59 protein-coding genes and 1 pseudogene (2 of these 60 only partly in view) are annotated in these 56350 nt (G+C 63.2%); 35 read left to right on the top strand and 25 right to left on the bottom strand.

The genetic code is table 11. The features are described from left to right. The 7 genes from NKJ46_RS00610 to NKJ46_RS00580 all read right to left on the bottom strand — a co-directional run. Positions 1-26, bottom strand: the start of a protein-coding gene (locus NKJ46_RS00610; protein ID WP_352660581.1) for an ABC transporter ATP-binding protein. The gene continues 760 nt to the left of window position 1, outside the view; only the first 26 of its 786 coding nucleotides appear in the window; it begins with the start codon at positions 24-26; the stop codon falls past the left edge of the window. A gap of 27 nt (positions 27-53) precedes the next feature. Beyond that, entirely contained in the window at positions 54-1301 is a 1248-nt protein-coding gene (locus NKJ46_RS00605) for an ABC transporter substrate-binding protein (protein ID WP_352660578.1), read from the bottom strand. Positions 1302-1347: 46 nt separating this feature from the next. Further along, positions 1348-2373 carry a branched-chain amino acid ABC transporter permease gene (locus tag NKJ46_RS00600; protein WP_352660575.1) on the bottom strand — a complete coding sequence of 342 codons (1026 nt, stop codon included), beginning with the start codon at positions 2371-2373 and terminating at the stop codon, positions 1348-1350. Continuing rightward, the gene (locus NKJ46_RS00595; protein WP_352660572.1) at positions 2370-3371 is read right to left on the bottom strand and encodes a branched-chain amino acid ABC transporter permease; all 1002 of its coding nucleotides are present in this window, start codon (positions 3369-3371) and stop codon (positions 2370-2372) included. The genes NKJ46_RS00600 and NKJ46_RS00595 overlap by 4 nt, the downstream gene beginning before the upstream one ends. 74 nt (positions 3372-3445) lie before the next feature. Continuing rightward, the gene (locus tag NKJ46_RS00590) at positions 3446-4786 is read right to left on the bottom strand and encodes a metal-dependent hydrolase family protein (RefSeq protein ID WP_352660570.1); all 1341 of its coding nucleotides are present in this window, start codon (positions 4784-4786) and stop codon (positions 3446-3448) included. A 54-nt stretch (positions 4787-4840) separates the two neighbouring features. Next, positions 4841-5620 (bottom strand): alpha/beta fold hydrolase, encoded by a 780-nt coding sequence (locus NKJ46_RS00585; protein ID WP_352660567.1) that lies wholly within the window; start codon positions 5618-5620, stop codon positions 4841-4843. Continuing rightward, positions 5617-6495, bottom strand: a complete 879-nt coding sequence (locus NKJ46_RS00580; RefSeq protein WP_352660564.1) for a fumarylacetoacetate hydrolase family protein — start codon at positions 6493-6495, stop codon at positions 5617-5619. Before NKJ46_RS00580 ends, NKJ46_RS00585 begins: the two co-directional genes overlap by 4 nt. A gap of 195 nt (positions 6496-6690) precedes the next feature. Here NKJ46_RS00580 and NKJ46_RS00575 point away from each other — a divergent pair, with 195 nt between their 5' ends. Further along, a complete protein-coding gene (locus NKJ46_RS00575; protein ID WP_352660561.1) occupies positions 6691-7362 on the top strand; it encodes a FadR/GntR family transcriptional regulator in 672 nt (223 codons plus the stop codon). 43 nt (positions 7363-7405) lie between these two features. Here NKJ46_RS00575 and NKJ46_RS00570 read toward each other — a convergent pair whose 3' ends face one another. Next, positions 7406-8254: a MurR/RpiR family transcriptional regulator gene (locus NKJ46_RS00570; protein ID WP_352660559.1), complete on the bottom strand. Its 849-nt coding sequence runs from the start codon at positions 8252-8254 to the stop codon at positions 7406-7408. Positions 8255-8440: 186 nt separating this feature from the next. Here NKJ46_RS00570 and murA point away from each other — a divergent pair, with 186 nt between their 5' ends. From murA to NKJ46_RS00525, 9 genes are all read left to right on the top strand, one after another. After that, positions 8441-9697: a UDP-N-acetylglucosamine 1-carboxyvinyltransferase gene (gene murA, locus NKJ46_RS00565; RefSeq protein ID WP_352660556.1), complete on the top strand. Its 1257-nt coding sequence runs from the start codon at positions 8441-8443 to the stop codon at positions 9695-9697. After that, the gene (locus NKJ46_RS00560; protein ID WP_352660554.1) at positions 9694-10584 is read left to right on the top strand and encodes a glucosamine kinase nucleotide-binding domain-containing protein; all 891 of its coding nucleotides are present in this window, start codon (positions 9694-9696) and stop codon (positions 10582-10584) included. The genes murA and NKJ46_RS00560 overlap by 4 nt, the downstream gene beginning before the upstream one ends. Before the next feature lie 186 nt (positions 10585-10770). Beyond that, positions 10771-11694 carry an N-acetylmuramic acid 6-phosphate etherase gene (gene murQ / locus NKJ46_RS00555; RefSeq protein WP_352661298.1) on the top strand — a complete coding sequence of 308 codons (924 nt, stop codon included), beginning with the start codon at positions 10771-10773 and terminating at the stop codon, positions 11692-11694. Between the two features lie 99 nt (positions 11695-11793). Further along, entirely contained in the window at positions 11794-13314 is a 1521-nt protein-coding gene (locus NKJ46_RS00550; RefSeq protein WP_352660552.1) for an ABC transporter substrate-binding protein, read from the top strand. Between the two features lie 33 nt (positions 13315-13347). Beyond that, on the top strand, positions 13348-14307 hold the full coding sequence (locus NKJ46_RS00545; protein ID WP_352660550.1) for an ABC transporter permease: 960 nt from the start codon (positions 13348-13350) through the stop codon (positions 14305-14307). After that, entirely contained in the window at positions 14307-15146 is an 840-nt protein-coding gene (locus NKJ46_RS00540; RefSeq protein ID WP_352660548.1) for an ABC transporter permease, read from the top strand. Before NKJ46_RS00545 ends, NKJ46_RS00540 begins: the two co-directional genes overlap by 1 nt. Then, entirely contained in the window at positions 15143-16891 is a 1749-nt protein-coding gene (locus tag NKJ46_RS00535; protein ID WP_352660546.1) for an ABC transporter ATP-binding protein, read from the top strand. Before NKJ46_RS00540 ends, NKJ46_RS00535 begins: the two co-directional genes overlap by 4 nt. A gap of 232 nt (positions 16892-17123) precedes the next feature. Beyond that, entirely contained in the window at positions 17124-18128 is a 1005-nt protein-coding gene (locus tag NKJ46_RS00530; protein WP_352660544.1) for a serine hydrolase domain-containing protein, read from the top strand. 5 nt (positions 18129-18133) lie between these two features. Further along, entirely contained in the window at positions 18134-19264 is a 1131-nt protein-coding gene (locus tag NKJ46_RS00525) for an anhydro-N-acetylmuramic acid kinase (protein WP_352660541.1), read from the top strand. On the opposite strand, the gene NKJ46_RS00520 is transcribed toward NKJ46_RS00525, so the two are convergent. Further along, a complete protein-coding gene (locus NKJ46_RS00520) occupies positions 19265-19693 on the bottom strand; it encodes a GNAT family N-acetyltransferase (RefSeq protein WP_352660538.1) in 429 nt (142 codons plus the stop codon). A gap of 49 nt (positions 19694-19742) precedes the next feature. After that, positions 19743-20924: an MFS transporter gene (locus NKJ46_RS00515; RefSeq protein WP_352660535.1), complete on the bottom strand. Its 1182-nt coding sequence runs from the start codon at positions 20922-20924 to the stop codon at positions 19743-19745. 48 nt (positions 20925-20972) lie between these two features. Here NKJ46_RS00515 and NKJ46_RS00510 point away from each other — a divergent pair, with 48 nt between their 5' ends. The 3 genes from NKJ46_RS00510 to NKJ46_RS00500 all read left to right on the top strand — a co-directional run bounded on the left by NKJ46_RS00510 (position 20973) and on the right by NKJ46_RS00500 (position 23197). Then, on the top strand, positions 20973-21512 hold the full coding sequence (locus NKJ46_RS00510; protein WP_352660532.1) for an Lrp/AsnC family transcriptional regulator: 540 nt from the start codon (positions 20973-20975) through the stop codon (positions 21510-21512). 134 nt (positions 21513-21646) lie between these two features. Beyond that, positions 21647-22186 carry a dihydrofolate reductase family protein gene (locus tag NKJ46_RS00505; RefSeq protein WP_352660529.1) on the top strand — a complete coding sequence of 180 codons (540 nt, stop codon included), beginning with the start codon at positions 21647-21649 and terminating at the stop codon, positions 22184-22186. Between the two features lie 9 nt (positions 22187-22195). Continuing rightward, the gene (locus tag NKJ46_RS00500) at positions 22196-23197 is read left to right on the top strand and encodes a sigma-70 family RNA polymerase sigma factor (RefSeq protein WP_352660526.1); all 1002 of its coding nucleotides are present in this window, start codon (positions 22196-22198) and stop codon (positions 23195-23197) included. Here the strand turns inward: NKJ46_RS00500 and NKJ46_RS00495 are convergent. The 6 genes from NKJ46_RS00495 to NKJ46_RS00470 are packed head-to-tail and all read right to left on the bottom strand — an operon-like array spanning position 23169 to position 27516. Continuing rightward, a complete protein-coding gene (locus tag NKJ46_RS00495) occupies positions 23169-24428 on the bottom strand; it encodes an ABC transporter substrate-binding protein (protein ID WP_352660523.1) in 1260 nt (419 codons plus the stop codon). The two genes, NKJ46_RS00500 and NKJ46_RS00495, sit on opposite strands and share 29 nt — an antisense overlap. A 49-nt stretch (positions 24429-24477) precedes the next feature. Beyond that, complete coding sequence (locus NKJ46_RS00490) at positions 24478-24906, bottom strand: DUF4440 domain-containing protein (RefSeq protein ID WP_352660520.1); 429 nt, start codon at positions 24904-24906, stop codon at positions 24478-24480. Positions 24907-24914: 8 nt separating this feature from the next. Then, a complete protein-coding gene (locus tag NKJ46_RS00485) occupies positions 24915-25970 on the bottom strand; it encodes an aldo/keto reductase (RefSeq protein ID WP_352660517.1) in 1056 nt (351 codons plus the stop codon). Beyond that, the gene (locus NKJ46_RS00480; RefSeq protein ID WP_352660514.1) at positions 25967-26326 is read right to left on the bottom strand and encodes a TIGR04076 family protein; all 360 of its coding nucleotides are present in this window, start codon (positions 26324-26326) and stop codon (positions 25967-25969) included. The genes NKJ46_RS00485 and NKJ46_RS00480 overlap by 4 nt, the downstream gene beginning before the upstream one ends. Then, positions 26327-26815: a DUF3830 family protein gene (locus NKJ46_RS00475; protein WP_352660511.1), complete on the bottom strand. Its 489-nt coding sequence runs from the start codon at positions 26813-26815 to the stop codon at positions 26327-26329. Beyond that, entirely contained in the window at positions 26812-27516 is a 705-nt protein-coding gene (locus tag NKJ46_RS00470) for a GntR family transcriptional regulator (RefSeq protein WP_352660509.1), read from the bottom strand. The genes NKJ46_RS00475 and NKJ46_RS00470 overlap by 4 nt, the downstream gene beginning before the upstream one ends. A gap of 159 nt (positions 27517-27675) precedes the next feature. On the opposite strand from NKJ46_RS00470, the gene NKJ46_RS00465 reads away from it, so the two are divergent. From NKJ46_RS00465 to NKJ46_RS00440, 6 genes are all read left to right on the top strand, one after another. After that, a complete protein-coding gene (locus tag NKJ46_RS00465) occupies positions 27676-28473 on the top strand; it encodes an ABC transporter ATP-binding protein (protein WP_352660506.1) in 798 nt (265 codons plus the stop codon). Further along, positions 28470-29219 (top strand): ABC transporter ATP-binding protein, encoded by a 750-nt coding sequence (locus NKJ46_RS00460; protein ID WP_352660503.1) that lies wholly within the window; start codon positions 28470-28472, stop codon positions 29217-29219. Before NKJ46_RS00465 ends, NKJ46_RS00460 begins: the two co-directional genes overlap by 4 nt. Beyond that, positions 29216-30124 (top strand): branched-chain amino acid ABC transporter permease, encoded by a 909-nt coding sequence (locus NKJ46_RS00455; RefSeq protein ID WP_352660500.1) that lies wholly within the window; start codon positions 29216-29218, stop codon positions 30122-30124. Before NKJ46_RS00460 ends, NKJ46_RS00455 begins: the two co-directional genes overlap by 4 nt. Beyond that, complete coding sequence (locus NKJ46_RS00450) at positions 30121-31104, top strand: branched-chain amino acid ABC transporter permease (protein WP_352661296.1); 984 nt, start codon at positions 30121-30123, stop codon at positions 31102-31104. The genes NKJ46_RS00455 and NKJ46_RS00450 overlap by 4 nt, the downstream gene beginning before the upstream one ends. Next, positions 31101-32393 carry an NAD(P)/FAD-dependent oxidoreductase gene (locus NKJ46_RS00445; protein ID WP_352660497.1) on the top strand — a complete coding sequence of 431 codons (1293 nt, stop codon included), beginning with the start codon at positions 31101-31103 and terminating at the stop codon, positions 32391-32393. Before NKJ46_RS00450 ends, NKJ46_RS00445 begins: the two co-directional genes overlap by 4 nt. Positions 32394-32469: 76 nt before the next feature. Then, the gene (locus NKJ46_RS00440; protein WP_023716676.1) at positions 32470-32616 is read left to right on the top strand and encodes a hypothetical protein; all 147 of its coding nucleotides are present in this window, start codon (positions 32470-32472) and stop codon (positions 32614-32616) included. Positions 32617-32667: 51 nt separating this feature from the next. Here NKJ46_RS00440 and NKJ46_RS00435 read toward each other — a convergent pair. From NKJ46_RS00435 to NKJ46_RS00410, 6 genes and pseudogenes are all read right to left on the bottom strand, one after another. After that, positions 32668-33505: pseudogene (locus NKJ46_RS00435) on the bottom strand (GNAT family N-acetyltransferase). Between the two features lie 5 nt (positions 33506-33510). Further along, a complete protein-coding gene (locus tag NKJ46_RS00430; RefSeq protein ID WP_352660494.1) occupies positions 33511-34251 on the bottom strand; it encodes an aspartate/glutamate racemase family protein in 741 nt (246 codons plus the stop codon). A gap of 2 nt (positions 34252-34253) precedes the next feature. Further along, a complete protein-coding gene (locus NKJ46_RS00425) occupies positions 34254-35072 on the bottom strand; it encodes an ABC transporter permease (protein ID WP_352660491.1) in 819 nt (272 codons plus the stop codon). Between the two features lie 4 nt (positions 35073-35076). Then, entirely contained in the window at positions 35077-35988 is a 912-nt protein-coding gene (locus NKJ46_RS00420; RefSeq protein ID WP_352660488.1) for an ABC transporter permease, read from the bottom strand. A gap of 197 nt (positions 35989-36185) precedes the next feature. After that, complete coding sequence (locus NKJ46_RS00415) at positions 36186-37475, bottom strand: ABC transporter substrate-binding protein (protein ID WP_352660485.1); 1290 nt, start codon at positions 37473-37475, stop codon at positions 36186-36188. A gap of 35 nt (positions 37476-37510) precedes the next feature. Then, the gene (locus NKJ46_RS00410; protein ID WP_352660483.1) at positions 37511-38599 is read right to left on the bottom strand and encodes an ABC transporter ATP-binding protein; all 1089 of its coding nucleotides are present in this window, start codon (positions 38597-38599) and stop codon (positions 37511-37513) included. A gap of 258 nt (positions 38600-38857) precedes the next feature. Here NKJ46_RS00410 and NKJ46_RS00405 point away from each other — a divergent pair, with 258 nt between their 5' ends. After that, positions 38858-39571: a GntR family transcriptional regulator gene (locus NKJ46_RS00405; protein ID WP_023676076.1), complete on the top strand. Its 714-nt coding sequence runs from the start codon at positions 38858-38860 to the stop codon at positions 39569-39571. 7 nt (positions 39572-39578) lie between these two features. Here the strand turns inward: NKJ46_RS00405 and NKJ46_RS00400 are convergent, their stop codons facing one another. Then, complete coding sequence (locus NKJ46_RS00400) at positions 39579-40676, bottom strand: lactonase family protein (protein ID WP_352660480.1); 1098 nt, start codon at positions 40674-40676, stop codon at positions 39579-39581. Between the two features lie 189 nt (positions 40677-40865). Between NKJ46_RS00400 and NKJ46_RS00395 the strand changes: the two genes are divergently transcribed. From NKJ46_RS00395 to NKJ46_RS00360, 8 genes are read left to right on the top strand one after another with little or no spacing between them, the layout of a single operon-like run. Further along, complete coding sequence (locus tag NKJ46_RS00395; RefSeq protein ID WP_352660477.1) at positions 40866-41417, top strand: MaoC family dehydratase; 552 nt, start codon at positions 40866-40868, stop codon at positions 41415-41417. 3 nt (positions 41418-41420) lie between these two features. Next, positions 41421-42581 carry a CaiB/BaiF CoA transferase family protein gene (locus tag NKJ46_RS00390; protein ID WP_352660474.1) on the top strand — a complete coding sequence of 387 codons (1161 nt, stop codon included), beginning with the start codon at positions 41421-41423 and terminating at the stop codon, positions 42579-42581. Between the two features lie 20 nt (positions 42582-42601). Next, entirely contained in the window at positions 42602-43744 is a 1143-nt protein-coding gene (locus tag NKJ46_RS00385) for an extracellular solute-binding protein (RefSeq protein ID WP_352661294.1), read from the top strand. A gap of 21 nt (positions 43745-43765) precedes the next feature. Continuing rightward, positions 43766-44953 (top strand): ABC transporter substrate-binding protein, encoded by a 1188-nt coding sequence (locus NKJ46_RS00380; RefSeq protein WP_352660471.1) that lies wholly within the window; start codon positions 43766-43768, stop codon positions 44951-44953. A 57-nt stretch (positions 44954-45010) separates the two neighbouring features. Continuing rightward, a complete protein-coding gene (locus NKJ46_RS00375) occupies positions 45011-45748 on the top strand; it encodes an ATP-binding cassette domain-containing protein (RefSeq protein ID WP_352660468.1) in 738 nt (245 codons plus the stop codon). Continuing rightward, entirely contained in the window at positions 45741-46484 is a 744-nt protein-coding gene (locus NKJ46_RS00370) for an ATP-binding cassette domain-containing protein (RefSeq protein ID WP_352660465.1), read from the top strand. The genes NKJ46_RS00375 and NKJ46_RS00370 overlap by 8 nt, the downstream gene beginning before the upstream one ends. After that, complete coding sequence (locus NKJ46_RS00365; RefSeq protein WP_352660462.1) at positions 46481-47431, top strand: ABC transporter permease; 951 nt, start codon at positions 46481-46483, stop codon at positions 47429-47431. Before NKJ46_RS00370 ends, NKJ46_RS00365 begins: the two co-directional genes overlap by 4 nt. 5 nt (positions 47432-47436) lie before the next feature. Next, entirely contained in the window at positions 47437-48402 is a 966-nt protein-coding gene (locus NKJ46_RS00360; RefSeq protein ID WP_352660459.1) for an ABC transporter permease, read from the top strand. Positions 48403-48408: 6 nt separating this feature from the next. Here the strand turns inward: NKJ46_RS00360 and NKJ46_RS00355 are convergent, their stop codons facing one another. Both NKJ46_RS00355 and NKJ46_RS00350 read right to left on the bottom strand, forming a co-directional pair. Further along, positions 48409-49245 carry an amidohydrolase family protein gene (locus tag NKJ46_RS00355; RefSeq protein WP_352660456.1) on the bottom strand — a complete coding sequence of 279 codons (837 nt, stop codon included), beginning with the start codon at positions 49243-49245 and terminating at the stop codon, positions 48409-48411. A 67-nt stretch (positions 49246-49312) separates the two neighbouring features. Beyond that, entirely contained in the window at positions 49313-50101 is a 789-nt protein-coding gene (locus tag NKJ46_RS00350; protein ID WP_352660453.1) for an IclR family transcriptional regulator, read from the bottom strand. A 157-nt stretch (positions 50102-50258) separates the two neighbouring features. Between NKJ46_RS00350 and NKJ46_RS00345 the strand changes: the two genes are divergently transcribed. From NKJ46_RS00345 to NKJ46_RS00315, 7 genes are all read left to right on the top strand, one after another. After that, positions 50259-51575, top strand: a complete 1317-nt coding sequence (locus NKJ46_RS00345) for an ABC transporter substrate-binding protein (RefSeq protein WP_352660450.1) — start codon at positions 50259-50261, stop codon at positions 51573-51575. Between the two features lie 141 nt (positions 51576-51716). Continuing rightward, positions 51717-52613 carry a carbohydrate ABC transporter permease gene (locus NKJ46_RS00340; RefSeq protein ID WP_352660447.1) on the top strand — a complete coding sequence of 299 codons (897 nt, stop codon included), beginning with the start codon at positions 51717-51719 and terminating at the stop codon, positions 52611-52613. Between the two features lie 2 nt (positions 52614-52615). Then, a complete protein-coding gene (locus tag NKJ46_RS00335) occupies positions 52616-53482 on the top strand; it encodes a carbohydrate ABC transporter permease (protein WP_352660444.1) in 867 nt (288 codons plus the stop codon). A gap of 1 nt (position 53483) precedes the next feature. Further along, positions 53484-54581, top strand: coding sequence for an ABC transporter ATP-binding protein (locus NKJ46_RS00330; RefSeq protein WP_352660441.1), 1098 nt, complete (start codon positions 53484-53486; stop codon positions 54579-54581). 4 nt (positions 54582-54585) lie between these two features. Continuing rightward, positions 54586-55698 carry a mandelate racemase/muconate lactonizing enzyme family protein gene (locus tag NKJ46_RS00325; protein WP_352660438.1) on the top strand — a complete coding sequence of 371 codons (1113 nt, stop codon included), beginning with the start codon at positions 54586-54588 and terminating at the stop codon, positions 55696-55698. Positions 55699-55707: 9 nt separating this feature from the next. Continuing rightward, positions 55708-56037, top strand: coding sequence for an L-rhamnose mutarotase (locus tag NKJ46_RS00320; RefSeq protein WP_352660435.1), 330 nt, complete (start codon positions 55708-55710; stop codon positions 56035-56037). Beyond that, positions 56030-56350 carry the beginning of a Gfo/Idh/MocA family protein gene (locus tag NKJ46_RS00315; protein ID WP_352660432.1) on the top strand. Its footprint extends 756 nt past the window's final position, so the window shows 321 of its 1077 coding nt (coding positions 1-321); its start codon is at positions 56030-56032; the stop codon falls past the right edge of the window. The genes NKJ46_RS00320 and NKJ46_RS00315 overlap by 8 nt, the downstream gene beginning before the upstream one ends.

Genomic DNA, 56350 nt, shown 5'->3' with positions numbered 1-56350 from the left:
CGGTTTGCTGCAAGAGTTTCGGTCAAGGGCGGATATGCTCGCAAGCCACGCGGTTACGGGCAGCTCGGGTTGTCGCGGCTGACAGCCCCAAGCTTGGTGAACTCGTCTTCGGGAATGCCCAGCGTCTGGTTGACCTGCGACACGACTTTGACAAGCTTGTTCAAAAGATTGCCGTCTGGCCCTTCCGTCACCTCGGTCAGGTAGATGTCCGCGATGGCGTTGCGGTTCTTGTCCAGCGACACCTTGCCGGTCGGCGTGTCGAAAGACAGTTTCGAGAGCGCATCTCGCAGCTTGGCGCCGCCGTCGGAGACATCGCCGCCGACCTGTTCGAGACCCAGCAACGTCGCCTTCATGTTGACGTAATAGCCGTGGGCGAAGAGCGACGGCGAGGGAAAGGCGCCTGGCTGCTTCTTGTAGGCTTCGACGAATGTTTTCCAGGCGGGCGCGTCGTTGGTATCGGCGGTCGGTCCGGCGGAAGGCGTGCCGACCAGCACGTCGCGCAGCTTGCCCTTCGAGGTCAGCACCGTCTGGTCGACGGTGATCGAGCCACCAATCAAGGGGGCCGCGCCGCCACCCTGCTGATACTGGGTCAGGAAGTTCACCGCGTCGGCGCCGCCAAGCGCGACGTAGATTGCATCGACGTCATCGGGAATGGCCGCGATGACGGACGAAAAGTCCTTGTTGCCGATCGGCACCCAGGATTTGGACGGCACCTTGCCGCCTGCCTTGCAGAACTCAGCCATGAAGCCGAAGACCTGCGTATACGGGAAAGAATAATCCTCGGCGACCGTGGCGACCCGCTTGTAGCCTTTGTCGTTGAAGGCATAGGTGCCGAGACCGGCCATCCACTGCGCGCCGTCGGTCGAGAAGCGGAAGAAATTTTCGGCCGGGTTGCGCAGCGTGGTGTCCTGTGCCGCGGAGGTGCCATTGATGAAAGTCACAGTCGGCTGGGTCTTGGCATAGTCCTTGACCGCCAGCCCTTCGTCGCCCGAAAGCGGGCCGACCAAGACCTTGACGCCATCCTGCTCGACCAGCTTGCGGGCAGCACGCACGGCGCTATCCGGCGAAGCGTCGGACGAGCCTTTGACGATCTCGATCTTCTTGCCGGCAACCATGCCGCTGACCTCGTCGAGCGCCGTCTTCGCGCCACGCTCGCCGTCTTCGCCGAGCACCGTGAACGGTCCCTCGAAAGTTGCGAGCAGGCCGATCTTGATCGTGTCGTCGGCGGCAAGCGCCAGAGATGGAGCTGTCAGCCCGGTGGCAAGCGCCAGCGCAAGCAGTGTGCGTCGATGTATTCTCATTTTTTCCTCCCTTTGATTGATTGATGCAGTTCATTCCGCTCCGGCGTCACGGACCGGAACGCAAGGACTCTTGAGCTAGCTGCGGCTTAATCCTCCCCCACAACCCAAGAATTCCATCCGGCGAGATGAAGACTATCACCAGGAACACCAGTCCGATCAGCGTGTTGAAACGCTCGGCGCCGACAATATCGATGGCAAACGTCTGCATCAGGACGACGACGAGCGCGCCGAGAAATGGCCCGATCGGGTGACGCAAACCGCCGATGACGGCGATGATCAGCACGTCGATGGCTGCATCGACGCCGATCGTGCCGGGTGAGACACGCCCATTGAACCACACCAGCAACACACCTGCTACGCCGGCAATGATGCCGGCCAGGAACCACGCAAAGACCTTGTGTGCGGTGACGTGATAGCCGAGGGCGCGCATGCGGCGCGGATTGTCGCGGATTGCCTGCACGGTCATGCCGAAGGTCGAGCGGGCGCCATAGAGTATCGCCGCATAGGACAGCACCGCCGAACCCAGGCAGAGATAGTAGAAGGCCTTCGGGTCGCGCCAGTTGACGCCCCAGAACACCGGCGCGCGAATGCCGGCATAACCGGAATGGCCGTTGAAGATCGCGTAGTTTTGCTGGGCGAAATAGAAGGTCGCGGTGGCGATCGCCAGCGTGATCATGATGGTATAGATGCCTTCGGTGCGCACCGAGATCCAGCCGATCAGCGCCGACGCCACCGCCGCCGCCATTATGGCGAAGGGTGCCGCGATCCACCACGGCCAGCCGAAGCCGAGCACGTTCGAATTGTTCTCGCCGAGGATGGCGATGGCATAGGCGGCGATGCCGGCGACAGTGATCTGGGCAAGGCTGACCATGCCGCCATAGCCGGCCAGCATCATCAGCGACAGTGCGAGCATGCCGAAGATCAGCGAATAGCCGCCGATCTGCGTCAGGAAGAAATCGGATGCCACCAGCGGATAAAGGACCAGTGCGACGGCAAGGACGATGTGGCCGGCGCCGAGCTTCTCCAGCCAGTTCGGTCGGGGCGCGGCGTCCACGGCGACGGTCAGGCTCATCGCGCCTTCCCCATGATGCCTTGCGGCCGCACCGACAGCGCTACCACCATGATGACGAAGGTGAGCACGATCCCGTAGGTTGGGAAATAGACGAGGCCGATCTGCTCGGCGAGGCCGATCAGCAGCGCGCCGATTGCGGCACCGGTAATCGAACCCATGCCGCCGACGATGACGACGACGAGCGAAGCGAGGAGATAGCGGACGTCCTCGCCGGGCGCCACCGACAATGCCGAGCCGCCGACGACGCCGGCAAAGCCGGCAAGTCCGGCGCCAACGGCAAAGACGACTGCAAAGACCGCATGCACGTTGACGCCCGAGGCCGACAGCATGGCGCGGTCGTCGACGCCGGCGCGGACCATCATGCCGACGCGCGTCTTGTGCAGCATCAGCCAAAGGCCGATGCCGATGACGACCGCAGCCGCCAGCACGACGACGCGATAAAGCGGGTAGGTGAGGAACACCGAGACGCCATTCGACCGCACGGCCGTGATCACCGGCAAGGTCAGTGCACCGTCGAGCCATTCCGGCACCGGGATCTGATAGGTGCCGCCGGCCCAGACCGCCAGCATCAGGTCGGCGGCGACGATCGAGATACCGATGCTGACCAGGGTCTGGCGAAGGTCATCGCCTTCCAGGCGCCGGAAGACGAAAATCTGCATGACGACGCCGACGAGAGCCAGAGCGATAAACCCCGCGGCGACACCTAGCAGCCAGTAGCCGGTACGGTTCGCCACCTCATAACCGATATAGGCGCCAAGCAGATAGAGCGAGCCATGCGCCAGGTTGACGTTACGCATCAAGCCGAAGATCAGGGTAAAGCCACTGGCGACCAGGAAATAGAGGCCAGCCAGAGTGATGCCGTTGAGGATGGCGCTGACGAATGCCTTTTTCGAGATCAGGATCGCGTTCAGCCAGTCCGGCCAAACGGAAAACACCAGCCATGCAACAACGGCGGCGACCAGGAGCCAGAAAAGCCCCCACGCCTGCCTGCGCGTCATGCCGCCGCCAGAAATCTCGAGCCCCGAAGTCCTGGGCCTCGAAATGTCAGACGAAGGTGGCCGGTCCAGAATGCTCATGCGGTCAGCCGGCGGCGCTGTTCATTCAAGCGCGGCGCTTTGTGGAACTTGCCGTCCTTCATGATGGCGAGGATGCGGTTCTTGTCCTGCAGGATGCGCACGTCGGATATCGGGTCGCCGTCGATCAACAGCAGATCGGCGAGGTAACCTTCCTTGATCATACCGAGCTCGTCGCCCATGCCCATAATCTGTCCGCCATATTTGGTCCCGGCCTGGATTGCCTCCATCGGTGAGAAGCCAAGCATCTCGACGAAGGTCTGGATGTCCCTGGCGTTGGTGCCTTGCGGCGTCCAGGCAAAACCGTAGTCGCCGCCGATGCAAACGCGGATGCCGCGGCGGTGCATTTTCTTCATCGTCTCGATGCACATTTCGAGCTCACGCTCATATTCGAGCGAGAGCGGCGAGCCCGGCTTGATGCCCCATTGCTCGGCATGGCGTGCGGTGTTGATCAGCCAGGCGATGCCAGGGGCCACGAAATGCTTGTCCTTGGCCGCCTCCAGCATGTCGAGGGCTTCCTCGTCGGCAAACGAAGCGTGGTAGATGTTCTGGATACCGTGGCGGACACACTGCTTGACCGAGCCGGATGAGCGCGCATGTGCCGACAGCACCTTGTTGCGGCAGCGGGCCTCGGAGGCGGCCATGGCGACCTCTTCCTCCGACATCGGCGTTTCTTCGGCGCCCATGCCGGTGATGCTCTCGCCGGACAGATTGAGCTTGATGGAATCGACACCGTATTTGATCAGCTGGCGCACCGTGCGGCGGATTTCCTCCGGACCTGAGACGACAATGCCGAGATTGAGGCCTTCATGCGGAATGTGCGAAGGCGCGGAGTCGCCGAGGCCGCCGACAGTCGTAATCTCGGGGCCGGCGGCAAGGTAACGTGGCCCGGGAAAACGCCCCTGATTGATGAATTTCTTGCACACAACGTCGAGTCGCGGCTTGGCGGCTGCGGCACCGCGGCCGGCGGTGAAACCGGCATCGAGCACCAGCTTGGCCATCTCCATGGTGACCAGCATGTGCTCTTCGACCTCCATCATCTGGATCGGGTCGATCCCGGGCGCATTGTTCCAGGAGAGATGCAGATGCGCGTCGATCATGCCCGGCATCAGCGTCGCGCCCATGCCGTCGATCGTCGTGACACCGCCTGACAGGCCGCTGTAGGCGGACGACACAGCCGGCGAGCCGAAACGCGACGAGCCCTTGGTGATCTGCTTGATGCGGTTGCCCTGAACCAGCACCTCGCCGGTGTAGGGGTATTCGCCGGTCGCATCGAGCACGCGCACATTGGTGAACAGCGTGCTGCCCGAACCGTTTGCGTTCCAGCCGTCGTCTGCCATCAGAAAACCTCCCAAACTGTCGGGCGCACTGTTTTTACGCCCGAATTCCGATCCTCACCTATCAACGCGTCTCAAAAAATCGGCGAGCTTTTGGCTGCTTTCGCGGGGGCACTCCACCGTGGCCCAATGGCCGCACCGATCGAGGGACAAGAATATCGCTCCCTTTATCCTGTCGGCAAGCGCCTGGCCGACGCTCATCGGATTGACCGTGTCGGCGTCGCCGGTAACCAAAAGGGTCGGCGCTGAAATCCGGCGCGTATCCACGGCAGCCGCCTTGGCCAGGGCTTCGCAGCTGCGGGCATAGGCTTCCGGGTCCTGCCTGGTGATGGATTCGCGCACGAAGGCGACGGCGGCCGGCGAGGTCTCCCTGGTATGGGCCGACAGTGCATTGGCGACGATCTGGTCGGCAATGTCGGCGATACCGCCTGATCGCGCCAATCGCGCACGGTTGGCAAGGCCTTGCCGCGTCGCCTCGGTCGGTTCGGCGAGCGCACCGAACAAGACTAGCGACCTGACCAGCGAGGGCTGCATCGCTGCGATCAACTGACACACGATCGTGCCCATGGAATGGCCGACGAAATGTGCCCGGGCGACGCCCATGCCAGCCATCGCACGGACGACCGCATCGCCCATGAGCTCGATCGTCAACGGATCGAGCGGCCGCGGCGAACGGCCGGAGCCCGGCAGGTCTAGGCGGATGACACGATAAGCCGACAGCGCTTCCAACTGCGGCTGGAACATGTTCGAGGTTCCGCCGAGACCGTGGATCATCACCACCGGTTCGCCCTCGCCGGTGCTTTCCGCGACTATCGGCCCGACGGTGACAGTCGTCATTGCACCCGCTCCACGATCCGGTTCTCCAGCGTACCGATGCCGTCGATCTCGACCCGGACAATGTCGCCGGCCTTGAGATATTTCGGCGGATCGAAGCCGATGCCGACACCGACCGGTGTGCCGGTGGCGATGATGTCGCCCGGCTTTAAAGTGATGCCTTGCGACAGCGTCGATATGATCGTCGGGATATCGAAGATGAGCAGCGATATTTTGGAATTCTGGCGAAGGTCGTCGTTGACGAAACAACGCACCGCAGCGTTTTCCAGGTCGAGCTCATCCTTGGTGATTGCCCATGGGCCCATCGGGCAAAACGTATCCTGCGACTTACCGATCAGCCACTGGCTGTATTTTCCCTGGAGATCTCGGGCGGTGACGTCATTGACGATCGTATAGCCCCAGACGTGATCGTAAGCGTCGGTTTTCGAGATGCCGCGCCCGCCCTTGCCGATAATGACGGCCAGTTCCGCCTCATAATCGATCGCAGTCGATATGGAAGGGTCGATCAGCACGCTCGAATGCGTTGCAACGACCGATTCCGGGACCTTCGAGAAAATGATTGGATGCTGTGGAATGGCGCCGGCAGCGGCGCTCGAATCGAAGCCGCTGCGGGCAAATTCATGGGCGTGCTCATGATAATTCTTGCCGACGCAAAAGATGTTGCGGGCAGGCAAAGGTATCGGCGCCTCGAGTTCGACCTGCGCCAGCGGTACCGGCGACAGCGTGCGCGGCATCCCGGCGCCGTTGCGCCGCAACAGCGCCAGCACACCCGACAATGCCTGTTCGACAGGAATATCGAATGGCGCGACCGACTGATTATCGACATCGACAACGCCGACGCGCCGTTCGCCGGCGATCGAAAACGTCGCGACCTTCATTCGTTCCTCCCTGAACCTTTTGTGAGCCAATATCTTGCTCTTTCGCTACACGCTATCGCCGATTGGTTTAGGCCGCAAGAGGGATTTCGTTGATTGGCTTGGCAAAACATGCCCAGGCCTCATCTGGTGCTGGACCAGCGGGGCACTGGCTGATAGTATTGGTTCAACATTGGATCAGATTAAAGTTCTCAACAAATGCCCAAGCTCGTCGCCAACGACATCGCCACTGTGCTGAAAAAGCGGATTTCGGCCGGCGAGTGGCTTCAGGACGGGCGAATGCCGCCCGAGCGCGACCTTGCGGCCGAGTTCGGCGTGGCGCGCAATACGGTGCGCCGCGCCGTCGGATTCCTGGAGGAGGACGGAACCGTTGTCCGGCATGTCGGGCGCGGCACTTTTCTGACCGCGACCAATCCCGATTCCATCGCGGCAACGGTCACGCGGATGGAAGGCACCAGCCCCGCCGACATGATGGAGATCAGGCAGCTGCTGGAGCCGGCGGCGGCGGCCTTCGCCGCCACCAATGCCAGCATGGCGGAACTAAACGCCGTTCGCGAAGCACATCAGATCGCATGCGCTGCCGAGGACATGCCGGATTTCGAGCATTGGGACGCCGAGTTCCATCACCGCGTCTTCGCCTGCTGCCGCAATGACTTCCTGAAAGAGATTCACAATCTCATGCGCACGATCCGCAACCAATCGCCTTGGTTCGAAATGAAAAAGCGCTCATTCTCGGAGGAGCGCAGGCGCGTTTATTGCGACGAGCATCAGACGATAGTGGATGCATTGCTGCGCCGTGATCCGGAAAGCGCCAACCAGGCGATGCTCGCCCATCTCAAGACAGTCGAGCGCAACCTTCTGGGCCGCTAGTAAACGCACTGGTCAAGGAGGGCGGGTGACACGCGTCCAACGACTAAGCCTTCAGCACCGAGACGGCCAATTCGCTGTTGTGGACGTATTCATTGGCGTCAGGCTGCTTCTGCACGAGCAGGATGAACAGCAGGTCGGTTAGCGTCAGTTGTGCGTCGCGCGCGGTTATCGATGACGAGCGCGCGCGCTCTTCATCGGCGATCGTGTGGAGGCGAATGTCGGCAACCTGGCTCAGCGGATTGTCGCGAAGTCCGGTGACGGCGATAACGGTGGTGCCACGTTTGCGGGCGAGTTCGGCTATCCGCAGGGTTTCGATGCTCGCCCCGGAATAGGAGAGCGCGAACAGCACGTCACCTCGTCCAAGCGTCGAGACATTGGCCATTTGCACATGGCTGTCGCTGTCGTGCAGCACGTTGCGGCCGAGCTTCATCAGCTTGTAGGAAAAATCGCGCGCCACCAGCGAGGATGCGCCGACGCCAGCCAAATGAATGCGGCGCGCACCGTTCAAGGCTTCAAGGGCCTTGCCGATTTCCTGCTCGGTGTTGGCCGCGACGGTCTGCTGCATCGACGAAAGCTTGCTGCCGATCAGCTTGCGCAGGATGACCAGATAGCTGTCGCCGACCTCGATCGAACCGTGGATCATGCCAGCCGGCACGTGCCATTCCTGCGACTTGGCCTCGCTGACGGCGAGCTTAAGCTCCTGATAGCTGGCATAGCCGAGCTTCTGGCTGAACTTGACGACGCTCGACTGGCTGCGGCCGATCTCGGCGGCAAGCCCCGCTGTCGATAGGCGGAGCATCTGGTCGGGATTGTCGACGATATAGCGCCCGATCTCGCGGTCGCCGGGCGCCATGATTTCGAGCTTGGCCTCGATCTTCTTCAGGACGGACATGCGTTCCCCCGTTGCCTGTCATCGACAATGCCAACCCAAGGAATAAATTATTCCGTCTCTGATTGACAGCCAAGAATGAACCATCAAATCTCGACCGGTGCGGTTTCGGCCCAGCCTTCGGGCACGTCGACGATTCGGACATGAAAGATCGTAGACTCGCCGACAGCTCGGGATTAGGTCAGAGCTATGGACAAATTGCGGATCGTCGGCGGGCGCAGGCTTGAGGGCGCGGTGACGATCTCCGGCGCCAAGAACGCGGCCTTGCCGCAAATAGCGGCGGCGTTGCTTAGCCCTTATCCGCTGCAGCTAACCAACCTGCCTGAGGTGACGGATGTCGACAACATGCTTGGCGTCGTCGGGCTTCATGGGGCCGAGGTCACCAGATCGGCGCATGCCGCCACAATCGATACCAGTGCTGCCGTCTCCAGGGAGACAAGCTACGATACAGTCAGGCGCATGCGCGCGACGGTGCTGGTTCTCGGTCCACTGCTTGCCCGCTTCGGCCATGCCCGGGTCTCGCTGCCTGGCGGCTGCGCGATCGGCGCACGGCCGGTCGACATGCATGTCGCCGCACTTGCCGCACTTGGCGCCGATATCGCGATCGAAAACGGACTGATCGTCGCGTCGGCGCCGGGCGGACTGAAAGGCGCGCGCATCGTTTTGAGCTCGCCGTCGGTCGGCGCGACCGAAACGGCGATGATGGCGGCGACGACTGCAAAAGCAGAAACCGAGATCCTCAACGCGGCGCGCGAGCCGGAGGTGGCCGATCTTGCCGCCTGCCTGAACGCCATGGGCGCGCGGATCGAGGGCGCTGGCACGCACCGCATCCTGATCGCGGGCAGCACAGACTGGCGCGCCGCCACGCACGACATCATCCCGGACCGGATAGAGGCCGGCACCTATGCCGTCGCAGCGGCTATTACCGGCGGCCAGCTCGAGCTGACTCATGCCCGGCTCGAGCACATGGCATCTGTCGTCCAGCTGCTCGAAGCAGCCGGTATGAAAATATGGCCGGGCGACCGCGGGCTGATCGTATCGAGAGACGGGTCGCTCAAGGCGGTCGACGTGACGACGGAGCCTTATCCGGGCTTTCCGACCGATCTCCAGGCGCAGTTCATGGCGTTGATGTGCTGTGCCGAGGGCGCTTCGCTGTTGCGCGAGACGATCTTCGAGAACCGCTTCATGCATGTGCCCGAACTGATGCGGCTCGGCGCCAACATCAAGCTGCAAGGCACCATGGCGCTGGTGCGCGGAGGCGAGAAGCTGAAGGGCGCGCAAGTGATGGCGACCGACCTGCGCGCCTCAGTCTCGCTGGTACTGGCGGCGCTGGTGTCGGAGGGCGAGACGACGATCAACCGCGTCTATCATCTCGACCGCGGATACGAGCAATTGGACCGCAAGCTTCGGCTGTGTGGCGCCCAGATCGAACGAATAAGGCAATGAGTGCCGGTGGGGCGTCTCCGCATTATTTCCTGGGCGTCGATGGCGGCGGAACCGGCTGCCGGGCGCGTATCGAAGACGAGGCGGGAACCGTGCTCGGGCAAGGCCTGTCGGGCCCGGCGACAACGCGGCTCGGTATAGAGGCGGCCTGGGCCTCGATTGCCAAAGCCTTTGGCGCGGCGATCGAAGAGGCAGGGTTCGCGGCGGCGGAAATCGCCAGAATCCGCGCCGGTGTCGGTGTTGCCGGTATCGGCCGTAAGGGTGCGCTCGAGGCGTTTCGTGGCATCGAACATCCCTTTGCGACCATCGACTTCGTCAGCGACGGCATCGCGGCTTGCCTTGGCGCGCATTCGGGTCAAGACGGCGCCATCGTCATAGCCGGGACCGGGTCGATCGGGCTCGGCTTTGTCGAAGGGCGCGACCTGCGCGTCGGCGGCTACGGTTTTCCGATTTCCGACGAGGGCAGCGGCGCCGATCTCGGACTAAAGGCAGTGCAGCTTGCCTTGCGAGCCCATGACGGCCGGCATGAGCGGACGGCGCTGCTGGCCGAGGTGATGCAGCGCTTCAGGGACGATCCGTTCGAGGCCGTGGCCTGGATGGACCGCGCCAGCGCGACGGACTATGCCGCCATGGCGCCGATGGTGATCCGCCATGCCGACCAGGGCGATCCGGCCGGTCGGCGGATCGTGCAGGGCGCTGCCGAGCAGATCGACACGTTCGTGCGGGTGCTGTTCGAAAAAGGCGCGCCGCGGATTACGCTGCTCGGAGGTTTGTCCAGCCCGCTTGAGCCATGGCTCGCTCCCGACGTCCGCCGACGGCTGAAGCCGGCCGACGGCGACGCGGTTTCGGGAGCCATAATCCTGGCCAGAAAATCGCTCTGCCGCCAGTGATGCCTTGCTCGGCAAGGAATATAATATTCCTGCTTTCCGTTGACAGAGAGAATATCGAATTCTAAAAAGTTAACGAAACAGAACCGGCGCAGCCGGTATCCGAGCCGACGGCCAGGTGCAGGCACTGGACGCCGCTTGCCGCGGGCATCACAGTCCTGCTCGCAGTCGCACTTGAAAGTAAGCGAAGTGGTCGAACAAGGGTTGATGTCGGAGCTGGAGCGGCTGGTTTCCGAGGACCGGAACCCGAAGACGATGGACATCGATCTGTTGCCGACCCTCGAGGTGCTGCGCAAGATCAATGACGAGGACAAAGGCGTTGCGGCAGCCGTCGAGAAGGTCATCCCCGACATTGCGGCGGTCGTGGACCGGATTGTGAGCGCGTTCCAGAACGGTGCACGCCTTGTCTATATGGGCGCCGGCACCAGCGGCCGGCTCGGCGTCCTCGACGCCTCGGAATGTCCGCCGACCTTCGGCGTACCCGAAGACATGGTGGTGGGCCTGATCGCCGGTGGTGTCGACGCACTGGTGCACTCTGCGGAAGGCGCTGAGGACGATCCGAAACAGGGAATAAAGGCGCTGCAGGACATCAAGCTGACCGCCGACGACGTGGTGGTCGGCATCGCTGTCAGCGGACGCACACCCTATGTCATCGGCGGCTTGACCTATGCCAAGGAGGTGGGAGCCACCACCGTGGCGCTGTCCTGCAATCCTCGATCAACCATCGCCGGCATTGCCGATATTGCCATCTCTCCGGTGGTTGGCCCGGAGGTCCTCACCGGCTCGACCCGGTTGAAATCGGGAACGGCGCAAAAGCTGGTGCTCAACATGCTGTCTACCGCCAGTATGATCCGTATCGGCAAGAGCTATCAGAATCTGATGGTTGACCTCAATCCAAGCAACAAGAAGCTTGTCGCCAGGGCGGTCAGGATCGTGATGCAGACGACCGGCTGCGCGGCACAGCAGGCACGACAGGCGCTCGACCAGACCGGCAATGATGTAAAACTGGCAATCCTGGTGACGATCACCGGCATGGGTGTCGAAGAAGCACGTAAGGCGCTTGCCAACGCGGGAGGTTTCCTGCGCAAGGCGATAGGCGAAAAGACCGTGTAAGACCGCATGGATGCTGGGCCGATGTTCCGGGGCGTGTGTCCCTTTGAAGCGGTCCGGGGAACTGCAAGGCATCTGGTTTAACAATAATGGGAGACGACAATGGTACGGCACATTGGCAAGAAACTGCTTTCCGGCATGACGCTCGCGGCAATGGTTGGCCTCGCCGCGCTACCGGTGCAGGCGAGTGCGGCGACGCTGCATATGGCGTGGTCGCAGGACGCCACCGGTCTTGATCCCCACAAGCAGACGGCATTCTCCTCACTGCGGCTGCTGGAGCTGATCTACGAACCGCTGGTGCGGCTCGACGCAAACCTGCAAATCACGCCCGCGATTGCCGATTCATGGCAGTTCTCGCCGGACGGCAAGGAGCTGAGCTTCAAGCTCAATCCGAAAGCAAAATTCCAGAACGGCGCCGCCGTGACCTCGGCCGACGTCAAGGCATCGTTCGAGCGCATACTCGACGAGAAGACGGGCGCTGCGGCGCGCGCCAACTTTCTCTCGATCGCCAGCATCGACACGCCCGATCCAGCCACCGTCGTGTTCCACCTCTCGCAGCCGGATGTGCCGATCCTGACGGCGATGAGCGACGTCAATGCGGCGATCGTCCCGGCAAGCGAAATCACGGCCGGCTCGATTGGCACGACGACGATCGGCTCAGGTCCGTTCAAGCTCGAGAAATGGGATCCGAATTCCAAGGAAGTGCTTGTGGCCAACAAGGATTGGGCGGGCGGCACGATCGGTGTCGACGGCATCGAGATCAGCGTGTTGCCGGACGAGACGGCGATCCTGGCAGCGATGCGCACCAAGCAGATCGATTTTGCCCTGCTCAACGATCCGCTTGTCGCCACGCTGGTGCCCAAGGAAGCCAGCCTGCAGTTGAACCGCGTGCCGGTACTTGCCTATCACGTGCTGCAGCTCAATCCTTCCCGCAAGCCGATGACCGAACTCAAGGTGCGTCAGGCGATCTCCTGCGCCATCGACCGGCAGGAAGTGCTGGACACCGCCTCGCTCGGCGAAGGCAAGGTCACCGGCCCGCTGACCATCCCGGCGCTGGCGACCGATCCAAGCAAGTTGTTCTGCTATAAGCGCGACATTGTGAAGGCCAAGCAGTTGATGACTGAGGCCGGCTATGCCGACGGCTTTTCGGCGACCGTGATCGGCGCCACCGGCGAGCCGCCGACGGCAGCGGCGGAAGCCCAGGTCATCCAGTCGCAACTCGCAGAAATCGGCGTCAAGCTCGACATCAAGATGATGGAGCTCAACGTCTACGTCGATGCCTGGCTAAAGGGTGATTTCGACATGGCCGTCGCGCTGAACGGCGGCAGGGCCGATCCCTACACTATGTACAACCGCTACTGGACCAAGACGGGCAATCTGCAGAAGGTCGCGAACTATATCGACGACACGCTGGACAGCCTTATGCAGAAGGGCCGCACCGAGACCGACCCGGCAGCGCGCAAAGCGATCTTCGCCGACTTCGAGAAGCACATCACTGAGATGTCGCCCTGGATCTGGCTCTACACGTCCTACAGCTACACGGCACAGCAGAAGAATATCGCAGGATTCGAACCGGTGCCGACAGGTTCGCTGTTCAGCCTCGCCAAGGTGACGATCCAGTAGCTCTTTGATGCCGGACGAGAGGATGTTCTTCGCGTGAACTATCTGATGCGGCGACTGGCGACCTTCCCTCTCGTCCTGCTTGGCGTGTCCATCGTGGTGTTCCTGGCGATCCGGATGGTTCCGGGCGATTCGATCACGGCAATGCTGGGGACCGAAGCCGGCCTGCTGACGCCGCAGCAGCGCGATGCGCTTGCAGCTTATTTCGGCATCGACCAGCCCTGGTTCATCCAGTACTGGCGCTGGCTGCTTGGTCTTTTCCAAGGTAATCTCGGCATTTCGTCCACCTATGGCAGGCCGGTGCTCGACGTCATCCTCGAGCGTTTCCCCCTAACATTGGAGCTCGCCCTGCTGTCGATGGTCATCGCCCTGGTTGTCGGCATGCCGGCCGGGATTTTTGCCGCCACCCATAATGAAAAGCTGTCCGACCTCGGCGTGCGCGTTGTCGCAATGATCGGGCAGTCGACGCCGAACTTCGTCCTTGCCCTGCTGATCATCTACACGCTGTCGGCGGGGTTTGGCGTTTTGCCGGCGATGGGCGAGTTTTCGCCGCTGTGGCAGGATCCGCTGCGCAATCTCGGCCAGCTGTTGCTGCCTGCGGTCACGCTTGGATTTGCCTTCGCGGCTTCGGTGACCCGCATATCGCGTTCGGCGATGCTCGATGTGCTCAGCGACGACTATGTCAGGACGGCGCGCAGCAAGGGCGTTTCGGCGCGCGACGTCATCTGGCGGCATGCTTTGCCCAACGCGCTCATCCCGGTCGTGACGCTGAGCGGCATAGAGTTCGGCTATCTCCTGGGCGGGGCAGTCATCGTCGAGCAGATCTTTGCGCTGCCCGGTCTCGGCCGCATGGTTCTGGATGCCATCCTGCAGCGCGACTATGCGCTGGTGCAGGGAAGCGTGCTGTTCATCGCCTTCAACTTCATGATCGTCAATCTCCTAGTCGACCTCGCCTATGTCGCGCTCGACCCGCGTATTCGGCTAAGCGAGCACTGATGGCGACATTGCGGGCTATACTTGCGCACACCAGCGGCCGCATCGGCGGTGCCATCGTTGCGCTTTATCTGCTGCTTGCCGTACTTGGCATGCTGGGGCTGACGCCGGACAATCCGCTGACGCAGCACCGGGTCGAGCGGCTGCATGCGCCTGACAGCATGTACTGGATGGGCACGGATCTGTTCGGCCGCGATGTCGCAAGCCGGCTGATGACCGGGATCGGCCAGTCCTTCATCGTGGCCTTCTTTTCGGTCGCCTTCGCGACACTGGCCGGCACGGTGCTCGGGCTGGCGGCAGCCTGGTTCGGGCGCCGCTGGGACGGCCTGGTAATGCGGATCATGGACGTTCTGCTGGCGTTCCCGGCGATCCTGCTGGCGCTGCTGATCGTCGCGGTTGCGGGACCGGGAACCTCCACCAGCGTCATTGCCATCGCCATCGTCTACACGCCGATCTTCACGCGCGTCGTGCGAGGTCCGGCTCTGTCGCTCAAGGCGCGCGAGTTCGTCGACGCGGCTCGCACGTTCGGCAGCAGTGCGGGCTATATCGTAACACGGCATCTGCTGCTCAATCTGGTGGCGCCACTGACGGTTCAGGTGACGCTGGCGCTGGCCTGGGCACTGCTGACCGAAGCCGGCTTAAGCTTCCTCGGGCTCGGCACGCAGCCGCCCGCCGCGTCGCTCGGCCTGATGCTGAGCGACAGCCGCAATCTGATGGAGACAGCGCCTTGGCTGATGATCTTCCCGGGCGTGGCAATCATGATCAGCATCCTCGGTTTCAACCTGCTCGGCGATGCGTTGCGCGATGTCCTCGACCCGATGATGCGGAGATCGATCGCATGATCCCGCTGCTGTCCGTCAGCGGATTGCGCGTCGGCTTCGGCCGCAACCCGAAAGCCAATGAGGTCGTGCGCGGCGTCAGCTTCGATCTCGCCGACGGCGAAACGCTGGCCATCGTCGGCGAAAGCGGCTCGGGCAAATCGGTTACGGCGCTGTCGATCAATCGCCTCGTCGATTATGGCGGCGGCCGCATCACCGCGGGCTCGATCAAGCTGAGGCGGGCCGACTACAGCATCTTCGACCTGACCGCCGCGACCGAGCCGCAACTGACGAAGATCCGCGGCGGCGAAATAGGCATGATCTTCCAGGAGCCGATGACCTCGCTCAATCCGGTGCTGACCATCGGCAGGCAGATCGAGGAATCGTTTCGCCTGCATCGCGGCCTGACCGGCCGGCAAGCGACGGCGGCGGCCAAGGACGCGCTCGACCGCGTGCGTATTCCCGACGCTGCACGGCGGCTGAAATACACGCCCAACCAGCTTTCGGGCGGCATGCTGCAGCGGGTGATGATCGCCATGGCGCTCGCGTGCAACCCGCGCCTGCTCATTGCCGACGAGCCAACGACGGCGCTGGATGTTACGGTGCAGGCGCAGATCATGGCGCTGCTCGCCGAGTTGAAGCAGGAAACCGGGATGTCGATGATCTTCATCACCCACGACATCGGTCTGGTTGCGGGCATCGCCGACAAGATCATGGTGATGCAAAGCGGAGAAGCTGTCGAGCAGGGCGCGCTGAACCAGATATTGGACGATCCGCGGCATCCCTATACGCGGCATCTGCTGCATGCGGTGCCGCATTTCACCGACGGCAGTGCGACACGCAGGGACGCGCAACGCGAAAAGCAAAAAGCTGCCGAGCCGGCGCTGAAGGTCGATGGCCTCGTGGTGCGATTTCCGGTCAAGGGTGGTTTTCTCAGCCGTACCAGCGGTGCCGTCCATGCCGTTGACGGTGTGGATTTCGAGCTGATGCCGGGCGAGACATTGGCGGTCGTCGGCGAGAGCGGTTCCGGAAAGTCCACCACCGCCCGCGCGATTCTGGGGCTGGTGCGCTCGACGCGCGGCACAATCTCGGCCAGCGCGCGTAAGGCCGCCGCCGGGCAGAGCGCCCTTCCCGTGCAGATGGTGTTCCAGAATCCCTATGGCTCGCTCAATCCCAGACTCACCGTGGAAAACATTCTCGCGGAGCCGGTGATCGCTACCGGCGGACGGATAACTGCTGAAGCGCGGGCGAAAATGGCCGCGCTGTTGAAACGCGTCGGCCTTCCGGAAAACAGCCTGCAGCGCTATCCGCACGAATTCTCCGGCGGCCAGCGGCAACGCCTGTGCATCGCTCGCGCGCTGATGCTCAATCCTTCGGTTGTCGTCCTCGACGAAGCGGTTTCGGCGCTCGATGTGTCGGTGCAGGCCAGGGTGCTGGAGCTTTTGATCGAGCTGCAGCGTGAATTCGGGCTGGCCTATCTGTTCATCTCGCATGACATGGCTGTCGTCGAGCGGATCGCCCATCGCATCGCGGTCATCTATGCCGGCCAGATCGTCGAGATCGGCGATGCCAGATCGGTGCTCTCGGAGCCGAAGCACTCCTATACCAAACAGCTTATCGCGGCCGTTCCCTCCATAGATCGGCGGCATGAACGTTTCGAGCTGGATACGCGCCAGGTCCCCTCGCTCGTGCGTCCGCTGGGATTTGAGCCAGGCCCGGCCAATTGGCAGCAATTCGGGCCGGATCATAGAGCACGGGTGGAAGTGTGATGATTGTCGCCCAAAGATATGAAAGGCCAGAGGGACAGCACCCCCCTCTGTCCTGCCGGACATCTCCCCGGCAAGGGGGGAGATTGGATGTCGCGTCGGCTTTCGCCAATTTTCAACGCGGAAGGAAATGGGCGCGGGGGGCGAAACTGCCAATCTCCCCCCTTGCGGGGGAGATGTCCGGCAGGACAGAGGGGGGTGGGAAGGATCACTGCCTCTCAGACGGAGGCTGGCGTTGACCGACCTCGCCCAGCTTTTCAACCGCGCGTTCGCGCCGCTCGAAGCGGCGGTGACGGAGGGCCGTATTCCAGGCGGCGTGTTGGGTCTCGTCGAGCGCGGCGGCACACGGATGGTGCGGGCGACAGGCCTCGCCCAGCGCGTGCCTGATATCAGGCCGATGCATATCGAAACATGGTTCGATCTGGCGTCGCTGACCAAAGTCATCTTCACCACGCCGCGAATCCTGGCGCTGGCGGAACAAGGGGTCATCGATCTCGACGCACCGCTGATCTCGGTGCTGCCCGACCTGCGCCAATATGACGAAAAAGCATGGGAACGGAAGGTGACGTTTCGCCAGTGTCTCGGTCATCAGACGCCGTTTCCCGCCGTTGCGCCGATCTACACCTATGGGCGTGACCCCGAGCTGCTGCGCGCCTTCATCCTGCAGCGCGAATGGCAGGCTGGGGAGCCGGTCTATTCCGATATCAACTTCATCCTGCTCGGCTTTGTTCTGGAGCGCCTGTCCGGCAAGACCATTCGCGACATGGATCCCGGCCCGGGCTTCGCGTTCTCCGCCGAACCGGATCGAGCGGCGGCGACCGAAGACTGCACATGGCGCCATCGCGTGCTGTCAGGCGAGGTCCACGACGACAATTGCTCGGCATTGCAAGGGGCCGCTCACGCCGGGCTGTTCGGAACGGCAGCTTCGGTCCTCGACTTTGCGCGAGGGCTGCTCGACGGGACCGGCGCGTCGCAGCGTTCGATAGCGCTGATGCGCACGCCCTTGTCGGCAACCCGCACCCATGGCTGGGAGCGACCCTACGAAGGCTGGTCCGGCGGCGCGCTGTGCAGCCCCGAAACCATCGGGCATACCGGCTTCACCGGCACCGGGCTGTGGATCGACTTCGACGAAGGCAGAGCATGGACCTTGCTCACCAATCGGATTCATCCGACACGTCATTTCAACAGCGGGATCGCAGCGCTTCGCCAAGTGGTCGGCGATCTCGTCAATGGAGCCTGACAGTCATGAATCCGAAAAATGCCGAACCAATGTGGGCCGTCGGACTGATGACCGGCACCGTGCTGGACGGCAATATCGACGTCGCGCTGATCAAGACCGACGGCGAGCGGATCGCTGATTTCGGCACCTACACGCTGGCCCCCTACCCGCAGTCGATCCGGACCTTGCTGGAAGAGACGCTTGGCCAGGCAAGGAGCTGGAATTTCACCGGGCCGGAACCGGCAATCTTCCACGAGGCGGAGGAGGCGCTGACGCGCGCCCAGTCCGCGGCGGTCAAGGATCTTGTCGAAAGCCACGGCCTGACCATGGCCGACATCGGCGTCGTCGGCTTCCACGGCCAGACCGTGCTGCATCGTGCCCCGCAAGCCGGCCGGCTCGGCCAGACCCGCCAGCTTGGCGATGGCGAACTGATGCATGCCATCCTGGGCACTAAAGTCGCCTATGACTTCCGCTCGGCCGACATGCGCGCCGGCGGCCAGGGCGGGCCGCTGTCGGCCGCCTATCACGCCGCGCTGCTGCGCGAAGCCGACGCCAGCGGCGACACGGCGGTGCTCAATCTCGGCGGTGTCGCCAACATCACCTGGTGGGACGGCAAGGACAATGTCGTCGCCTTCGACACCGGGCCGGCCAATGCACCGCTGAACGATTTCATCAAGTCGAAGGGGCTCGGCGAAATGGACCGCGACGGCGCCTTTGCGCGCGCCGGCACGGTCGACGAGGCACGGCTGGCCAAGCTCCTGCAGCATCCCTACTTGACCAAGCCCTATCCGAAATCGCTGGATCGGTTCGATTTCGGCGCCTCGATGGCGGACGGGATGAATGCCGAGGATGGCGCAGCCCTGCTGACGGCCTTCACCGCGGCCGCCGTCGGCAAGGCGCTCGATCTTCTACCACACCGGCCGAAGCGGCTGGTGGTCAGCGGCGGCGGTCGACACAACCCGACGATGATGGCCATGCTTGCCAGCCGCGCCGGTGTCGACGCCGTGCCGGCCGAGGCGATGGGCTGGAAGGGCGATGCGGTGGAGGCGGAGTGCTTTGCCTTCCTGGCAGTGCGCGTGCTCAGAGGCTTGCCGATCAGCTTCCCCAGTACTACCGGTGTGCCCCAGCCGATGCGCGGCGGACGCCTTGCCGGCTAATCAAGCCGCCAATCTCTTCTGCAGGAAGATACGGCTGCGGCCCATGGGAAAATCGGCAAGCACGCCGAAGGACTGATAGCCCTGGCGCTCATAGGCCTTGGCAGCCTTGGGATTGAACGTGTCGATCCAGGCGCCGTGGCAGCCGCGCGCCATTGCCTCCCTCTCGGCCGCTTCGAGCATCCGGCCGGCCATGCGCTGGCCGCGCAGCCGTTCATCCACCCAGAGCCATTGCACATAGAGCCAGCCCCAGGCGGTATATCCCGAGATGCCGGCGACAATAGCACCGCGCTCATCGCGTACGAACACGGCCAATGCCTTCCTGCCGGAGGCACCGACATCACTGTCGTTGAACGCCGCAAGCCGCTCCCCGAGAAAAGCGAGTTCCTGCGGCAGGGGATTGGCGGTTGTCTCAAGCGTTGTATTGTCCATCCATCAAGCATCTATCGAAGGACCGGACCGAGACGCAAGCCTGGCTGCGCTATAGCTTCGGCGAACGCCACGCCGCCGCCGCAGCAGCGATCAGCATCAGCAAGGCTGCAACCAGCGCCGATGCCGCAAAACCGAATGTGGAATAAAGCGGTCCGAACGCCGTGGTGCCGACGAACACCGCGAGATAGGTGACCGCGCTGTTCAGACCCATGATCGTGCCGCGGCGCGCAGGATCGAGCGCCGAGAGGCGCATCACCAGGACGTTCAATCCGAAATGATTGGCAAGGCCCCAGACGGCTATCATCGCTATGGTCAAATGGAAACTACCGCTCGCCGCGGCAATCGCGACATAGACGACCGCGACGAGCAGGTAGGCAAACGGCATGACACGCCGCGCACCCAGGCGATCGATAACGCCGTCAAGAAGTGCCGCCGCACCAAAGCCGGCGCCATAGGCGAGCGCGGCAAGCCCATTGGCACTGACCGGCCGTCCCAAGCCATTGTGAAGGTGATCGCCAAGATAGCCGTAGACGCCGTAGAACGCGGTCATGAAGGCGGCGCAGGCAACCAGAAGCGGCACGATGCCGGGAACGCTCAAGGCGCCCAGCGGGGTCGGCGCCGGACCGCTCTTCCTGACATCGCTCAGCGACGTCAGCGACAGGCTGGCCAAGGCGAGTGTTGCAAGCACCGCGACCGCCGCGAAAACGGCGCGCCAATGCACCAGATCGGCAAGTACGGCCGACAGCGAAACCCCGGCGACCATGCTCAGTGTCCAGCCGGTCAGCACGACCCCTATAGTGCCGCTTTCACGACCGGGCGGTGCAATCGCGGCGGAGCTGGCGTAGATTGCCGGCATGGCGACACCTGCAGCGATGCCGGCGAGAAGCTGGGCCGCGACCAGCGCCGTCACTGTCGGCGCAGCGGCGCTGGCGACGAGCGCTATCGCCAGCAGCAGCAACGCTCCTTGCAGCATGCGGCGGGCACCAAGCCGGTCGATATAGCGCGCCAGGAACAAGGCGCTCGCCGACGTACCGAGTCCGAACGCGGCGGACGCGATCATAACCGCCGGCACACTTGTGCCGAACGACGTGGCCACGGCCGGTGCGATCGGACCGAGCACCAGCGAGTTCGAGCCGATCACGGCAATGCACCCGGTCAGCAGGTAAGCGAGTGCCGGGATTGGCGGCTTGGGGGCAGCTGCGAATGTGGCGACTTGATCAGTGTTCGACATATGGCAATAATGGCCGTATTAAATTCTGCATCAATCGGGAATTTTAATATGAATGAAGAAACAGATGGCATTCCGCAGAACAGGCCTGCCGCCCGCGATATCGATGTAACCGACCGAAAGATATTAGGCGTTCTGGTCGACGATGCCACGATCAGCTATGCCGAGCTCGGCGACCGCGTCGGCCTTTCACCGCCGGCAGCCCATGAACGCGTCAAGCGCCTCCGGCGCAGCGGCGCCATCCGCAACACCGCGGTCATCATCGATCCCAAGGCGGTGCGCAAGCCGCTGCTTGCCTTCGTCCATATCGACACGAAGGGGTGGGGAAAGACGCCGGAGCTGATGGCAATTTCCGAACACCCCGAAGTCGAGGAGATCCACTCGGTGGCCGGCGACACATGCATGCTGATCAAGGTCCGCACCGAGGACACGCGGGCACTCGAAGGGCTGCTGTCGCGCCTGTACGAAACACCCGGCGTTACCTCGACGCGAAGCTACGTCGTGCTCTCGACCTATCTCGAGCGGCCGGTGCAGCCGGGGATTACGACGGAGTGGCCGACGCCCCGACACATGGCCAAGCCGCTCTATTAACTCAAACGATCCTCACGCGTATCCAAAGTCGAACCGGGAACGTCTTAGGCACTGCATCCTGTGGATCGGGCCGGTTTCGTTTTCGCCGGTTCCTTGGGTCCGACCGATGTCTGTTGCGCAACCGGAGACACGCGATGAGAAAATTGATCGTGGGCAGCTTCATCTCGCTGGACGGCGTCATCGAGGCACCAATGGAATGGGCCTCGCCCTTCTTCGACGAGGAGATGAAGGAGCACTCCTATGAAAAGGCCGGCGAGGCGGATTTTTTCCTGCTCGGCCGCGTCACCTATGAAATGTTTTCGGCGCGTTGGCCGCAGGTCAAAGGCAGCAAGTACATGGACCGCATGAACGGGCTGAAGAAGCTCGTCGCGTCGCGCAGCCTCAAGGAAGTAAGCTGGAACGCGTCGCTGATCGAAGGCGACGTCGCTGCCGAAATCGCTGGTATCAAGCAGCAAAGCGGCGGCAACATATTGAAGTATGGAGTGAGCAATCTCGACCAGACGCTGCTCGCCAACAGGCTTGTCGACGAGTATCAACTCTCGATCGTGCCGACCCGCGTTGGCCAAGGCAAACGCGCTTTCCAGGATGTCGACCCGTCGCTGGTCAAGCTGGAGCTTATAGATACGCACCGTTTCAAGAACGGCGTCATTACGCTGACCTATGTCCCGCAATGATCGTGTACCATGAAGATGCAGCCTAGACTTGACCCGACAGGGCTTTTCGACGTCCGCTATGCCGGCTTCCTGGGAACAGTCGCGCATTTGCGTGGACGGCTGCACCGCTACTGCGCACGCATGACCGGTTCGGCGCTCGACGCCGAAGACGTGATGCAAGAGGCGCTGTTCGAGGCGTATCGGAAGATCGAGAAGCTGGACGATGCGAGCGCCCTTCGCCCCTGGCTGTTTCGCATCGCGCATAATCGCTGCATCGATTTCCTGCGAAGCCGGCAGGTGCGCCAGCAGGCTGAGGCCAATTTCGCCGAGGACGAGATCATCCTGCCGGTCGAGCCGGCGGGCCAGGGCGCCGATCGCGCGATCGAACGGCTGGTGATCCACCTGCCCCCCAAGGAACGCGCCTGTGTCCTGCTCAAGGATGTATTCGACTATTCGCTAGAAGAGATTGCCGATCTCGTCGGCTCGACGGTGGGTGGCGTCAAGGCCGCGTTGAACCGTGGCCGCTCGAAATTGGCCGCCTTGTCGGGCGAGCCAATCGTCCGTTCGGAGCGCCAAAGCGATCCGGAACTTCTGGAATTGCTCAGGCGCTATGTCGAATTGTTCAACCGCCGCGACTGGGACGGCGTACGGGCGCTGACCAGCGCCGACGCACAATTGCGGGTCGCGGATTGCTTCAAGGGCAGGCTGTCGGAATCACCTTACTTCGTCGAATACGAAAGAGCCTCGACGGCCTGGAAAATAGCGATTGGCGAGATTGATGGCGAGGCGGTGCTGCTCGTGCTCCACCATGGCGAAGCCGGTTGGAAGCCGGCCCATCCCGTTCGGATCGAAGCCGCCGGCGGGATCATAAATCGCATCACCGATTATTATGCCTGCCCCTGGATCATGCCGACGGCTGGTTCGGTGGTCGTTTCCGGGCGGCCTAACTGTCCGGCATCGACCTCAATGAAATGGGATCGATGCCGGACAAGACATAGGCGGCCTACTGAAGCTTCGCCTGCAAGGCGTTGACGTCATCCGTCGTCATTTCGCCGTCGGTCGTCACCTTGCCGTCGACGATCTTCCAGAGCCGGAACGGGCCGGTGATGTCGCCATACTTATCGAAGGCGACCGGACCGATGACGCCTTCGTAGCGGATCGGCTTGCCCTCCTTGATCAGGCTGAGCGCCTTGGCGAACTCGTCCTTGCCGGCATAGATCGGCGTACCGGCCGGGTCGACCGCCTTGTACATCGCATCCTTGATTTTGGCCGGATCCTCAGAGCCGGCAATGGCGATTGCCAAGCCGACAATGGCGCCGGCATCATAGGACCGGTCGGCTGCGGGATTGGAGGGTTCGATGCCCGAAAATTCCTTGTAGTTCTTGGTGAAATACTCGGTCGATGCGGTCGGGCTGGTGCCCGAGGACGTGCCGTAGGCGTCCTTCAAATAGTCGGCGCCGACGGATTCGATGAAGTCCGGGCTGTTCATGCCGTCATTGAGCAGGAATTTCTGGACACCGCCCTGCGAAATCCAGGTGCGGGCGATGGTTGCGCCGTCGACAGGTGTGCTGACGAGATAAAGCCCATCGGGCTCGCCGGCCATCGCCGCGGTAACTTCCGAGGCATAGCTCGATTGCTTTTCATTGTAGGGCGTGTCGGAGACGATGGTGCCGCCGAGCGCCTTATAGGCGCGCGAAAATTCCGCCACCATGTTGACGCCGAAGTCGTTGTTGACGTGGACGACCGACAGCTTCTTGAAACCCTTGTCGATGGCGTATTTGGCGGCGGCGACGCCTTGCAGTGCGTCCGAGGTGATGGTGCGGAAGAAAATGCCGTTGGTCTTGCCGTCGCGCCCAAGCGCCGTCAGCGTCGGCGACGAGGAAGCAGGCGACACCTGGATGATCTTGGCCGGAGCGGTGACCGAGGTCAGGATCGGAATCGACACCGAGGAGATGATGCCGCCGATGATCACCGGCACCTTCTTGACCTGCACGAGCTGCGTCGCGGCATCGACGGCGATGTTGCCCTGGCTCTGGCTGTCGCGGGTGTCGGTCGCTAGATCGCAGCCGCGCACGCCGCCCGCCTCGTTGATATCGCGGAAGGCCATTTCGACCGATTTGGCGCCTGCCTGGCCGTACTCGCCGGCCGGGCCTGTCAGTTCCATGACAAGGCCGACGGTGATCTTGCAATCGGCGGCTTGCGCTGCACCGGCCGCTGTCAGCAGAGCGAGCGCGGTGGTGATCTGAAGTATGGTCTTTTTCATTGTTGTTCCCCTTTCGTTACACGACTCTCATTGATGTCTTGAGCCCTGTTCAGCCTTCAGGCATCTGCAGCCAGGTTTCATGCAGATGTCGCCATTCGACGCCGTTGGGCGCCGATGAACTGGTGGTGAAAACGGCACTCGAGCGACGGCGGCTGTGCTTGCCGGCGCGCTGCTGTGCTTCGATGTAACAGACGAGGATCGTGTCGCCTTGTTGCCAGCCGGCCCGGATATCCTCGATCGAGATACTGAAATCGCCCTCAGAGGTGGCGCGGCTTGCCCTGACATGGTCGAGCACCGCGTCACGATCGAGGACCTTGCCATCCGGCGCAACCATGCAGAAGCCTTCGCCCATGACGTGCTCGAAGCGCCTGAAATCTGCATTGTCCGCACTCGCCGCATTGAACCAGTCGACGAAGAAGCGGTGGAGATCGACCACCTCGGCGCTGGCGCGGGAAAGCAAGGAGGGCTTTTCGTCCATGGCCGCGTTCATTTCCTGCCTGCATTCAAATTGTAATGCATGATCGAGCCGTGGCGGCCGTGACGGTCGCGTTCCAATGTGTAGACGTCGCCCAGCGGCCCACGGCTTTGCGCGATCACGGCAGCGATCCTCGCCCGGTCGTCGACATCGAGCGCGATGTCCATGATTCTGGCATTGGCAAGGGCGTGCGCCTGGTTGCGGGCGCCGACGATGACGGCCGCCACTTGCGGCTGCTCCAGCACCCAGGCGCTGGCGATGGTGGCGATATCGACGCCGTGGCGGTCGGCGACGGCCTTCAGTGTGCGAAGCAACTCTTGGAAAAGCTCCCAACCGCCGAAGTCGTCGATGATCAGCTTGTATTTCACCAGCGACCGGTTTTCGAGCGGCGTCTGCGGCTCGGTAACGCCAAGCCATTTTTCGCTGAGGAAGCCGCCCGCCACCGAACCGTAGCAGAGGAAACTGACGCCATGCCGGCTGGCGAGTGCTGCAAGGCTGTTGGCCGGCCGCTGGTCGAGCACGGAGTATTGCAATTGCTGGCTGACCAGCGGCACACCTGCGGCCAGGATCTCGGCCAGCCGCGGCGTGTCGAAGTTCGTGGTGCCAATGTTGCGCACCTTGCCTTTCCTGCGGATTTCGTCGAGCCAGCCCATCGCATCGACATAGCGGGGCACCGAATAGTCCCACCAATGGAACTGCACAAGATCGAGCCGCTCAGTCTTCAACCGCCGCAGCGACTGGTCGACGATGCTGCTGATGTAGTCGCGGCTGATCGTGGAAAGCCGCTCGAGGTCAGGCACCAGCTTGGTGTGCACCTTCATCTTGGCGGCAGCGTCGAGGCCACGCTCATTGGCAAGGCGCAGGCGCGCCGCGCCGATCAGCTCTTCGACACCGGTATAGATATCGGCGCAATCATAGGTCCTGATGCCGGCGTCGAAGGTGACGATCAGGTCGGTCACCGCCTGTTGGCAGTCGATCGCGCCGTGCCCGCCGGCAAGCTGCCAGCCGCCGCGAATGACGCGCGAGATCGTGTAGCCGGGGCTGAGCTCGAATGCCTTGGCGGTCATCTCCGGTCATTCTCCTTGGGCAGCGGCACCGCCGTGGTCTCTGAATGGCTGAACCGCCGCTTGCCGGTCCTGATGATCCGCAGCCGGCTGGCGCAATTGGGATCGGGACAGGCGATCTCGGCGTCCGATGTCATCCAGTCGTTCCTGTGGGTCGGGCGCTGCTTTGCTGCTAGAAGCGGCAACACGGCCGCGATGGAATAGATCGAGAAACCTTGCCCCGCCGGCATCGACAGCATCTCGCCCTTCAACTCGAAATGGTCGCCGGGCTTGGCGCCGCAATAGATCGGCTTACCCTTGGGGATGACCGCCTCGACGCGAAGGTCGAAGAGTTCGAAACTGTCGTCGGTCTCAGCCATTCAGATCTCCACCCGGGTGAAGGTGATGTCGCAGGCGCCGTTGCGGCGGATCACGCCACAAGCGGCTGCGAATTTATCGCGCTCCTCAGGCAGCACCTGCGCGACGACGCTTCCGGCAAGCCAGCCGATCGGGAACAGCAGGCGTGCACCCTGTCCATAAAACAAGCCGATGTCGAAGATGGCATTCGGGTTGCCACCCCACATACGCGGCGGCACGTAGCACAACACGATGTCGCCTGGCTGCGGCGTCAGCGTTGCATTCTCCGCTGGCAAGGGCCGGGCATAGGTTTGGCCCTCAAGTTCGGCTGATGGAACCGGGCAGGAGATTTCCGGCCCCGTCCACATCGCATGGATGCCGGCAACGATTCGCGGCCGGTCGAGATAGGCCAGCAGGAAGGCGGCGTTGTCAGGCGCCTTTTCAGGCAACAGCAGCGCGGTCACGGAAAGCTGTGAGCGCGGCTCGGTGATGCTGATGCCAGGCGCCGTCATGCCCTCAATCCTTCCTTGCTTGTGGACTGAAGTTTGTCGCGCAGGAAGGCGAAAGGCCGGCTTATGTCGGCCACCAGCGCCTCGCGCGCCGCTTGCGCATCCTGCCTGGAAAGCGCTGCGACGATGCTGCGGTGGTAGTGGGCGGTATCGACCTCTCCGGCATCCGAAAAGGCGTAGATGGCGACGCGGATACAAGGTCCGGATTGGAGCCACAGGCTCTCGATCATCGGGATCAGCACGGCGGAACCGCAGCAGCGGTAGATCTCGAAGTGGAAGCTCTGGTTGAGCGTCGCCTCGCGATCGATATCCTTCTTGTGCTTCAGCGCCCGCATCTCGTCCCATTCGCCGAGCATGGCCTCGACCGAAGCAATCTGGCGCGCGTTCATGCGCGTCGCGGCCAAGGCGATCGCTTCACCCTCGATCAGAGAGCGGGCCCGCAAGAGGTCGTCGATGCGCTCCAGCGTGATCGGCGGCACGCGCACCGAGCGGTTGGGAAGCGCCTCCAGCGCCTTCTCGGTGATCAGCCTTCCGAGCGCCTCGCGCACCGGCATGGTGCTGGTGACCAGCGCGTCGGCGAGGCCGCGGATGGTCAGAACCTGGCTCGGCTCGAAAAGGCCGCCGATCAAGGCGCGGCGCAGCTCCGAATAGACGCGATCCTGCACGGTCTCGCGCCCGACCGGCGTAAGCTGGGCGGCGATCACCTCATTGTTCTTTCGATGGCGGCCTTCTGCATGGGCAGTCCCGGTCTCTGGCCCGTTTTCGGCTTGCGCAAGAAATTAAAGCCGAATAGCGTGATCAAAGCAAGTGTGATCACAAATCAAATCATAGGCGACGAAGATCGCTTTCGGCCAGAGGGATTGATGAGCGACACGACGGAACGGCAGGAGGAGATCCGCACGCCGGTCCTCACGGCCAGGAACGTCCTCAGACGCTTCGGCGGCCTGGTCGCGGTCAACAATGTCTCGTTCGACGTCCGGCCGGGCGAAATACTTGGCCTCATTGGCCCGAACGGCGCCGGCAAGACCACGATGTTCGACTTGCTCGCCGGCAGCATTCTACCGACTAGCGGCGAAATCCTCCTCAACGGCGTATCGGTGTCGGGGGAAGCAGCCCATCGCCGCATCGGTCGCGGCCTTGGCCGCACGTTCCAGATCCCCCGGCCCTTGCCTAACCTGACGCTGATCGAAAACGTCATGCTGGCCGCGCAGGGGCAGGCCGGAGAAAAACTGCTCGCCAACTTCCTGACACCCCGGCGGGTCGCTGCCGAAGAAAGGGCTGCCGAGACGAGAGCTATCGAGCTGCTCGAGCTCGTCACGATCGCTCACCTCGCGCACGAACCTGCGCGCGTGCTTTCAGGCGGCCAGCGCAAGCTGCTCGAGCTGGCCCGCGTGATGATGGCCGATCCGGCGATCATCCTGCTCGACGAGCCGGCGGCCGGGGTCAACGCGACATTGCTCGAAGTCATCATCGACCGCATCCGCGACATCAATGCGCGCGGCATCACTTTTCTGCTGATCGAACACAATATCGACATGGTGACGCGGCTTTGCCATCGCGTGCTGGTCATGGCGAGCGGTCAGCTTCTGTGCGAAGGCACCCCGGACGAAGTGGCGCGCGACCCACGCGTCATCGAGGCCTATCTCGGGGGCGCGGCATGAGCCAAAGGGTACTCGACGTCCGCGATCTCGAAGCCGGCTACGAGCCTGGCGTTCCGATCGTGCGCGGCGCTTCGATCACCGTCGACCAGGGCGAGATCGTCGTCGTTCTCGGTCCCAACGGCGCCGGCAAGTCGAGCCTTATCAAGGCAATCGCCGGCCTTGTCCCGATCACCGGCGGCACGGTGCTGCTGGACGGCAAGGATATCACGGCGTCGCCCGCCCACACCATGGTCCGCCTTGGCCTTGCCTTCGTGCCACAAACAGAGAACATCTTCCCGCTGATGTCGGTCGAGGACAATCTAAGGGTCGCCTGCGGCATCCTGAGGCCGCGCGAGACGCCAGCCCGCATCGGGGAAATGTATGCGGCCTTCCCCGATCTCGCCCGTCAGCGCAAGACCGCCGCCGGCAACCTGTCGGGTGGACAGCGGCAAATGCTGGCCGTCGCGCGGGCGTTGATCATCCATCCCAAGGTGCTGGTGCTTGACGAGCCGTCGGCCGGTCTGTCGCCGAAATTCGTGTCGATGGTGTTCGAGATGCTGGCCGGCATCCGCGAATCCGGCGTCACCATCCTGCTGGTCGAGCAGAACGCCAAGGCAGCGCTTGCCATCGGCGACCGCGCCTATGTGCTGGTTGAGGGCAAGGAGCGGCACCAGGGTGTCGCCGCCGAGCTCTGGAACGATCCAGTCGTCGCTGAACTCTATCTTGGCCAGCGCCGCCTCGACCTTGGACAAGGGAGTGCGGCATGAGCCTGCAATTTGTCGTAGACGGACTGCTGGCAGGTTCCATGATCGGCCTCGGCGCAATCGGCGTAACTCTCACCTATTCGATCCTGCGGTTCTCGAACTTCGCCCATGGCGACTTCATGGCCTGGGGCGCCTATGCGACGCTCGCCGTCGTCGGGGCCATCGGCGCGATGTTCGGCAAGATCGCGCCGATCGCTCCCCTCTCCTTCGGTTGGCCGCTGGTCGTCGCGCTCATCATCGGCATGGCGGCCACCGGCATGCTGGCGCTGGCGCTCGACATGGTGTTGTTCGCGCGGCTGCGCGCCAAGGGCCAGGCGATCATCGTGGTGATGGCGAGCTTCGGCGCCTCGATGGCGCTGAGAAGCCTGCTCGAATTCATCTTCACCTCGCGTCCGACCTATTTTAGCCGGGCCATCCAGATCGCGATGCCGATAGGCTTCGGCATCCGCATCACCCCCGACCAGATCGCGCTGCTGCTGCTGACCGCCGTCCTGGTGCTCGGTGTGCATCTTCTGATGACGCGGACCCAGACCGGCCGCTCGATGCAGGCGTTGAGCCAGAACGCGGCACTTGCCCGCATCGTCGGCATCGACGTCGCCAAGGTGGTGCGCGTCACCTGGATCATCGGCGGCGCGCTGGCCTGCGTCGCCGGCGTCATGATCGGCATTCTCATCCAGATCCGCCCGTTCATGGGTTTCGAGATGCTGCTGCCGATGTTCGCGGCCGCCATCCTCGGCGGCATCGGCAGTGTGCCCGGCGCCGTCCTCGGCGGTTTGATCATCGGCATGGCCGAAGCGGGTGCCGTGCAATTGATCGGCGCCGAATGGCGGGCAGCCGTTTCCTTCGTCATCCTGATGGCGGTGCTGTTCGTGCGGCCCATCGGCCTTTTCGGAGTGAGGGAACGCTGATGGATCTGCTCGGCTACGGCGCTTTCTTCCTGACCACCGCGCTGATCTTTTCGCTCGTCACGCTCGGGCTCAATTTGCAGTGGGGGCTGACCGGGCTTTTCAATGTCGGGGTCGCCGGCTTCGTTGCCATCGGCGCCTACACCTCGGCACTGCTGACCACGCCCGACGATGCCGCGCGGCTCGGCGGCTTCGATCTGCCGATCCTTGTCGGCTGGCTCGGCGCCATGCTGGTGGGCGGTGTCGCCGCCGCCATCACCGGCATCGCCACGCTGCGCCTGAGATCGGACTATCTGGCGATCACTACTTTCGGCGTCGCCGTCGTCGTGCAACTGGTAGCGCTCAATGCCCAGAAGCTGACCGGCGGCCCGTTCGGCATCGGCTTCATTCCGCGTCCGTTCGGCGGTCTCGCCGAAACGCCGTTGCTGTTCAACCTTTCGAACCTTGCGATCGTCTCGGTGGTGACGCTGATCGTCTATCTCGCGCTGGAGCATCTGTCGCGCAGCCCGTGGGGGCGCGTGTTGAAGGCGCTTCGCGAGGACGAGCGGGCGGCGATATCCCTAGGTAAAAGCGCACGTTTCTACCGTGTCCAGGCCTTTGCCGTGGGCGGTGCCATCATGGCACTTGCCGGCGCGTTGCAGGCGCATTTCACCGGCTTCATCGCTCCGGACAATTATTTGCCGGCGCTGACTTTCCAGGTCTGGGTGATGCTGATCGTTGGCGGCTCGGGCAGCAACATCGGCGCCGTCATCGGCAGCATCCTGGTCTGGGCGATATGGGCCGGATCGGGAGCCTTGACGAGTGTGTTGTTCTCGCCCGAACAACAGGCCCGCGCCGCCTCGCTGCAGATCGTGGCGATCGGCGTGATGCTGTGCGTCATCCTGCTGGTCAGGCCGAACGGCCTGTTCGGCGACAGGCCGCGGCGTGTGAGGTTTGGCAAGAGCACGAAAGTGACACCGGACGAGAGCGCTGCAAGGTCATGAGCAGCGTTGCCATGCCACGCGGCCTGTCGCTATGGCACGCGGTCGGCCGCAACCGCCGCGACCGGCCCGCTCTCGAAGGTGCACTCGATGTCGATCTGGCGATTGTCGGCGGCGGATTTTCTGGCCTTTCAACCGCGCTGCACACCGCCGAGAAAGGCGTCGCGGTCGCCGTCCTCGAGGCAGAAATCATCGCCTGGGGCGCGACCGGCAGGAACGCCGGCTTCGTCGTGCCGAATTTCGCGAAAAGAGACCCCGACGATATCATTGCCCAGCTCGGGCCCGAACGCGGCGAACGCCTTATCGGGTTCGCCACCGGCAGCGCCGACCTCGTCTTCAACCTGATCAAGCGGCACGGCATAGAATGCGATGCAGTTCAGAGCGGCTGGATACAACCCGCCCATTCGCCGGCCGCTTTGGAAAAAACTAGATCGCGCGCCGAACAATGGGCGCGACGCGGAAGGCCGGCTGTCGCGCTGGATAGACAGGCGGTCGAGGAACTGACCGGCGTTCGCGGCTATCTCGGCGGCTGGATGGACAGGTCGGGCGGTGTCCTCAATCCGGTCGAATATGCGCGCGGGCTCGCCGACGCGGCGGAAAGGGCCGGAGCGCTCATCTTCGAGCATACGCGTGTCGCGTCGATCGATCACGTAGGCGATGGTTGGGCTTTGAAGACGGCCTCCGGTTCGGTCCGCGCCGAAAAAGTGCTGGTCGCCACCAACGCCTATGGCGGCGCGCTGGATTGCGCGCTGCAGCGAACCTATTTCCCGCTGAAAATCTTCCAGATCGCGACGGCGCCGCTGCCGCGCGAAATACGCACCCGCTTGCTTCCGGGCGGGCAAGGCGTCGGCGACACCAGGCGCAATCTTTTCACCTTCCGCTTCGATAGCGAAAACCGGCTGATCACCGGCGGCATGCATGTTTTTGGCCCCGGTGCCGACACGCGGGTGCCGCGGGCGATCTGGAGACGGCTCGCCAAGCACCTCGATCTCCCGGACATCCCGCCGCTTGAATATAGCTGGTCGGGGATGGCTGCCGTCGAGCCCGACTTCCTGCCGCACCTCGTCGATCTCGGCCCCGGCCTGATCGCGGGCTTTGCCTGTAACGGGCGCGGCATCGCCATGACGACTGCCATGGGCAAGGTGCTTGCCGACTGGGCTGATGGAACAAAGCCTCAGGATTTGCTGCTGCCGTTTGCGCCGCCGTCGCCGATCCCGTTCCACAGCCTGATGCGGCATGCACCAAACATGGTGCTCCCCTGGAGCATGCTGCGCGACCGGCTGGATGGCTGATCGACGTGCGTGTCTGTCCGCCGTCCTGATACCCGAACTGCTAGACTCACTCACATCATGTTGTTAACGACAGCGGATGAAGCAGAACTATCTTTATCTCATCATCGGCGCTTTGGTCGTCGCCGTCATTGCCTTGGGCATTTACGTTTATCGCGAGGAGACTAAGCCGAAAGGCGTGGAACTTCGTATCGACGATTCCGGCATTTCAGTTCAGGAAAAGTAGATCACATATTCCTGTTACCCGATTTTGCGCTGGAAGTCGGCTTGCACCGCCTCACCCCAACTCCAACGTCGTTATCGCATAGACACCAGACTGCATGAGCTGCGGCGCCTTTCCCTTGTACATTCGAGCGGTCTCGAAGCCCGGCTGAAGGCCGGCGGACGACAGCAAAGCTGCAAATTGCCCGCTGGTTTCGGGAACGTCGAGATGGACGTTTCCGGGACCGCACATGTGCGCAAGCGTGGCGAAGAGACGGCTTGCCGCGTCCAGATCGTCGGCAAAAAGCGGGCCGATCTTGAAGCCGTCCCGGCATTGGCGCGCGACGCCGTATCCCGCAATGGCGCCGTGCTTGATGATCGCAAGCGCCATATGCGGCGGGCGCAGCCAATGTTCCAGGAAGGATCGCCTCGGGCCGGGAAAGAAGCGGCGGTCATAGTCCAGTATGTCCGGCACGAGTTCCGGTCCTATGGCGCGAATCTCACTGCCGGCGGCTGCCGGGACATTCGGTGATCCCATGAACCGGATCGTACCGGTAGGCCGGCGCAAAGCCCATACTGCGGTAGTTGGCCTGCTGTTCGACGACGCCGTCGAGGCCGATCGTGCGCTTGCCGAGCCGCGCCATGCCGGCATCCCAAACGGCCTTGCCGTGGCCTTGGCCACGCCTGTCCGGCCGGCAGATGTAGAGGCCGATGAAGCCGAAATCGTCGCCATAGGCAACGGCCGAAATACCGGCCGACAATTCGCCGTCGACAAAGGCGCCGATGAAGCCCTGCGGGTCGGCTGCCTGGAACAGCGCGGCGTCGCCGAGGCCGGGATTCCAGCCTTCCGCCGCCGCCCAATCGACAAGGGTTTCCACTTCGTCACGTGCGAGCGTTCGGATCGTTCGGGGCATTGCGATCAATCGGCGGCACCAGGCGCGAAGGATTTCAGCGCACCATGATAGGGCTTTGCCAATGGGCTTGCATAGGCGCCGCGCTTGGATGTCGTCAGGCCAAGCGCGATCAATGCCTCGGCCTGTTTCACCGCAGCGCCCACGCCGTCGACGACCGGAAGCCCGAATTCCCGCTGCAGCGCCACCGCCAGGTCGGCCATGCCGGCACAGCCGAGCACGATCGCCTCGGCGCGATCCTCGTCGATGGCGCGCGCAATCTCGTTGCGCAGCCTGGGCAGTGCGCCGGACGCCGGATCTTCGAGGGCAAGAACCGGGATATCGGCGGCGCGCACACGCGCCCGCCCCGCCATGCCATAGCGCTGGACCAGCCCTTCGACCGGCACGCGCGAACGCCCGGTGGTGGTGACGACGGTGAAGCGCTGGGCGATAAACGAGGCCGTGCTGAGCGATGCCTCACAGATGCCGATGACCGGAATGTTAGCCATGGCGCGTGCGGGATCAAGGCCGGTATCGTCGAAACAGGCAATGATCGCGGCTTGCGCGCCCGAGCGTTCGCCGGCGGCGATCTCGACCAGCAGGCCGGGCACGGCAAGCGCCTCGTCATAATAGCCTTCGATCGACACAGGTCCCATCGTCGAGGTGACCGCAACGATCGTCGTCGATGCGCCGGCGACAGATCGGGCCGCGGCTGCGATAGTGTCGGTCATGCTGGCGGTGGTGTTTGGATTGACGACGAGGATCTGCACTGTCAGGCACGCTCGCGGCGGCGGCCGACATAGACGATCGCGCCGAGCGTCAGCAGGATGACCAGGAAGGAAAACACGGTCGTCACGGTGCCCAGCGCATAGAGCACCGGTGTCGTCACATTGGTCGTCATGCCGTAGATTTCGAGCGGCAGCGTGTTGAACGTGCCCGAGGTCATCAGCGTGCGGGCGAACTCGTCATATGACAGAGTGAAGCCGAACAGGCCGACACCGATCAGGCTGGGTGCGATCATCGGCAGAACGACATGGGCGAAGGTCTGCCACGACGATGCTCCGAGATCGCGCGCGGCTTCCTCATAGGCCGGCGAGAACCGGTTGAAGACGGCGAACATGATCAGCACGCCGAAAGGCAAGGTCCAGGTCAAATGGGCGCCCAAAGCGGACGTGTACCAGGCGGGGCGGAAACCGATCTGCTGAAAGACAACGCCGATGCCAAGGCTGATGATGATCGAGGGCACTACGAGGCTGGCGACGGCCAGATAGAACAGTGCGGTTGCGCCGCGAAATTTCTGCCGGAAGGCCAGACCGGCAAGCAGCGACACGACAACAGTCACCATCATCACCATCAGGCCAAGGATGAGCGAGCGTTTGAAGCTGCCGCCGAAGTCGCCGACCGCCTGGCGCTCGAACAAATTGGCGAACCAGTGCAGCGAGACGCCGTTCAGCGGAAATGTCAGACCGCCATTCTCGCCCTGGAAGGACAGGATAAGGATCGCCGAAAGCGGGCCGTAGAGGAACAGCACGAAAAGCGCAAAGAACGCCGCCAGTACATAGAATTTGAGGGTCCGCTTGTCGTGACTCAAAATCTCACAGCTCCTTGCGAATGTCGACGATGCGCAAGATGCCCGCGACCATCAGCAGGACCAATACCAGCAGCACGACCGCGTTGGCAGCGGCCGCCGGATACTGCAGCAGCGACATCTGGTTCTTCATCATCAGCGCGACGGAGGCGCTCTGGCCGCCGGACATCACCTGCACGGTCGAAAAATCGGCCATCACCAGCGTGACGACGAAGATGGTGCCGATCGCCATGCCGGGCTTGGCGAGCGGGATGATGACGTTCCAAAGAACCTGCCAGCCGGAAGCGCCGGCATCGCGTGCGGCCTCGATCAACGACTTGTCGATACGCATCAGCGTGTTGAAGATCGGCGTCACCATGAACAGTGTGTAGAGATGCACCATGGCGAGCACCACCGCGAATTCGGAATAGAGCAGCCATTCGATCGGCTTCGGGATCAGTCCCATCTGCACCAGCGTCGAGTTGACCAGGCCATTGCGGCCAAGCACCGGAATCCACGAGATCATGCGGATGATGTTGGAGGTCAGGAACGGCACGGTGCAGACCAGGAACAGCACCATCTGCATGGCAGTGGTCCTGATATGGAAGGCGAGGAAATAGGCGACCCAGAAGCCGATGAACAGCGTCAGCGCCCAGACGATGGCGGCATATTTCAGCGTGTTGAGATAGGTTTTCCAGGTGACCCAGGAGCCGAGCGTGTCGGCGTAGTTGGTGGTCAGGAAATCCGGGTACATCGCCGCGAAATCGTAGTCCCAGAATGAGACCACGGCGATCATCAGGATCGGCAGCAGGAGAAACGCGCCGAGGATCAGCGCCAGCGGTGCCGCCTGGAGATAGGGTGCGAGGCCGGCAAAGGAGCGCCTACGTCGCGCTGGCTTCGCAGACGTAACGTGCGTGGATTGTTCGAGCGCTACTGCCATCTATATCTCGGTCGAAGTCGGCGATGCGACTGAGGGGTGTTCCCTTCTCCCCCTGTGGGAGAAGGTGGCCGAGCGAAGCTCGGCCGGATGAGGGGTGTTCCAGCTTGGCACCAACAGTGCTCCGTCCAGCACCCCTCAACCGTCTTGGCGCTGCGCGCCAATCCACCTTCTCCCACAAGGGGAGAAGGCAGAGGGCATCAAGCAGCGATGAACTCGTTCCAGCGCTTCACCATGTAGCGGTCCTCGTCCATGACCGAGTTCCAGCAGGCGACCTTGCCCATACGCTCTTCGAACGAGCCGCCGTCACGCACGGCGCCGGCCTTTTCCATGACCTTGCCGTCCGGCGACAGGATATCGCCCTTAGCCGGCTTGCCTTCGATCCAGTAGCCCCACTCGTCCTCGGACATGAACTTCTTGGCCGACACCATGTTGGCCGAGTAGTAGCCTTGGCGGTTGAGATAGCCGCCTACCCAGCCGGAGGTGTACCAGTTGATGTATTCATAGGCGGCGTCGAGTTCGGCGCCGGAGAGATGGGCTGCCAGGCCAAGCCCGCCACCCCAGGAGCGGTAGCCTTCCTTGAGCGGCTGGAACCGGCACGCGATGCCCTTGGAGCGGACCGCGGCCACGGCCGGCGACCACATCGACTGGATCACCACTTCGCCTGAAGCCATCAGGTTGACGCTCTCGTCGAAGGATTTCCAGAAGGCGCGGAACTGGCCGGCTTGCTTGGCCTTGATCAGGAAGTCGATCGTCTTGTCGATCTCCTCCTTGGTCATGTTGCCCTTGTCGGCATATTTGATATTGCCGGTGGCTTCCATGATCATCGCCGCATCCATGATGCCGATCGATGGGATGTTGAGGATGGCGGTCTTGCCCTTGAAGGCCGGATCCATGATGTCGGCCCAGGTGGTGATATCGCGGCCGACGAGGTCGGGGCGGATACCGAGCGTATCGGCATTGTAGATCGTCGGCACCATGGTGAACCAATTGGTCGGCGCCTTGGCGAAGGCCTTGCTGTCCTGCGCCTCGACGTAACCGACCGTATGCGGCGCGGTGCCCTGGGCGATAACGCTGTCCGGCGTCAGCTTGCCGGTTTTGAACAGCGGCACCAGTTCGTCGTAGTATTTCAGCTTGGTGACATCCATCGGCTGCAGGACGCCTGTCGGGAACACCTTCTTGCAGATCCAGTATTCGATATCAGCGATGTCGTAGCTGTCGGGCTGCGTCACGGCGCGCTGCGCGGCGGCGTCGGAATCGGTTGCCGTCATCTCCAGCGTGATGCCGAGATCGGCTTTGCACTTGTCGGCGATGGCATTGAGGTTAGACACACCGGTGCCGAACTGGCGCAGCGTGATGTTCGATTGCGCCCAGATGGTCGGAAAGCCCGATATGGCGCCGGAACCGGCGGCAAAACCGACGGCGGCGGCACCTGTCTTGAGCAGCGAACGTCGCGATATTCCAGTCTTCTTGTCGGTGGTGTTGGTCATGTTCAGTTCCCCTGTTTTGGTTGGTTATGCTGGATTCAGGAATGGAGACGGCCAAGGACGATCGCGTCCTCGGCGTCCCAAGCGATCGGCACTGCGTCGCCGACGGCAACCGGCCTGGCGAAGAAGCTGGTGTCGTCGACGATCACCGTGAAATCCTCGATGCCGGCGCCATTGACCGAGAGCTTCACGGTCGAACCGCGGTACTCGGCGTTTGAAACGATGCCGGTGAAGCCGAGCCCGGCTGCCGGCGGCTCGCCGATGCGCACGTGGTCCGTGCGAATGGCGATATCGATGGGCTCCCCGGTCTCCCTGCCCTGCCCGCTGGCGGCGAGCGTGACGCCGCCGGGCACATCGAAAACGACCATGCCGTCGCGACTGCCGGTGACGCGGCCGGAGATGACATTGTGGTCGCCCATGAAACGGGCGACGAAGGCGGTGGCCGGCCGCTCGAACACGATGCGGGGGTGCGCCGCCTGCTCGATGCGGCCGTCGTTCATCACCACGATCAGGTCGGCCAGCGCCATCGCCTCTTCCTGGCTGTGAGTGACGTGGACGAAAGTGATGCCGAGCGACGTCTGCAGCTTCTTCAGTTCGGCCCGCATGCGGATTTTCAGGAACGGATCGAGCGCCGATAGCGGTTCGTCGAGCAACAGCGCCTCGGGATCGGTGATCAGTGCGCGGGCGAGAGCAACGCGCTGCTGCTGGCCGCCGGAAAGCTGCGCCGGACGACGGCTGGCATAGGCCTCCATCTGCATCAGCTTCAGCATGTCGAGTGCCTTGGCGCGGCGCTCCTCCTTGCCGACGCCTTTCATCTTCAGGCTGAACGCGACATTGTCGATCAGGTCAAGATGCGGAAACAGTGCGTAGGATTGGAACATCATGGCAGTGCCGCGCCTAGCCGGTGGCAGGTCGGTGACCACAATGTTGCCGAGACGCACATCGCCGCTCGATATGCTTTCGTGCCCGGCGATCATGCGCAGCGTCGAGGTCTTGCCACAGCCGGACGGACCGAGCAGGCAGCAATAGGTTCCCGCAGGGATTTTCAGGCTGATGCCTTCGACGGCAGTCGTTGCGCCATAGACTTTCGAAACGGACACAATGTCGATTTCGGCGGCTTTGGACATCCAGCTTCCCCTTTGGTCGGAGTAGCCAAAGCATCATGCGTGCCAGTTGCGCGCCGCCGCACCAACCGACTGAATCCTCGAAGAAATCAGAGCCGCCTCCATATGGCTGCCGATACGGCACGCTTGTGCAATGCACAAATTATAGGCGATTGCTGCCGATCCTCGCAAAAATCGTATGCAATCTTTTTCATCCCTGTATTCACTTTGTCTCTCGTCCAAGCGATGCGATTCAGGGTAGAAGTACGCAGGATCACCGCCATGAACATTGCCGACCAGACTTTCCCTGCTATCGAGGCTGCCAACGAGGATCGCGCGCAGGCGATCCGCGACCAGTTGCGCGACGCGATCGTCGATCGCCGGCTGGCGCCGGGAACCAAGCTTTCCGAAGGCGAAGTCGGCACGCTGTTCGATGTCAGCCGCACCGTGGCGCGTGCGGCACTGCAGATGCTTTCCTTCGAGGGATTGGTGCGCACCGAGCGCAATCGCGGCGCCTTCGTCGCCAATCCGTCGCCGGAGGAAGCGCGGCAGGTTTTTGCTTCGCGCCGGCTCATCGAACCAGGCATCGCGATTGCCGCCGCCGGGCGGATGACGCCGGCGCATGTCGCCGCGTTCAAGGCCCAGCTCGACGAAGAAGGCCGTTTCATCGCCGAGCGCGGACCGAACGCAAGGCGATCGGAGATCAAGGCGTCGGGGGATTTTCACCTGCTTCTGGCGTCGGTCGCGGGAAACGTCATCCTGCAGCGCTTCATGGAGGAATTGGTCGCTCGTTCATCGCTGGTGATCGCACTCTATGGCCGCTCGGGCATCTCGAGCTGCGGCCACAACGAACACACGCAGATCCTCGAGGCGCTGGAAAATGGCAATGCCGAACGCGCCAGCGCGCTGATGCTGCACCACATCGACCATATCGAGGCCGACCTCGATTTGCGCGTCAGGAGCGGCCCGGCACTCAGGCAGGCGCTCGAGTTCTGAGATCACGTCAACGCACAATCCTCACGCACATCGGCGTGCCGACATCGATGGATCGGCCGGTGTCGGTCAGCCGGCCGGTGGCTGCGTCGCGCGCGAAAATCGAGATGCGGTCGGCGTTCTGGTTGGCCGAGAAGAGATGGCCGCCCGAGGGTGTCAGGGCCAGATTGCGCGGCGTGGCGCCGCCGCAAGGCGTATAGCCCACAAGGGCAAGCCTGCCGGTTTGCTGGTCGACCGAAAACACCGCGATGCTGTCATGGCCGCGGTTGGAGCCATAGAGGAAGCGGCCGTCGGGCGAGATCTGGATGTCGGCGCAGTGATTGCCGTCGCGCGCCTCGGCCGGCACGGCCGCCTTGCTGTCGATCACCGTAAGCTTGCCTGATGCCTCGTCCAGCGCCAGCGAGACGACCGTCGAATCCAGCTCGTTCATGACGAACACGAAGCGGCCGCCCGGATGCAGCGCCAAATGGCGCGGACCGGCGCCCGGCGCGAGTGCCGACTCGGCCAGTTTGGTCAGGCTGCCGTCTGAGCCGATCCGATAGGACACCAGCCGGTCGATGCCGAGGTCGGCGACGATCGCCATGCCGCCGGCAACCGTCTCGGTTACGCTATGGGCATGCGGCCGCTCCTGGCGGGCGAGGTCTGGTCCGGTCCCGCTATGCGCGACGCTCGACAACGGCGCTGTCAGGCCGCCATCCTCGCGCAGCCCCAAGACCACGACCGAGCGATCGGGGCCGCCCTCGCCCATGCCGTAATTGGCGACCAGCAGCTTCGTCCGGTCGCGCGTGATGGTGTTGTGCGCCGTGATGCTGCCCAGCGTCGGCTGCTTGTTGATGTAGGACAGCGTGGCAGTCTGCCTGTCGAAGCGGTAAGCCGAGACCACGCCTTCGCGCCAGGTGAACACTTCGGAATTGGCGTAGACGTGGGAGCCGTCCGGCGTCACCGACAGGAAGGTCGGATTGTCGATGTCTTCCGTCTCGGCCAGTTTCTTCGTCTCCAGCGTCCCCTCGTCGAAACTGTAAACACCCAACCCGACACCGCGCGCGCCTTGAAAATACGGGGCGTCGCGATTGAGGCTGCCGACGAAAACCAGACAGGCATTCTGCATCACTTCCTCCCTTGTTCCGCCGGCATTGGCCGCACGGAACGGGCAAAATTTCGCCTGTTCACGCTTGCAACACAACCCCATATGTGAAAATACTATTCACAAAAGAAGATTGACGGGAGGATCGATCATGCATTTCGCTGGTCTGCGGCGCGCCCTGATGGACGATTCCCGCTGCCCGGGGAAGCCGTCATGAGCGGTTTCGCGCCAACCGTGGGCGTGGCATCGACACACCCCGCCAACATGCCTAGGGATCATGCCGACCTCCCCGTCTGGAACGCGGAGAACTGGTTCTACGAAGACTGGCCGGTCGGCCAGAAGATCCGCTCGCTGCGCCGGACCATTGCCGAGGGCGACAGCCATCTCTTCAACACGCTGGTACTCGATATCCATCCATACGTGCAGGACCAGATGTTCGCCGAAACGGAAGGCATTTTCGGCAAGCGGCTGGTCGCCGGGGCCTTCGTGTTCTCGGCCGGGCTCGGGCTGGTCGCCACCAACTGCATCAACGCCTTTTCTTATGGCTACGACAAATTGCGCTTCATCAAGCCGGTGTTCATCGGCGACACGATTTATTCGATCCGCTCCAACCTCGACAAGAAGCCAAAATACAAGGAAATGGGGCTGATCCGCGCCAGCTACGAAGTCTTCAAGGGTGAAGGCGAGCTCGTGCTTTATTGCGAGCACCTGCAGACGGTGAAGTACCGCAATCCGGCCGATTTCGCCGGCAAGACGGAGAAATAGGCAATGGCGGCCATTGCCGAACTGCCGCTGACCGGGCTCATCGTTGTCGATATGAGCCAGTTCTTGTCCGGGCCCTACTGCTCGCTCAGACTGCTCGACCTCGGTGCTCGCGTCATCAAGATCGAACGGCCGGATGGCGGCGACCTGTCGCGCCGGCTCTATCTCAGTGACACCGAGATCGGCGGCGATTCCACTATTTTCCACGCGATCAACCGCGCCAAGGAAAGCTTTGCAATCGACTTGAAGGACGAGGCTGATCTTGCGGCGCTGCGCGGCCTGCTGGCCAAGGCCGACGTGCTGATCCAGAATTTCAGGCCCGGCGTCATCGAACGCCTGGGCTTCGATTACGAGGCGGTGCGCAAGATCAATCCGCGCCTGGTCTATGCCTCGATCAGCGGCTATGGCGAGGAAGGCCCGTGGGTCAAACGGCCCGGGCAGGATCTGCTGGCACAGGCCCGCTCCGGCGTGATGTGGCTGAACGGCGACGAGGACCAGGGGCCGGTGCCCTTCGGGCTGGCGATCGCCGACATGCTGGCGGGCTCCGCCGCCGCGCAAGGCATTCTTGCGGCACTGGTGCGGCGCAGCGTGACCGGCAAGGGCAGCCATGTCGAGACCAGCCTGCTCGAAGCGCTGGTCGACTTCCAGTTCGAGGTGCTGACCACGCATCTCAATGACGGGCGCCGGCTACCGCGGCGGTCGAGCTTCCGCAGCGCGCACGCCTATCTGTCGGCGCCCTACGGCGTCTATCCGGCCAAGGACGGCTATCTGGCGATCGCGATGACACCGATCTCGAAACTCGCCGATCTGCTCGGGCTCGAGGAACTTGCGCCCTACCGCGACCAGCCGTCGACCTGGTTCACCGCCCGCGACGAGATCAAGGCGATCATCGCGCAAAAGATCGCGACCAGGACGGTCGACGAGTGGCTCGGCATTCTCGAGCCTGCCGACATCTGGTGCGCCAAGGTTTTGACATGGCCGGAGATGATGGCCAGCGAAGGCTTCCAGGTCCTCGACATGCTGCAGACGGTGACGCGCGAGGATGACGTTTCGATCCTCACCACGCGCTCGCCGCTCAGGGTCGACGGCATCCGCGCCAAGGTCGAGCGGGCCGCGCCGCGCATCGGCGAGCACAGCGCAAAGATCCGCGCGGAGTTCGGGCTGTGAGCGACGTCACGCTCAAAGGCATGACCTGGAGCCATCCGCGCGGCTATGACCCGATGGTCGCCTGTTCGGCGCTGTGGAAAGAACGGACCGGCGTCGCAATCGAATGGGACAAGCGCTCGCTGCAGGATTTCGAATCCTTCCCGGTCGAGGAGCTGGCCCGTACCTATGATCTGATCGTCATCGACCATCCGCATGTCGGCCAGATCACCGCCGAGAGCTGCCTGACGCCGCTCGATGTCGCCGGCCGGGAAGCCGAACGCGCGGCACTTGTGGCGGGCAGTGTCGGCCGGTCGTTTCCGAGCTACAACTGGCAAGGCCGGCAGTGGGCGTTTCCGATCGACGCGGCGAGCCAGATGCAGGCATGGCGGCCCGACATGCTTTCGGCTGCGCCGGCGAGCTGGGCCGATGCACTCGATCTGGCGCGGCAAGGCCACGTGTTGTTGCCGCTCAGGCCGCCGCATTCGCTGATGACGTTCTACACGCTTGCCGGCAATCTCGGCCGGCCGGCCGCCGAAGGCCCTGGCGACCATGTGGATCCGGCAACGGGCAATCAGGTCTTCGAGATGATGCGCGAGATCGCAGCCCTCGTCGACCCGGCCTGTCTTGGCATGGATCCGATCGCGGTTCTGGAGCAAATGGCCGGATCGGGATCACGGATTGCCTGCGCGCCGCTGATCTATGGCTACGTTTCCTATGCCATTGCCGGGTTTCGACCCAACCGCCTGGCCTTTGCGGATATCCCGGCCGCGGGCAATGCCGGCCCCAAAGGCTCGGCGCTCGGCGGGACCGGCATCGCCGTGTCGGCCTTCTCGAAGGCCAGGCAGGCGGCCATCGACTTCGCCTACTGGATCGCCAGCGGCGAGGTGCAGCGCAGCCTCTACGCCTCGGCCGGCGGCCAGCCCGGCCATGCGGCAGCCTGGGAGGATGCCGCCGTCAACGCAGCCACCGGCAATTTCTACAAGGATACGCGGGCCACGCTCGAAGGTGCCTGGGTCAGGCCGCGGCACGACGGCTACATGGCGTTCCAGCAGGCGGCGTCCGATCGCATCAATCTCGGCCTGAGCGAAAGGCACAATGCCGCTCGCGTCGTTGCCGATCTCAATCGCCTGTTTCGGGAAAGCCTTTCGACGCAGGTGTCCGGCGTTGCCGGCGGAGGAGCCTGAAACAACCGAACGGAGGAGAACATGAACAGCCTGATCCGCGGCCTTATGGCCGCAACCGCACTTGCATCGGTCACGACCATAGCCTGCGCTCAAGACATTATGGGCGTGATTGCTGGATTGCCGACCGAACTGAAGGCCCAATATGACGGCGCGCCGCAAAAGGTGCTGCCGTCGGCCTGGGACAATTTCACGCCGCCGCCAAAGCCGTGGAAATGGTGCCACTCCGAGTCGTACCAGGGCAATCCGTGGCGCGTCACCGTCACCAAGGAGTTGAAGCGGCTGGTCGACGGCCTGATCGCCGACGGCACCGTGGCGAGCTTCGAGGTGTCGGATTCCAACAACGACGCCAGTCAGCAGATCAACCAGATCCGCGCCTTCATCGACAAGAAATGCTCTATCATCACCTCGATCCCCGGCTCGGCGACGGCGCTGGACGATGCCATCGATGCCGCAGCCAAAGCCGGCATCCCCTTCATCACGGCAGCTGGGTCGGTGACCAGCCCGAATGCGATCAACGTCGATTCCAATTATGCGCGCTGGGGCTACGACATGATGACGGCGATCGGCAAAGCAATGCCGGACGGCGGCAGCGTGCTTCTGGTCGAGGGCATTGCCGGTCACCCGATCGTCGTGCAGGAGCGCCAGGGCGCCGACAAGGCGCTGGCCGAAAATTCAAAGCTCAAGGTCTCGCGCAGCGTCAACGGCAACTGGACGGCTAACGTTACCAAGACGGCGGTGCTGCAGGCGATCGCCACCAATCCGGCGCCGATCGATGCAGTGTGGACGACGGGCAGCGAAAGCCGTGTCGTTGCCGAGGCCTTTGCCGAGGCTGGCCGCCCTGCCCCGCTGATCACCGGCTCGATCACCGGCGATGCACTCGGCTACTGGAAGGCCAATCCCGACAAATACCGCTTCGAGGGCCATGCGGTTCTGCCGCACTGGACGGCCGAGACGCTGTTTCGTGTCGGGGCGCGCATGCTGGATGGGCAGAAGCCCAAGCTCAACACGCTGCTGATCCCGATTCCGCCGGTGCACAATGCCGACCTCGGCGCCTGGTACAAGGACTGCATGACGCCGGACGCCGTCTCGATCTTCCCGGTCCCGCCGAAGGATCCGATGCCGGAGGAATGGCTCGATGCCTACTTCGCCAATCCGGCACCGACCAAGGGCTGGGATTATCCGAAGGTGCCGGACGCCTGCGCCAAGTAGCATTTATGAAAGCCGGCTCCGCACCAGCGGTGCCGGTTTTCTCCATCAGGATTGCTCATGCTGGAAGTCCAGGCCATCTCGAAACGCTACGGCGAAACGATTGCGCTGGCCAATGCCTCCATCGCATTCCGCGCCGGCACGATCCACACCATCCTGGGCGAGAATGGTTCGGGCAAGAGCACGCTGGTCAAGCTGCTGTCGGGGATCGTGCAGCCGGACAGCGGCGCGATCCTGCTCGACGGAGCGCCCTTTACCGGCCTCTCGCCGGCGGCCTTCCAGGGCGCCGGGTTCGCCACCGTGTTCCAGGAAGTGCTGATCGCGCCTGACCGTTCGGTGACCGACAACATCCTGCTCGGCCTCGACGGCCTGCTGACGCGCACTGTGCCGCGCGCCGAGCGGCGGCAACGCGCGCAAGCGGTGCTGAAGCGCTTCGCAGTGACCGAGATCCCGCTCGACCAGTTGGCCGGGCAATTGCCGCTGGCGGTTCAGCAATTGGTAGTGCTCGCCCGCGCCGTGGTCCGCAACCCGCGCATTCTCATCCTCGACGAGGTTACGGCGGCGCTCGACTTTGCCGATCGCGAGGCGGTCTTCGCCATGATGCGCAAGCTTGCCTCAGAAGGCTGCCTGATCCTGTTCATCACCCATCGCATGGACGAGGTGATGGCGCTTTCGGACCGGATCTCCGTCCTGCGCGGCGGCAGCGTGGTGACGACCGAGGAACGCGGCACGTCCACCGCATCCGAACTTCTCAGGGCGATGGCGCCACGCACTGCGGCGGAACTGGCGAATGGCTGATCGCGCCAGCCTTTCGGTGCGCGGCCTGGTGATCGCGCCGGGCGCAAGCCCCATGACGCAAACCATTGCGCCGGGCGAGATCGTCGGCCTTGCCGGCCTCGACGGCCACGGCCAGGAGCGGTTCCTGAAAGTGCTGGCCGGCCTGGAACGTCCGGCCGGCGGCGAGGTGACCGTCGAGGCGTCAACCGGAGCGCGCGCGATCACCAATTTCCGCAAGGCGGTCGCCGGCGGCATCGCCTATTTGCCGCGCGACCGGCGCACCACCGGCATTTTTCCGACCCAATCGGTGCTCGACAATTTTGCCGTCTCGACGCTGTCGCGCGATACGCGTTTCGGCCTGCTCAGCTTCGCCGCGCGGCGGCAGCGCTATGAGCGCTACCGGGACAGACTGTCGATCATCGCGCCACGGCCGGACGCCCCGATCACCACGCTTTCCGGCGGCAACCAGCAGAAGGTGCTTCTGGCCCGTGCACTGGCGCTGGAACCGGCGATCCTGCTGCTCAATGATCCGACGCGCGGTGTCGACGTGGCGACGCGCCATGTCCTCTACGATGTGTTTCGTGGACTGGCGGCGGACGGCATGGCTCTGGTCATCCTGTCGAGCGAGATCGAGGAGATCCTGCTGCTTTGCCATCGCGTGCTGGTGTTTCGCGAACAGCAGGTGGCGACCGAAATCACCGGAGACGCAATGAAAAGCGATGCGGTGATCGCCGCCATGTTCGGTCGCGCGGCATGAGCGGGTTGCGGCGCATGGCGGCGCGATGGCGCGGCGCTGGCTTTGCGGCGGTACTGCTGGTGATCCTGATCGCGGTCAATCTGCTGCTCAATCCGGCGCGCTTTCATCCTGCCGCCTGGGGCGCGCTGATCGGGCTCGCCGCGCCGCTGATCGGCGCAGCGCTCGCTTCGGCTCCAGTGATCCTCGCCGGGCGCGGCGGCATCGACATTTCCGTCGGGCCGCTGATGGGCTTCGTCAATGCGATAGTAATCCAACTGCTGTTTCTCAGGCTTGGGATATCTTCGCCGCTGGTCATCGTGCCGGCGGCGCTTCTGATCGGCGCGATCGTCGGCGCCGCCAACGGCTTTCTGGCGACCATCCTCCGCATCCAGCCGATCGTTGCGACGCTCGGCACCTATCTGATTCTCACCGGCATGACGCTGACCATCCTGCCGGCGCCGATCGGGCCGGCGCCGGGCTGGCTGAAGGCGATGGCCGGACCCTGGTCGGCACTGCCGCTGTCGCTGATCTTCCTGTCCTGGTGGCTGGTGCGGCAGACGCCTTACTACGACCAGCTGATGGCGGTGGGCAGCGACGACCGCGCCGCCTACACGGCGGGCGTTCCGGTCACCAAAGTGCGTTTCATCGCCTATGTCATGACCGGCATACTTGCCGCCTGTGCCGGCCTGATGCTAACCGCGCTGATCGGCTCGGCCGACCCCAACATCGGACCGACCTACACGCTGATCGCCATTGCCGCGGTGGCGCTCGGCGGCGTCAGCCTTGCCGGCGGGCGCGGCGGGCTCGCCGGGGCTGCGATCGGCGCTATCGACATCTTCCTGCTGCAGAGCGTGCTGACCGCCTTCAACGTCTCCACCTATGTGCTGCAGATCGCCTATGGCGCGATCCTGGTTGTGGCCGTCATCATGACGGCGCTGCAGGAGCGGCTATCGGGACGGAAAGGCTGAGAAACATGCGCCGGAACTGGTTCCAGTCCACCAATGCCCGCGTCGCCGGTGCCTTTGCCGTCGCTGTCGCCTTGCATCTCCTTGGCACCTTGCTCATTCCGGGCTACTCCCAGCCCTTCGCCATCCGGGCACTGTTGGTGATCGCCTCGCTGCTGGCGGTGGCATCGATCGGCCAGACCCTCGTCGTCATTCTCGGCGGCATCGATCTGTCGATCCCCTTCATCATCGGCTTTGCCAATGTCGTTGCCGCACAGCTCTACGGCGGCGGCTGGAATTTTGCTCTTGTCTGCACGGTCGTCGTCGCGCTCGCCATACTGATCGGGGCGCTGAACGGCCTGATCTCGCGCGGGCTCGACATCCACCCGCTGATCGTCACGCTCGGCGTCGGCATGATCGTGCAAGGTGCCGTGCTGTTGTGGACCGGCGGCTTTCCATCCGGATCGGCGCCTGCAGCGGTCTCCGCCTTCGTTTCGATCGGCGGTTCGGTCGGACCGCTGCCGGTGCCGGGGCTGGTGCCATGCGTCGCGGCGTTGACCTTGCTGGTGGCGCTGGTGCTGGCACGCACGCCATACGGCCGCCGTCTCTATGCGCTGGGCAGTAATCCAGGTGCTGCGCCGCTGGCGCTGATCGATCCGGTCCGCATGTGGACGGTCACCTATGCCGCGAGCGCCTTCTTTGCCGCCGCGGCCGGCGTGCTGCTGCTCGGCTTCACCGGTTCGGCCTATGGCGATGTCGGCCAGCCCTATCTGTTCCAGACGATTGCGGCAGTGGTGGTCGGCGGCGCCGCCCTTGTCGGCGGCCGCGGCAGCTATTTCGGCACCATTGCCGGCGTGCTGGTGCTGACGGAGATCAACACGCTGCTGATCGGGCTCGGCTTCCGGCCCTCGACCGTGCAGGCGGCACTTGGCCTGGTCATCGTGCTCCTGGTTTCACTCTACGGCCGCGAGCGGCACGTGTCGGCGACGATCTGAGCCGGCCTACAAACTCCACAGCCGCTTGGCATTGGCGGACAGCAGCTTTTGTCGCTCATCAGCGCTGGCGCCGCTGAGCAGCGCGTGCGTTGCCGCAATCCAGGTCGCAAGCCCGCCGCCAAGCGTGCAGACCGGCCAGTCGCTGCCCCACACGACCCGGTCCCAGCCGAAGCATGCGATAGTGTGCTCGACATAGGGACGCAGCGTTTCGACAGTCCAGGATCCGGCATCCGCATAGGCGACGACACCGGAAATTTTGCCGACGACGTTCGGGCGCTGCGCGATCTCCGCCATGTGCTCGCGCCAGGGGTGCTCGGCATCACCCTTGATGTCGGGCACGCCGCAATGGTCGAGCACGAACTGCACATCCGGCGCGAGGTTCGCGAGTGCGATCGCCTTGGGGATCTGGTGCGGCAGAACGACAAGGTCGAAGGTCAGGCCGCTGCCGGCAAGCCGCTTGATGTTTTCACGAAACAGCGCGCCCTCCGAAAGCTCGTCCGGCATGACGTGAAGCACCCGCCGGAAACCCTTGACGAAAGGATCGGCACGCTGGCGCTCGAGATAGGCGGCAAAGCCGGGCTCTTCCGGACGGCAGGAGGCGATTGCCCCCCTCAGCAAACTGCCCTTTTGCCGCGACAGCGCTTTGACACGGCTGGTTTCAGCCTCGATGTCGGCTGGATCGACATCGACCTCCATGTGCAATGCGCCATCGATGCCGGCGCGGCGGGCCTGGATTGCATATTCGTCGTAGGAGAAATCGCGGTTGAGCGCCGGCACGCCGGTCAGCCAGGGATAGCGCAGCGCGGACTGGTCGATCAGGTGGAGATGGGTGTCGAAGATCATGGTGGCGCGCTCCTCCTTGGCGACTTCGAGATCATCTCACGGAGAAATTCTTCATTCAAATAAGAATTCATCGCGATTGCTTGACGGTCGATCCCGCCAGTTGCGACAGCTTTTCGGTCGCTGCCAGCAGCAGCTCTATGGTCCTGGTGATGTCGGGCGCCTTGAGTGCGTTGACCAGGGTAATGTAGGGGATCGACAATGCGGCGATCGCCTTGCCGTCCGAGCCGAGAACGGGCGTCGACAGGTTGAACACGCCGGCCGTCTGCATCGACGCCATCATCTCGTAGCCGCGTTCCCTAATCTGGTCGAGGCGAGCAAAGAATTCCGGCGACTGCGGCGGCTTGTCGGTGCTGCGCAGATGTTCGGAGATCATCATCTGCCGCTCTTCCGGCGGGCGGAACGCCAGCAGCACATGGCCGGAGCCGGTGTCGAACAGGCTGATATGCGAGCCGACGCGGATAGAGATGCCCCAGTAATCCGGCGCCTCCTGCTGTGCGATCACTACCGCGGAACCGCGGTCGAAGACGACCAGCTGATTTGCCTGCTGTGTGGTTTCGGCCAGTTCGCGCATCAGCGGCGTCGCATAGGAAGCCAGCCGGCGCACCGGCGCGTGCAGCTGCGCCAGGCCAAACAGCTTGAGCGTCAGCGAGTAACGGTCGCCATCCGGCCGCGTGACATAGCCGCGCCGCACCAGCCGATCCAGCATGCGGTAGAACTCGTTCGGGCTGCGGTCGAGTTTCTTGGCGATTTCCGCCTGCGTCAGGCCGCCGTCGACGCCGGCCAGCAGCTCGAGGATGTCGAGCCCCTTGTCCAGCGCCGGGGCTCGATAGCGCTCGTCTTCCTCGTCCTCTGCCATTGGGCTTCTCCAGTGAATTTCACATTTCATATACGCATAACCGTTGCTTCCGGAAGAACTCTCGGCTTGACGATCCTATAAATATTTTGTTTGTATATGAATGAAGCTGCCGATCAGCCCTCGCTATGGATCGACGCAGACTCTTGGGAGGATACCAATGACGAAACTGTTTTGCGGCCTGTCGGCCGGCGTAACGCTGCTCGCACTGGGTGCGAGTGCCCTTGCTGCCGACCTGCCCGGCAAATTCGACGGCGTCACCATCGACGCCAAGCTGATCGGCGGCCAGCAATATGAAGGGCTGTACGCGCGCATCGGCGAATGGGAAAAACTGACCGGCGCCAAGGTCAACGTGATCTCGAAGAAAAATCACTTCGAGCTCGACAAGGAAATCAAGTCGGACATCGCCTCCGGCAGCATCAACTGGTGCGTTGGGTCGAACCACTCGTCCTTCGCGCCGCAATATCCCGATATCTACACCGATCTCAACAAGCTGCTGCCGAAGGAGGAGATCGACGCCTTCGTGCCGTCGACGATCAAGGCCTCGACGCTCGAGGGCAAGCTGGTAATGCTGCCGCGCGCGCAGTTCGACGTCTCGGCGCTCTATTACCAGAAGAGCCTCTACAAGGACGAAGCCAAGAAGGCCGCCTACAAGGCCAAGTACGGCAAGGAGCTGACACCGCCCGACACCTGGGACGAGGTCGCCCAGCAGGCGGAATTCTTCGCCAGCCCGCCCGATTTCTACGGCACCCAGTTCGCCGGCAAGGAAGAGGCGATCAACGGCCGCTTTTACGAGATGCTCATCGCCGACGGCGGCGAATACCTCGACAAGGATGGCAAGCCGGCCTTCAACTCGGAAGCCGGCGTGCACGCGCTCGACTGGTTCGTCAATCTCTACAAGGCCAAGGCGGTGCCGGCCGGCACCACCAACTATCTGTGGGACGATCTCGGCCAGGGTTTTGCCTCGGGCACCGTCGCCATCAACCTCGACTGGCCGGGCTGGGCAGGCTTCTTCAACGATCCGAAGTCGTCGAAGGTCGCCGGCAATGTCGGCGTGAAGGTGGCGCCGAAGGGATCGGCAGGCATTCGCACCGGCTGGTCGGGGCACCACGGATTTTCGGTCACCGAAAACTGCGCCAGCAAGGAGGCTGCGGCGTCGCTGGTCTGGTTCCTGACCAATGAGGACAGCCAAAAGCTCGAGGCGGCAAGCGGCCCACTGCCGACCCGCACAGCGGTGTGGGACTGGGACATCCAGCAGGCGGCAAACGATCCTTACAAGAAGGAAGTGCTGGCGGCTTTCCAGGAAGAGGCAAAGCACGCGTTTGCCGTGACGCAGACACCTGAATGGATCGAAATCTCCAACGCCGTCTATCCCGAACTGCAGGCCGCCATTCTCGGCGACAAGACCTCCAAGCAGGCGCTGGACGACGCCGCCGCCAAGGCCACCCAGATCCTCGAGGACGCCGGCAAGCTTTGACCATTCTCCCAAGGGGGCGCCGCGCTAATCGAAGAGCGGCGCCCCGCATTTTTTTCGAGCCATGTGCAACACGCTTTGTCTTGATCCCAGCTCGCCAATGGCGGCCTGCGGTGTCCGGGCACCAACCAGAACCGGATCGCCATGAAAGGCTGGAGACCTTCGCCGCCATTGCTGCTCCTGCTGCCGGCGGTGATCGTTCTGGCGGCCGTGGTGGTGGTGCCGTTGCTGCTCTCGCTCTATTCCAGCTTCACGCCGTTCCGGCTGACCAGGCCGGAGACGTTCTGGGTCTTCATCGGCGCGCGCAACTACGTCGCCATCCTGACCAGCCGCGCTTTCTGGGTCGCCTTTGCCCGCACCGTGGTGCTGCTGACCGTGGCGCTCAACCTGGAGATGCTGATCGGGCTCGGGCTGGCCCTGCTGGTGGAGAAAGCATCGCGCGGCCAGCGGGTCCTGCGCACCATCATGATGTTCCCGATGATGTTTTCGCCGATCCTCGTCGGCTTCCAGTTCAAATTCATGTTCAACGACAATATCGGCCTCGTGAACAACGCCCTGCAGGGGCTCGGCCTGACCGACCGCGCCATCCCGTGGCTGATCGACGGCAATCTCGCCTTCATCGCCATCCTGATCGCCGAGATCTGGTCGTCGACCTCGGTGTTCGCGATCCTTATCCTGGCCGGGTTGCTGGCGATGCCGCGCGAACCGGTCGAGGCGGCCCGCGTCGACGGCTGCACGCCGTGGCAGACATTCCGCTATGTCACCTGGCCGTTCATCATGCCCTTCGCTTTCATCGCCATGACCATCCGCTCGCTCGACGTCGCGCGCGCCTATGACATCGTCAAGATCATGACGGACGGCGGTCCTGCCGGCCGCACCGAGCTGGTCTGGACGCTGGTCGCCCGCACCGCCTACAGCGATGCCAGGATGGGCATGGCCAACGCCATGGCCTATTTCTCGATCCTGCTGTCCATCCTGTTCACCGTCTATTTCTACCGCAAGCTCGCCGCGGCGCGCACGCAGATCGCGGCGGAGTGGTGAGGATGGACCAGAACAGCCTGCATCGCGTAGGCAACAAAGCGCTCGGCATCGTTCACGGCATCGGACTGTTCCTGGCCATGCTGGTCATCTGCCTGCCCGGCATCTGGATCGTGCTGTCGTCGCTGCGGCCGACCGTCGAGATCATGGCCAAGCCGCCGGTGTGGATCCCGCAGCGACTCTCGCTCGACGCCTACATCGCCATGTTCAGCGGCGTCGGCCAGGGCGGCATTCCGGTGCTCGACTACTTCCGCAATTCGCTGATCATCTCGGTGACCTCGACGGTGATCGCCATCGTCATCGGCATGGCTGGCGGCTATGCCTTTGCGCGCTACCGCTTCCGCGCCAAATCGGCGATGTTCCTCGGCCTTATGCTGACGCGCACGGTGCCCGGCATCGCACTGTCGCTGCCGCTGTTCTTCGTCTTTGCGCGGCTTGGCATCATTGATACGCACTTCGGGCTGATCCTGGTCTATGTCGCGCTCAACGTGCCCTTCACTGTCTGGCTGATCGACGGCTTTTTCCGCCAGGTGCCGAAAGACCTCGCCGAGGCGGCGCAGATCGACGGCTGCACGCGCTGGCAGGCCTTCTGGCAGGTCGAGTTTCCGCTGGCCGGCCCCGGCATCGCCTCGGCCGGCATCTTTGCCTTCCTCACCTCCTGGAACGAGTTCGCTCTGGCCTCGCAGCTGACCCGCTCGATCAACTCCAAGACCCTGCCGGTCGGTCTGCTCGACTATACGGCCGAATTCACCATCGACTGGCGCGGCATGTGCGCGCTGGCCGTGGTCATGATCATACCGGCGCTCACGCTTACCTTCATCGTCCAGAAACATCTCGTCGGCGGCCTCACTTCCGGCGCGGTGAAAGGCTGACATGGCAACAGTATCGCTCAAGAAACTCACCAAGAGCTATGGTCCGGTGGCGGTCGTGCACGGCATCGACCTCGAGGTCGCCGACCGCGAGTTCATCGCGCTGGTTGGGCCGTCCGGCTGCGGCAAGTCGACAACCCTGCGCATGATCGCCGGCCTCGAGGCGATCAGCGACGGGGTCATCGAGATCGGCGGCCGCATGGTCAACGACCTGCCGCCGCGCTCGCGCAACATCTCGATGGTGTTCCAGTCCTACGCGCTCTATCCGCATATGACGGTGCGCGAAAACCTCGGCTTCTCGCTGAAAATAGCCGGCGCCGCTAAAGATGAAATGGACCGTCGCGTCGCAGAGGCATCGGGCATTCTCGGCCTCGACCAGTTGCTCGACCGCCGGCCGTCGCAACTGTCCGGCGGACAGCGCCAGCGCGTCGCCATGGGTCGCGCCATTGTGCGCGATCCCGACGTCTTCCTGTTCGACGAGCCGCTTTCCAATCTCGACGCCAAGCTTCGGACGCAGATGCGCACCGAGATCAAGAAACTGCATGCCAAGGTCCGGTCGACGGTGATCTACGTCACCCACGACCAGGTCGAAGCGATGACGTTGGCCGACCGCATCGTCATCATGCGTGACGGTTTCATCGAGCAGGTCGGCACGCCCGACGAGGTCTTCCGCCGGCCGCAGACACGCTTCGTGGCCGGCTTCATCGGCTCGCCGCCGATGAATTTGCATGAGGCGGTTGTCGACGACGGACAGCTGCTGTTCGCCAGCGGCGAGAGATTGCCTCTGCCCAGCCAGTTCAAGGCCAATGTCGAGGCCGGCGACAAAGTCGTGTTCGGCCTCAGGCCCGACGACATCTATCCGACCGGACACGGCATCAGCTCCGGCGAAGATGTCGACGTCCACCAGGTGGAATTGCCGGTGACCGTCACCGAGCCGCTCGGCAACGAGACGCTGGTGTTCGCCGAATTCAACGGCAGCGACTGGGTATCGCGCATGCTCAATCCAAAGCCGCTCAAAGCCGGCGACCGGGTCAAGATGAGCCTGGACCTGTCGCAGGCCCATCTGTTTTCCGCCGAAACAGGCAAGACATTGCGAGGTTAAAATCATGGCAAAGATCGAGAAAATCGAACTGCGGATGGTCGACCTCGTGCCTAAGGTCAAGCGCACCGATGCCATCCAAAGTTTTGTCTCGCAGGAAACACCGATCGTCACCATCACCGATGCCGACGGCGCGGTCGGCACCGGCTACAGCTACACGATCGGCACCGGCGGCTCTTCGGTGATGCGGCTCCTTGCCGACCACCTTGCGCCGCGGCTGATTGGCCGCGACGCCGACATGATCGAGGCGATCTGGCACGAGCTGGAGTTCGCCACCCATGCGACGACGATCGGCGCGATCACGGCCATCGCGCTCGCGGCCATCGACACTGCCCTTTGGGATCTGCGGGCCAAGAAACAGAGGCTGCCGCTGTGGAAGCTGGCCGGTGGCGCCAAGGACCGCTGCCCGCTCTACACGACCGAAGGCGGCTGGCTGCATATCGAAACCGAGGCGCTGGTCGAGGATGCGCTGGACGCCAAGGCCAAGGGTTTTCGCGGCTCGAAGGTCAAGATCGGCAAGCCGCACGGTTCCGAGGATCTTGCGCGCCTGACGGCGGTGCGCCGGGCGGTTGGAGACGCCTATGAGATCATGACCGACTGCAACCAGGGCTTCTCGGTCGACGAGGCGATCCGCCGGGCCGAGCGCCTGCGTGAACTCGACCTCGCCTGGATCGAGGAGCCGCTGCCGGCCGACGACATTGACGGCCATGTGCGGCTGTCGAGTGCCACATCGACGCCGGTCGCCATCGGCGAGTCGCTCTATTCGATCCGGCATTTCCGCGAATATATGCAAAAGGGCGCATGCTCGATCGTGCAGGTCGATGTCGGTCGCATCGGCGGCATCACGCCATGGCTGAAGGTGGCGCATGCAGCCGAGGCGTTCGACATACCGGTCTGCCCGCATTTCCTGATGGAACTGCATGTCAGCCTGACATGCGCCGTTCAGAACGGCAGATATGTCGAGTATATTCCCCAGCTCGACGAGCTGACCGGCAAGAAAATGCGTATCGAGGACGGGCACGCATTGGCGCCGGACGAGCCCGGCATCGGCATCGATTGGGACTGGGATGCGATCAAGGCGAAGAGCATCGCGGAATTCACCACGACGATAGTGAAATAGGAGGCGGACATGCAGCGAATGGGAATGGTGCTCGGCCTCAAGCCGGAGAAAGTCGCCGAGTATGTGCGGCTTCACGCTGCCGTCTGGCCGGACGTCCTCAAGATGATTTCCGCCTGCAACATCAAGAATTATTCGATCTATCTGAGGGAGCCGGAGCACCTTTTGTTCAGCACCTTCGAGTACCATGGCACCGACTATGCCGCCGACATGGCGAAGATGGCTGCCGATCCCACGACGCAGGAATGGTGGGCGCTGTGCGTGCCCTGCCAGGAGCCGCTGCCGACCCGCAAGGAGGGCGAGTGGTGGGCGTCGATGGACGAAGTCTTCCATTATGACTGATGACATTTTCGATCCTGCCTCGCTTTCCCAGGCCTGGGCACAGCCGTCAAAGCCCAGGCCGATCGTGATATTCGGCGCCGGCTCGATCGTCGGCGATGCGCATTTCCCGGCCTATGGAAAAGCCGGTTTCCCGGTTGCCGGGCTGTTCGACCCCGACCTGGCCAAGGCGGAAAAACTGGCGCAGAAATGGGGCGTCACCGCTTACCGGTCGGTCGAGGAAGCTGCGTCAATCAAGGACGCCGTCTTCGATCTGGCGACGCCGCCGGCCTATCACGCCGGCGTGCTCAGGACGCTGCCCGATGGCGCCGTGGCG

It is taken from the genome of Mesorhizobium sp. M0166 (assembly GCF_040322255.1).
In the GTDB taxonomy this organism is placed as follows: Bacteria; Pseudomonadota; Alphaproteobacteria; order Rhizobiales; family Rhizobiaceae; genus Mesorhizobium.
Note: the sequence above shows the minus strand (reverse complement) of the source record. Positions and strands in the feature narration are given on the sequence as shown.

Coding starts and splice junctions, on each gene's coding strand:
- NKJ46_RS00515 (WP_352660535.1), bottom strand. CDS start 20,924: ATGTCGAACACTGATCAAGTCGCCACATTCGCAGCTGCCCCCAAGCCG.
- NKJ46_RS00325 (WP_352660438.1), top strand. CDS start 54,586: ATGGCAAAGATCGAGAAAATCGAACTGCGGATGGTCGACCTCGTGCCT.
- NKJ46_RS00585 (WP_352660567.1), bottom strand. CDS start 5,620: ATGACGACTGTCACCGTCGGGCCGATAGTCGCGGAAAGCACCGGCGAG.
- NKJ46_RS00330 (WP_352660441.1), top strand. CDS start 53,484: ATGGCAACAGTATCGCTCAAGAAACTCACCAAGAGCTATGGTCCGGTG.
- NKJ46_RS00440 (WP_023716676.1), top strand. CDS start 32,470: ATGAAGCAGAACTATCTTTATCTCATCATCGGCGCTTTGGTCGTCGCC.
- NKJ46_RS00505 (WP_352660529.1), top strand. CDS start 21,647: ATGAGAAAATTGATCGTGGGCAGCTTCATCTCGCTGGACGGCGTCATC.
- NKJ46_RS00350 (WP_352660453.1), bottom strand. CDS start 50,101: ATGGCAGAGGACGAGGAAGACGAGCGCTATCGAGCCCCGGCGCTGGAC.
- NKJ46_RS00590 (WP_352660570.1), bottom strand. CDS start 4,786: ATGGCAGACGACGGCTGGAACGCAAACGGTTCGGGCAGCACGCTGTTC.
- NKJ46_RS00445 (WP_352660497.1), top strand. CDS start 31,101: ATGAGCAGCGTTGCCATGCCACGCGGCCTGTCGCTATGGCACGCGGTC.
- NKJ46_RS00320 (WP_352660435.1), top strand. CDS start 55,708: ATGCAGCGAATGGGAATGGTGCTCGGCCTCAAGCCGGAGAAAGTCGCC.
- NKJ46_RS00395 (WP_352660477.1), top strand. CDS start 40,866: ATGAGCGGTTTCGCGCCAACCGTGGGCGTGGCATCGACACACCCCGCC.
- NKJ46_RS00525 (WP_352660541.1), top strand. CDS start 18,134: ATGAATCCGAAAAATGCCGAACCAATGTGGGCCGTCGGACTGATGACC.
- NKJ46_RS00490 (WP_352660520.1), bottom strand. CDS start 24,906: ATGGACGAAAAGCCCTCCTTGCTTTCCCGCGCCAGCGCCGAGGTGGTC.
- NKJ46_RS00400 (WP_352660480.1), bottom strand. CDS start 40,676: ATGCAGAATGCCTGTCTGGTTTTCGTCGGCAGCCTCAATCGCGACGCC.
- NKJ46_RS00500 (WP_352660526.1), top strand. CDS start 22,196: ATGAAGATGCAGCCTAGACTTGACCCGACAGGGCTTTTCGACGTCCGC.
- NKJ46_RS00370 (WP_352660465.1), top strand. CDS start 45,741: ATGGCTGATCGCGCCAGCCTTTCGGTGCGCGGCCTGGTGATCGCGCCG.
- NKJ46_RS00575 (WP_352660561.1), top strand. CDS start 6,691: ATGCCCAAGCTCGTCGCCAACGACATCGCCACTGTGCTGAAAAAGCGG.
- NKJ46_RS00380 (WP_352660471.1), top strand. CDS start 43,766: ATGAACAGCCTGATCCGCGGCCTTATGGCCGCAACCGCACTTGCATCG.
- NKJ46_RS00385 (WP_352661294.1), top strand. CDS start 42,602: ATGACCTGGAGCCATCCGCGCGGCTATGACCCGATGGTCGCCTGTTCG.
- NKJ46_RS00345 (WP_352660450.1), top strand. CDS start 50,259: ATGACGAAACTGTTTTGCGGCCTGTCGGCCGGCGTAACGCTGCTCGCA.
- NKJ46_RS00335 (WP_352660444.1), top strand. CDS start 52,616: ATGGACCAGAACAGCCTGCATCGCGTAGGCAACAAAGCGCTCGGCATC.
- NKJ46_RS00375 (WP_352660468.1), top strand. CDS start 45,011: ATGCTGGAAGTCCAGGCCATCTCGAAACGCTACGGCGAAACGATTGCG.
- NKJ46_RS00480 (WP_352660514.1), bottom strand. CDS start 26,326: ATGGCTGAGACCGACGACAGTTTCGAACTCTTCGACCTTCGCGTCGAG.
- NKJ46_RS00340 (WP_352660447.1), top strand. CDS start 51,717: ATGAAAGGCTGGAGACCTTCGCCGCCATTGCTGCTCCTGCTGCCGGCG.
- NKJ46_RS00605 (WP_352660578.1), bottom strand. CDS start 1,301: ATGAGAATACATCGACGCACACTGCTTGCGCTGGCGCTTGCCACCGGG.
- murA (WP_352660556.1), top strand. CDS start 8,441: ATGGACAAATTGCGGATCGTCGGCGGGCGCAGGCTTGAGGGCGCGGTG.
- NKJ46_RS00550 (WP_352660552.1), top strand. CDS start 11,794: ATGGTACGGCACATTGGCAAGAAACTGCTTTCCGGCATGACGCTCGCG.
- NKJ46_RS00420 (WP_352660488.1), bottom strand. CDS start 35,988: ATGGCAGTAGCGCTCGAACAATCCACGCACGTTACGTCTGCGAAGCCA.
- NKJ46_RS00580 (WP_352660564.1), bottom strand. CDS start 6,495: ATGAAGGTCGCGACGTTTTCGATCGCCGGCGAACGGCGCGTCGGCGTT.
- NKJ46_RS00595 (WP_352660572.1), bottom strand. CDS start 3,371: ATGACGCGCAGGCAGGCGTGGGGGCTTTTCTGGCTCCTGGTCGCCGCC.
- NKJ46_RS00365 (WP_352660462.1), top strand. CDS start 46,481: ATGAGCGGGTTGCGGCGCATGGCGGCGCGATGGCGCGGCGCTGGCTTT.
- NKJ46_RS00455 (WP_352660500.1), top strand. CDS start 29,216: ATGAGCCTGCAATTTGTCGTAGACGGACTGCTGGCAGGTTCCATGATC.
- NKJ46_RS00560 (WP_352660554.1), top strand. CDS start 9,694: ATGAGTGCCGGTGGGGCGTCTCCGCATTATTTCCTGGGCGTCGATGGC.
- NKJ46_RS00540 (WP_352660548.1), top strand. CDS start 14,307: ATGGCGACATTGCGGGCTATACTTGCGCACACCAGCGGCCGCATCGGC.
- NKJ46_RS00410 (WP_352660483.1), bottom strand. CDS start 38,599: ATGTCCAAAGCCGCCGAAATCGACATTGTGTCCGTTTCGAAAGTCTAT.
- NKJ46_RS00520 (WP_352660538.1), bottom strand. CDS start 19,693: ATGGACAATACAACGCTTGAGACAACCGCCAATCCCCTGCCGCAGGAA.
- NKJ46_RS00570 (WP_352660559.1), bottom strand. CDS start 8,254: ATGTCCGTCCTGAAGAAGATCGAGGCCAAGCTCGAAATCATGGCGCCC.
- NKJ46_RS00360 (WP_352660459.1), top strand. CDS start 47,437: ATGCGCCGGAACTGGTTCCAGTCCACCAATGCCCGCGTCGCCGGTGCC.
- NKJ46_RS00485 (WP_352660517.1), bottom strand. CDS start 25,970: ATGACCGCCAAGGCATTCGAGCTCAGCCCCGGCTACACGATCTCGCGC.
- NKJ46_RS00535 (WP_352660546.1), top strand. CDS start 15,143: ATGATCCCGCTGCTGTCCGTCAGCGGATTGCGCGTCGGCTTCGGCCGC.
- NKJ46_RS00475 (WP_352660511.1), bottom strand. CDS start 26,815: ATGACGGCGCCTGGCATCAGCATCACCGAGCCGCGCTCACAGCTTTCC.
- NKJ46_RS00465 (WP_352660506.1), top strand. CDS start 27,676: ATGAGCGACACGACGGAACGGCAGGAGGAGATCCGCACGCCGGTCCTC.
- NKJ46_RS00390 (WP_352660474.1), top strand. CDS start 41,421: ATGGCGGCCATTGCCGAACTGCCGCTGACCGGGCTCATCGTTGTCGAT.
- NKJ46_RS00510 (WP_352660532.1), top strand. CDS start 20,973: ATGAATGAAGAAACAGATGGCATTCCGCAGAACAGGCCTGCCGCCCGC.
- NKJ46_RS00415 (WP_352660485.1), bottom strand. CDS start 37,475: ATGACCAACACCACCGACAAGAAGACTGGAATATCGCGACGTTCGCTG.
- NKJ46_RS00355 (WP_352660456.1), bottom strand. CDS start 49,245: ATGATCTTCGACACCCATCTCCACCTGATCGACCAGTCCGCGCTGCGC.
- NKJ46_RS00460 (WP_352660503.1), top strand. CDS start 28,470: ATGAGCCAAAGGGTACTCGACGTCCGCGATCTCGAAGCCGGCTACGAG.
- NKJ46_RS00495 (WP_352660523.1), bottom strand. CDS start 24,428: ATGAAAAAGACCATACTTCAGATCACCACCGCGCTCGCTCTGCTGACA.
- NKJ46_RS00405 (WP_023676076.1), top strand. CDS start 38,858: ATGAACATTGCCGACCAGACTTTCCCTGCTATCGAGGCTGCCAACGAG.
- NKJ46_RS00600 (WP_352660575.1), bottom strand. CDS start 2,373: ATGAGCCTGACCGTCGCCGTGGACGCCGCGCCCCGACCGAACTGGCTG.